Annotated in this window: 56 protein-coding genes (1 of these 56 running past the window's edge); 32 read left to right on the forward strand and 24 right to left on the reverse strand. The window is 37.5% G+C overall.

Annotated features, from left to right (window positions below):
* Together ACGHIN_RS07825 and ACGHIN_RS07830 are read right to left on the reverse strand one after the other, a co-directional pair.
* Nucleotides 1-1,825 (reverse strand): TonB-dependent receptor (locus ACGHIN_RS07825; RefSeq protein WP_390452330.1); only part of this gene is annotated, 1,825 nt, incomplete at its 3' end.
* A 38-nt stretch (nt 1,826-1,863) separates the two neighbouring features.
* Nucleotides 1,864-2,799, reverse strand: a complete 936-nt coding sequence (locus ACGHIN_RS07830) for a FecR family protein (RefSeq protein WP_390452332.1) — start codon at nt 2,797-2,799, stop codon at nt 1,864-1,866.
* 258 nt (nt 2,800-3,057) lie between these two features.
* Between ACGHIN_RS07830 and ACGHIN_RS07835 the strand changes: the two genes are divergently transcribed.
* Nucleotides 3,058-3,657, forward strand: a complete 600-nt coding sequence (locus ACGHIN_RS07835; RefSeq protein WP_390452334.1) for an RNA polymerase sigma factor — start codon at nt 3,058-3,060, stop codon at nt 3,655-3,657.
* 101 nt (nt 3,658-3,758) lie between these two features.
* A complete protein-coding gene (locus tag ACGHIN_RS07840; RefSeq protein WP_390452336.1) occupies nt 3,759-4,457 on the forward strand; it encodes a DUF1826 domain-containing protein in 699 nt (232 codons plus the stop codon).
* A 1-nt stretch (nt 4,458) separates the two neighbouring features.
* On the opposite strand, the gene mnmE is transcribed toward ACGHIN_RS07840, so the two are convergent.
* The gene (gene mnmE, locus ACGHIN_RS07845) at nt 4,459-5,844 is read right to left on the reverse strand and encodes a tRNA uridine-5-carboxymethylaminomethyl(34) synthesis GTPase MnmE (protein ID WP_390452338.1); all 1,386 of its coding nucleotides are present in this window, start codon (nt 5,842-5,844) and stop codon (nt 4,459-4,461) included.
* A 178-nt stretch (nt 5,845-6,022) separates the two neighbouring features.
* On the opposite strand from mnmE, the gene ACGHIN_RS07850 reads away from it, so the two are divergent.
* Nucleotides 6,023-6,457: a phage tail protein gene (locus ACGHIN_RS07850; protein WP_390452339.1), complete on the forward strand. Its 435-nt coding sequence runs from the start codon at nt 6,023-6,025 to the stop codon at nt 6,455-6,457.
* Nucleotides 6,458-6,672: 215 nt separating this feature from the next.
* Here ACGHIN_RS07850 and ACGHIN_RS07855 read toward each other — a convergent pair whose 3' ends face one another.
* A complete protein-coding gene (locus ACGHIN_RS07855) occupies nt 6,673-8,442 on the reverse strand; it encodes an aminopeptidase P family protein (RefSeq protein WP_390452341.1) in 1,770 nt (589 codons plus the stop codon).
* Nucleotides 8,443-8,616: 174 nt separating this feature from the next.
* Here ACGHIN_RS07855 and ACGHIN_RS07860 point away from each other — a divergent pair, with 174 nt between their 5' ends.
* The 7 genes from ACGHIN_RS07860 to ACGHIN_RS07890 all read left to right on the forward strand — a co-directional run bounded on the left by ACGHIN_RS07860 (nt 8,617) and on the right by ACGHIN_RS07890 (nt 14,179).
* Nucleotides 8,617-9,054, forward strand: coding sequence for a DUF6526 family protein (locus tag ACGHIN_RS07860; protein WP_390452342.1), 438 nt, complete (start codon nt 8,617-8,619; stop codon nt 9,052-9,054).
* 24 nt (nt 9,055-9,078) lie between these two features.
* Entirely contained in the window at nt 9,079-9,246 is a 168-nt protein-coding gene (locus tag ACGHIN_RS07865; protein ID WP_390452344.1) for a phosphatidate cytidylyltransferase, read from the forward strand.
* Nucleotides 9,247-9,255: 9 nt separating this feature from the next.
* Nucleotides 9,256-10,362, forward strand: coding sequence for a DNA topoisomerase IB (locus ACGHIN_RS07870; RefSeq protein ID WP_390452345.1), 1,107 nt, complete (start codon nt 9,256-9,258; stop codon nt 10,360-10,362).
* 160 nt (nt 10,363-10,522) lie between these two features.
* Complete coding sequence (gene pruA, locus ACGHIN_RS07875) at nt 10,523-12,148, forward strand: L-glutamate gamma-semialdehyde dehydrogenase (RefSeq protein ID WP_390452346.1); 1,626 nt, start codon at nt 10,523-10,525, stop codon at nt 12,146-12,148.
* 229 nt (nt 12,149-12,377) lie between these two features.
* Entirely contained in the window at nt 12,378-12,527 is a 150-nt protein-coding gene (locus ACGHIN_RS07880; RefSeq protein WP_390452347.1) for a hypothetical protein, read from the forward strand.
* Nucleotides 12,528-12,678: 151 nt separating this feature from the next.
* On the forward strand, nt 12,679-12,885 hold the full coding sequence (locus ACGHIN_RS07885; protein WP_390452348.1) for a hypothetical protein: 207 nt from the start codon (nt 12,679-12,681) through the stop codon (nt 12,883-12,885).
* A 133-nt stretch (nt 12,886-13,018) separates the two neighbouring features.
* On the forward strand, nt 13,019-14,179 hold the full coding sequence (locus ACGHIN_RS07890; protein ID WP_390452350.1) for a thioredoxin family protein: 1,161 nt from the start codon (nt 13,019-13,021) through the stop codon (nt 14,177-14,179).
* Between the two features lie 294 nt (nt 14,180-14,473).
* Here the strand turns inward: ACGHIN_RS07890 and ACGHIN_RS07895 are convergent, their stop codons facing one another.
* Nucleotides 14,474-15,496 carry a 3-oxoacyl-ACP synthase III family protein gene (locus ACGHIN_RS07895; protein WP_390452352.1) on the reverse strand — a complete coding sequence of 341 codons (1,023 nt, stop codon included), beginning with the start codon at nt 15,494-15,496 and terminating at the stop codon, nt 14,474-14,476.
* Nucleotides 15,497-15,569: 73 nt separating this feature from the next.
* Here ACGHIN_RS07895 and ACGHIN_RS07900 point away from each other — a divergent pair, with 73 nt between their 5' ends.
* The 4 genes from ACGHIN_RS07900 (at nt 15,570) to ACGHIN_RS07915 (ending at nt 19,244) form a co-directional block, all read left to right on the forward strand.
* A complete protein-coding gene (locus ACGHIN_RS07900) occupies nt 15,570-16,469 on the forward strand; it encodes a magnesium transporter CorA family protein (RefSeq protein ID WP_390452353.1) in 900 nt (299 codons plus the stop codon).
* Between the two features lie 166 nt (nt 16,470-16,635).
* The gene (locus tag ACGHIN_RS07905) at nt 16,636-18,222 is read left to right on the forward strand and encodes a patatin-like phospholipase family protein (protein WP_390452355.1); all 1,587 of its coding nucleotides are present in this window, start codon (nt 16,636-16,638) and stop codon (nt 18,220-18,222) included.
* 39 nt (nt 18,223-18,261) lie between these two features.
* Entirely contained in the window at nt 18,262-18,759 is a 498-nt protein-coding gene (locus ACGHIN_RS07910) for a DUF2199 domain-containing protein (protein WP_390452357.1), read from the forward strand.
* A gap of 5 nt (nt 18,760-18,764) precedes the next feature.
* The gene (locus ACGHIN_RS07915) at nt 18,765-19,244 is read left to right on the forward strand and encodes a hypothetical protein (protein ID WP_390452359.1); all 480 of its coding nucleotides are present in this window, start codon (nt 18,765-18,767) and stop codon (nt 19,242-19,244) included.
* Here ACGHIN_RS07915 and ACGHIN_RS07920 read toward each other — a convergent pair.
* On the reverse strand, nt 19,241-19,795 hold the full coding sequence (locus ACGHIN_RS07920; RefSeq protein ID WP_390452361.1) for an NAD(P)H-dependent oxidoreductase: 555 nt from the start codon (nt 19,793-19,795) through the stop codon (nt 19,241-19,243). The genes ACGHIN_RS07915 and ACGHIN_RS07920 overlap by 4 nt on opposite strands.
* Before the next feature lie 89 nt (nt 19,796-19,884).
* On the opposite strand from ACGHIN_RS07920, the gene ACGHIN_RS07925 reads away from it, so the two are divergent.
* Both ACGHIN_RS07925 and ACGHIN_RS07930 read left to right on the forward strand, forming a co-directional pair.
* Nucleotides 19,885-20,259 (forward strand): winged helix-turn-helix transcriptional regulator, encoded by a 375-nt coding sequence (locus tag ACGHIN_RS07925; protein WP_390452363.1) that lies wholly within the window; start codon nt 19,885-19,887, stop codon nt 20,257-20,259.
* A gap of 581 nt (nt 20,260-20,840) precedes the next feature.
* Nucleotides 20,841-21,281: a hypothetical protein gene (locus ACGHIN_RS07930; RefSeq protein WP_390452365.1), complete on the forward strand. Its 441-nt coding sequence runs from the start codon at nt 20,841-20,843 to the stop codon at nt 21,279-21,281.
* A gap of 67 nt (nt 21,282-21,348) precedes the next feature.
* Here the strand turns inward: ACGHIN_RS07930 and ACGHIN_RS07935 are convergent, their stop codons facing one another.
* The 5 genes from ACGHIN_RS07935 to ACGHIN_RS07955 form a co-directional block, all read right to left on the reverse strand.
* Nucleotides 21,349-21,900: a DNA-3-methyladenine glycosylase I gene (locus ACGHIN_RS07935; protein WP_390452367.1), complete on the reverse strand. Its 552-nt coding sequence runs from the start codon at nt 21,898-21,900 to the stop codon at nt 21,349-21,351.
* A gap of 132 nt (nt 21,901-22,032) precedes the next feature.
* Nucleotides 22,033-23,610 (reverse strand): DHA2 family efflux MFS transporter permease subunit, encoded by a 1,578-nt coding sequence (locus ACGHIN_RS07940; protein WP_390452368.1) that lies wholly within the window; start codon nt 23,608-23,610, stop codon nt 22,033-22,035.
* Between the two features lie 128 nt (nt 23,611-23,738).
* Entirely contained in the window at nt 23,739-24,842 is a 1,104-nt protein-coding gene (locus ACGHIN_RS07945) for an HlyD family secretion protein (RefSeq protein ID WP_390452370.1), read from the reverse strand.
* Nucleotides 24,843-24,856: 14 nt separating this feature from the next.
* Nucleotides 24,857-26,176, reverse strand: a complete 1,320-nt coding sequence (locus tag ACGHIN_RS07950) for a TolC family protein (RefSeq protein WP_390452372.1) — start codon at nt 26,174-26,176, stop codon at nt 24,857-24,859.
* Nucleotides 26,160-26,786 carry a TetR/AcrR family transcriptional regulator gene (locus ACGHIN_RS07955; protein ID WP_390452373.1) on the reverse strand — a complete coding sequence of 209 codons (627 nt, stop codon included), beginning with the start codon at nt 26,784-26,786 and terminating at the stop codon, nt 26,160-26,162. The genes ACGHIN_RS07950 and ACGHIN_RS07955 overlap by 17 nt, the downstream gene beginning before the upstream one ends.
* 120 nt (nt 26,787-26,906) lie before the next feature.
* On the opposite strand from ACGHIN_RS07955, the gene ACGHIN_RS07960 reads away from it, so the two are divergent.
* Together ACGHIN_RS07960 and ACGHIN_RS07965 are read left to right on the forward strand one after the other, a co-directional pair.
* Entirely contained in the window at nt 26,907-27,887 is a 981-nt protein-coding gene (locus ACGHIN_RS07960; RefSeq protein WP_390452375.1) for a hypothetical protein, read from the forward strand.
* A gap of 43 nt (nt 27,888-27,930) precedes the next feature.
* Nucleotides 27,931-28,158 (forward strand): hypothetical protein, encoded by a 228-nt coding sequence (locus ACGHIN_RS07965; RefSeq protein ID WP_390452377.1) that lies wholly within the window; start codon nt 27,931-27,933, stop codon nt 28,156-28,158.
* Between the two features lie 36 nt (nt 28,159-28,194).
* On the opposite strand, the gene ACGHIN_RS07970 is transcribed toward ACGHIN_RS07965, so the two are convergent.
* On the reverse strand, nt 28,195-29,313 hold the full coding sequence (locus ACGHIN_RS07970; protein ID WP_390452379.1) for a DNA polymerase III subunit: 1,119 nt from the start codon (nt 29,311-29,313) through the stop codon (nt 28,195-28,197).
* Between the two features lie 245 nt (nt 29,314-29,558).
* Here ACGHIN_RS07970 and ACGHIN_RS07975 point away from each other — a divergent pair, with 245 nt between their 5' ends.
* Genes ACGHIN_RS07975 through ACGHIN_RS07985 form a run of 3 tightly spaced genes read left to right on the forward strand, consistent with a single transcriptional unit; the run spans nt 29,559 to nt 32,494 of the window.
* Nucleotides 29,559-30,848 carry a hypothetical protein gene (locus ACGHIN_RS07975; protein WP_390452380.1) on the forward strand — a complete coding sequence of 430 codons (1,290 nt, stop codon included), beginning with the start codon at nt 29,559-29,561 and terminating at the stop codon, nt 30,846-30,848.
* A 1-nt stretch (nt 30,849) separates the two neighbouring features.
* Entirely contained in the window at nt 30,850-31,440 is a 591-nt protein-coding gene (gene lptC, locus ACGHIN_RS07980; protein ID WP_390452382.1) for an LPS export ABC transporter periplasmic protein LptC, read from the forward strand.
* Between the two features lie 7 nt (nt 31,441-31,447).
* On the forward strand, nt 31,448-32,494 hold the full coding sequence (locus ACGHIN_RS07985) for an anhydro-N-acetylmuramic acid kinase (protein WP_390452383.1): 1,047 nt from the start codon (nt 31,448-31,450) through the stop codon (nt 32,492-32,494).
* Between the two features lie 31 nt (nt 32,495-32,525).
* Here the strand turns inward: ACGHIN_RS07985 and ACGHIN_RS07990 are convergent, their stop codons facing one another.
* Nucleotides 32,526-32,915, reverse strand: coding sequence for an SRPBCC family protein (locus tag ACGHIN_RS07990; RefSeq protein ID WP_123262011.1), 390 nt, complete (start codon nt 32,913-32,915; stop codon nt 32,526-32,528).
* A 39-nt stretch (nt 32,916-32,954) separates the two neighbouring features.
* Here ACGHIN_RS07990 and ACGHIN_RS07995 point away from each other — a divergent pair, with 39 nt between their 5' ends.
* Nucleotides 32,955-33,566: an NUDIX hydrolase gene (locus ACGHIN_RS07995; RefSeq protein ID WP_390452385.1), complete on the forward strand. Its 612-nt coding sequence runs from the start codon at nt 32,955-32,957 to the stop codon at nt 33,564-33,566.
* Here the strand turns inward: ACGHIN_RS07995 and ACGHIN_RS08000 are convergent.
* Nucleotides 33,559-34,830 (reverse strand): UDP-N-acetylmuramoyl-tripeptide--D-alanyl-D-alanine ligase, encoded by a 1,272-nt coding sequence (locus ACGHIN_RS08000; protein WP_390452387.1) that lies wholly within the window; start codon nt 34,828-34,830, stop codon nt 33,559-33,561. The genes ACGHIN_RS07995 and ACGHIN_RS08000 overlap by 8 nt on opposite strands.
* Nucleotides 34,831-34,893: 63 nt before the next feature.
* Nucleotides 34,894-36,495, reverse strand: coding sequence for a gliding motility lipoprotein GldJ (gene gldJ, locus ACGHIN_RS08005; RefSeq protein ID WP_390452389.1), 1,602 nt, complete (start codon nt 36,493-36,495; stop codon nt 34,894-34,896).
* A gap of 164 nt (nt 36,496-36,659) precedes the next feature.
* On the opposite strand from gldJ, the gene porU reads away from it, so the two are divergent.
* The 3 genes from porU (at nt 36,660) to ACGHIN_RS08020 (ending at nt 44,127) form a co-directional block, all read left to right on the forward strand.
* Nucleotides 36,660-40,562: a type IX secretion system sortase PorU gene (gene porU / locus ACGHIN_RS08010; protein WP_390452391.1), complete on the forward strand. Its 3,903-nt coding sequence runs from the start codon at nt 36,660-36,662 to the stop codon at nt 40,560-40,562.
* A 60-nt stretch (nt 40,563-40,622) separates the two neighbouring features.
* Nucleotides 40,623-41,786 (forward strand): type IX secretion system outer membrane channel protein PorV, encoded by a 1,164-nt coding sequence (gene porV / locus ACGHIN_RS08015; RefSeq protein ID WP_390452393.1) that lies wholly within the window; start codon nt 40,623-40,625, stop codon nt 41,784-41,786.
* 76 nt (nt 41,787-41,862) lie between these two features.
* Nucleotides 41,863-44,127 carry an FUSC family protein gene (locus ACGHIN_RS08020; RefSeq protein ID WP_390452394.1) on the forward strand — a complete coding sequence of 755 codons (2,265 nt, stop codon included), beginning with the start codon at nt 41,863-41,865 and terminating at the stop codon, nt 44,125-44,127.
* Here ACGHIN_RS08020 and ACGHIN_RS08025 read toward each other — a convergent pair.
* Entirely contained in the window at nt 44,108-44,722 is a 615-nt protein-coding gene (locus tag ACGHIN_RS08025) for a 4'-phosphopantetheinyl transferase superfamily protein (RefSeq protein WP_390452396.1), read from the reverse strand. The genes ACGHIN_RS08020 and ACGHIN_RS08025 overlap by 20 nt on opposite strands.
* Nucleotides 44,723-44,776: 54 nt before the next feature.
* Between ACGHIN_RS08025 and ahcY the strand changes: the two genes are divergently transcribed.
* On the forward strand, nt 44,777-46,090 hold the full coding sequence (gene ahcY, locus ACGHIN_RS08030) for an adenosylhomocysteinase (RefSeq protein ID WP_390452398.1): 1,314 nt from the start codon (nt 44,777-44,779) through the stop codon (nt 46,088-46,090).
* Nucleotides 46,091-46,148: 58 nt separating this feature from the next.
* Here ahcY and purE read toward each other — a convergent pair whose 3' ends face one another.
* Complete coding sequence (gene purE, locus ACGHIN_RS08035) at nt 46,149-46,652, reverse strand: 5-(carboxyamino)imidazole ribonucleotide mutase (protein ID WP_390452400.1); 504 nt, start codon at nt 46,650-46,652, stop codon at nt 46,149-46,151.
* 172 nt (nt 46,653-46,824) lie between these two features.
* Here purE and ACGHIN_RS08040 point away from each other — a divergent pair, with 172 nt between their 5' ends.
* From ACGHIN_RS08040 to ACGHIN_RS08050, 3 genes are all read left to right on the forward strand, one after another.
* Complete coding sequence (locus ACGHIN_RS08040; protein ID WP_390452401.1) at nt 46,825-46,965, forward strand: bacteriocin-like protein; 141 nt, start codon at nt 46,825-46,827, stop codon at nt 46,963-46,965.
* Nucleotides 46,966-47,100: 135 nt separating this feature from the next.
* Nucleotides 47,101-48,006 (forward strand): DMT family transporter, encoded by a 906-nt coding sequence (locus ACGHIN_RS08045; RefSeq protein ID WP_390452437.1) that lies wholly within the window; start codon nt 47,101-47,103, stop codon nt 48,004-48,006.
* Nucleotides 48,007-48,088: 82 nt separating this feature from the next.
* Nucleotides 48,089-48,898 (forward strand): hypothetical protein, encoded by an 810-nt coding sequence (locus ACGHIN_RS08050; RefSeq protein ID WP_390452403.1) that lies wholly within the window; start codon nt 48,089-48,091, stop codon nt 48,896-48,898.
* A gap of 210 nt (nt 48,899-49,108) precedes the next feature.
* Here ACGHIN_RS08050 and ACGHIN_RS08055 read toward each other — a convergent pair whose 3' ends face one another.
* Both ACGHIN_RS08055 and ACGHIN_RS08060 read right to left on the reverse strand, forming a co-directional pair.
* Nucleotides 49,109-50,221, reverse strand: coding sequence for a 5-(carboxyamino)imidazole ribonucleotide synthase (locus ACGHIN_RS08055; RefSeq protein ID WP_390452404.1), 1,113 nt, complete (start codon nt 50,219-50,221; stop codon nt 49,109-49,111).
* A 20-nt stretch (nt 50,222-50,241) separates the two neighbouring features.
* The gene (locus tag ACGHIN_RS08060; RefSeq protein WP_390452406.1) at nt 50,242-50,790 is read right to left on the reverse strand and encodes a DUF1543 domain-containing protein; all 549 of its coding nucleotides are present in this window, start codon (nt 50,788-50,790) and stop codon (nt 50,242-50,244) included.
* 86 nt (nt 50,791-50,876) lie between these two features.
* On the opposite strand from ACGHIN_RS08060, the gene ACGHIN_RS08065 reads away from it, so the two are divergent.
* Nucleotides 50,877-51,710: a sulfite exporter TauE/SafE family protein gene (locus ACGHIN_RS08065; RefSeq protein ID WP_390452408.1), complete on the forward strand. Its 834-nt coding sequence runs from the start codon at nt 50,877-50,879 to the stop codon at nt 51,708-51,710.
* The gene (locus tag ACGHIN_RS08070) at nt 51,707-52,090 is read left to right on the forward strand and encodes a DUF1634 domain-containing protein (protein ID WP_390452409.1); all 384 of its coding nucleotides are present in this window, start codon (nt 51,707-51,709) and stop codon (nt 52,088-52,090) included. Before ACGHIN_RS08065 ends, ACGHIN_RS08070 begins: the two co-directional genes overlap by 4 nt.
* A gap of 3 nt (nt 52,091-52,093) precedes the next feature.
* Here ACGHIN_RS08070 and gloA2 read toward each other — a convergent pair whose 3' ends face one another.
* Nucleotides 52,094-52,480, reverse strand: coding sequence for an SMU1112c/YaeR family gloxylase I-like metalloprotein (gene gloA2 / locus ACGHIN_RS08075; protein ID WP_390452411.1), 387 nt, complete (start codon nt 52,478-52,480; stop codon nt 52,094-52,096).
* Nucleotides 52,481-52,482: 2 nt separating this feature from the next.
* Entirely contained in the window at nt 52,483-52,932 is a 450-nt protein-coding gene (locus tag ACGHIN_RS08080) for a nuclear transport factor 2 family protein (protein WP_390452412.1), read from the reverse strand.
* 133 nt (nt 52,933-53,065) lie between these two features.
* Here ACGHIN_RS08080 and ACGHIN_RS08085 point away from each other — a divergent pair, with 133 nt between their 5' ends.
* The gene (locus ACGHIN_RS08085; RefSeq protein WP_390452414.1) at nt 53,066-54,148 is read left to right on the forward strand and encodes an endonuclease/exonuclease/phosphatase family protein; all 1,083 of its coding nucleotides are present in this window, start codon (nt 53,066-53,068) and stop codon (nt 54,146-54,148) included.
* 44 nt (nt 54,149-54,192) lie between these two features.
* Here ACGHIN_RS08085 and ACGHIN_RS08090 read toward each other — a convergent pair whose 3' ends face one another.
* From ACGHIN_RS08090 to ACGHIN_RS08100, 3 genes are all read right to left on the reverse strand, one after another.
* The gene (locus tag ACGHIN_RS08090) at nt 54,193-55,251 is read right to left on the reverse strand and encodes a diphosphomevalonate decarboxylase (RefSeq protein WP_390452416.1); all 1,059 of its coding nucleotides are present in this window, start codon (nt 55,249-55,251) and stop codon (nt 54,193-54,195) included.
* Between the two features lie 61 nt (nt 55,252-55,312).
* On the reverse strand, nt 55,313-57,076 hold the full coding sequence (locus ACGHIN_RS08095) for an AMP-dependent synthetase/ligase (RefSeq protein WP_390452418.1): 1,764 nt from the start codon (nt 57,074-57,076) through the stop codon (nt 55,313-55,315).
* Nucleotides 57,077-57,671, reverse strand: partial view of an NAD-dependent epimerase/dehydratase family protein gene (locus ACGHIN_RS08100; RefSeq protein WP_390452420.1) — the 3' portion only. It continues 419 nt past the right edge of the window; only the last 595 of its 1,014 coding nucleotides appear in the window; the start codon falls outside the window, past its right edge; the stop codon is at nt 57,077-57,079. It abuts the gene before it with no gap.

The following is a 57,671-nucleotide window of genomic DNA, read 5'->3' on the forward strand; positions in this document are numbered from 1 at the left end:
TTGGGTGCATTGTATAATCTTTGGTATCGGATGACACCCCGGTTCTTGCCGCAAACCAGTCGATATCCATATTCCCTATCTTATGATTTCCCTCCAATTTATTTTGCAAAAGGGTTTGATAAACAGGATAAACAACATTATCCGTATAAGGTCTGTCTAAAGATTTGATCTGCTCCGGATCATTATCCGGAATGATCCCGTTATAAAAATAATTGTAGGATAATTCTGCATTACTTGGCAATCCGCTTCCGCCCGTATATTCATTCCAACCTGTAATTCTGGTAAGGGTATTATCATAAATATGGGTGTATGAATTACGGAAGGAAATCCTGTTTTTGCCTAGCTGTAACCCAAAATTCAACATTCCTGCAAGGGTAGAATTATAGGTATAGGAAGCGCCTTTATTTTTGAAGTTATAAAAATTAACAGGGGCAGCTCCAGTGGTCTGCCAATTGTTGACAAGTTCCGTTGTATCCAGCCAGTTTCCTCTTCCTGTATGGTCTATTTCCAGCTTATTCTGTTCATTTCTTATGATAATGGCACCTGCAAAGCCCCATTTATTGTTGTTCTTAAAACGATAGGTTCTTCCTAATGCCAGTTGTATATTAGAGCCTAAATCTGCCTTAGTTGCATACGTTGTAAAATTATCATTCACAAATCTCTTGGATTGCTCAAAAAACAAAGGGTTGGTCCAGCTCAATGCCTGAAGCCCTTTGGGAAAATCTCTTGTTCCGTCATCATATCCGAAATAGTCATATTTTCCTCGTTCCCGGGTCAGGAATTCTTTAAATGTCGACTGATCATTATAGGATGTTCCCACACTTACCGTTGTAAAGTTTTCGTTAGGGATATCTTTTGTTTTTACTTCTACATATCCGCCTGCAAAACTGGCATTCATATCGGGAGTAGCCGTTTTACTCACAATGACGCTTTCTACCATAGCCGTAGGAATGATATCGAAAGAGAAATTCTGATTGTACGCTTCGGTACTGGGAAGATTGATCCCATCCATCGCTGCAGTGTTCCAACGTTCTCCCATAGACCGCACTACTACATATTTATTGTCTATGGTGGTAACTCCTGTCACTCTCTTTAGCGTTCCGCCCAGATCGTTATCCGGGGTTTTGGATATCTGTTCGGCCGAGATCCCGTCACTCATTTGTGCCGCTTTTTTCTGCTGCGTCAGTAAGCCCGCCTGGGTATCTGCTTTACGAACTCCTGTAATAACAACCTCCTTAATATCGGCTATTTTATCCTGAACCGGTTTCAAAGCAAAAGAAACATTATTGGTTTCATTACCGGTGACCGGTAATTTTTCTACCCGTAAAGTACTATACTTTTCAGCTCTTACGGTAAGGGTATATATTCCGGTAGGCAAAGTGATGATAAAATCCCCGTTATTATCCGTAACGGTTGTTTGTTTTGCGGTGCTAATTTCAGCTCCAATCACCGGATTTCCCACCTCATCAACAATTTTCCCTGAAATCTTGCCATTCCCAGATGCGGAAACAGCTGTACCGTCATATTTTATTGAAATAAGATCCCCACGCAGGCGGAAAATTACAGGAAGTCCGTTGGTAATATCTTTCAGGCAATTGTTTACCGAAATATTTTCGCATTTTACAGACGTTACTTTGAGATCTTTAATATCTGCTTTCGAATAAGCCAGCCTCATTCCTCTTTTTCCCGCAAAATCCTCCAAAACCTCGATTAACGGTTTATTCGCGGGGGCGGAAAATGATACTTTCTGTACCAATTCCTGCGCTTCCACTGTTATCGTAAAAAATATCGCTGCTACTGTAAGACCACATTTCAAGCTTTTCATATCTTCCCTTCTAATTTATTTTGGATAACTTTTTGAGTTTATTTTTTCAATATGTATGTTTGATCATCTTTCTGTACTTCCAGACCCAGGATAAAAGCCAATGCTTCCATATTTTCATCAGCACTTCCGCCTGTAAAATCTGCTGTAATTTTTTTCCCGGCCGTATCTTTAGGATACAGGATCTTTATTTCATAGCTTTTCTGTAGAACTTCGGCAACTTCTTTTAAGGCAACATCATTAAAGCTTAAAGACAACAATTCAGGCATCTTTTTTCCGGATTTTTTAGTGAATGTGATTACGGCAGCAGTTCGGGCCAGTCCGAAATTCGTCCAGGTCTGATTGGGTTTCAGGTAAGAAACAGGAGTTCCCGCTGAAGTTACGGCTACTTTACCTTCATAAAGATCGACCGCTTTATTGGCCCCCGACTGTGAAATTTTAAAAACAGTTCCCAATACTTTTGTACTGAAACCTTCGGCCCGTACAATAAAAGGATGGATTTTAGATTTTGCCACTGAGAAAACAGCATCTCCTTTTAAATCCACAATACGAGTTTCTGCAGGAAAGGACTTTTCCACCGTAAGTTCTGCTCCGGGTAATAATGTTACTACAGAACCATCTGCCAAATGAATATTCCTGTTTCCGGATACAGCAGTGTAAACATCAGGTTTGAAAAACGTATGATAAGTAAGCAGACTTCCTAATGAAATAAGTAACAGGATAACAGCGGCAATTTGATAAATGGTAAAGCCCAGAAATCGGTTATTTTGTATGGTTTGGACAAAATAAGGTTCCAGAGCCTGTAAAACCCTTTCTTTGGATTCTTTTCTATGTGTTTGGTCCACCTCTTTTTCTATATGGATTCTCCATTCTTCCAACACCTGGTTTTCTTTTGGGGATATTTTTTCACCGGAAGTTTCTCTTTGCCAAAGTTTGAAGACAAAAGCTTCGATCTGCTTATATTTTATACTTTTCATTGTCAGTTCACAAATGCTACTATCTATAAGACTGTGAAAATGAAAAACTTCCCTGCGCTTCAGTTAATGTTCTATTCATATTAAAACCCTTTCACGGTTATTTTCAACCAGATAGAGTGACTTATTAACATTATGATCTCATTTTCATGAAAATTTTTCAGAAATAATTAACCTTATCCCGGCTAAAGTTCACAAAAAGTTAATTTAGCTTTAAGTAATTTTGCGGTACCAATCATGAATTATACAGATCACACATTATTGAAAAAAATAAAATCAGGAGACCGCCCTGCTTTTATGGTATTGTATGAGCGTTACTGGGACAGCCTTTACAGCTTTGTTTTTGCGAGAACGAGGGATAAAGAGATTTCAGAAGAGCTGTTGCAGAATCTTTGGGTAAAAGTTTTAGAGAATACGGATACGATACAGACCGATGAATCGGAAAGTGCGAAAGGCTATCTATTGCGCTATCTTCATTACCGGGTGATTGACTATTACAATACTTCAAAAAAAATATCTGCTACGATAAGTATCGACGAGTTTGATTTTCCGGATCCGGAAATAACGGATACCGAATATTTTGAAATTCTTGAGAACAACGAAATTTCCACTCTACTTACCATGATTGATGAAGTAGTTTCTCAACTTTCCCCTATAGAGCAAAAGGTGTATGATATGAGAATCCGGAAAAATATGTCTGTTCCGGAAACAGCCGAAGCTTTAGGGCTTAGCAATAAAACCGTAAGCAATAAGCTAAGCAAGGCATTGGGAGAAATAAGGGATCAACTGAACCCGGAATATGAATCTTCCAAGAAAATCATCTCTATATTGATGCTTATGGAGCTCATGACCAAGTACTGATTATACTTTCTAATACTTTACATCCATCAACACCTTACTATTCTGACTTATTCAGTATTTTTGCTTAGAATTAGATGAGTAAACACTTTTACTCAAACAATATGAACAACAAGCTTTTTCATACGGATCAAATCAAAATAGTTGACACCTTTTCAGAATTGGTTGACACGCCTTTCCAGGAAAATACTAATGCACTTTGCTGGTACAGAAATCTGGATGGAAATTTTGAAGAAATAGTCTCTCAGCTCTGGCTAAAAGAAAACATTACAGAGGTTTCACCCGAAGATCTTTTATCACTACAATTATCCGAAAAAGGTAAAATTGCAAGGCAAATTATATTAAATGATATAAAATTATTATCAAATTTCGGAGCTTCTCCTTCTCTCAATTTACTTAAATGTTATGAACGGGATGAAGAATTCGATTTCATTTCAACAGATGTGTATTCCTTCCATGTAGATCGTTCCCCCATTGGTACTGATACTTTTTTATGTACTTACCATGGTGCTGCAAGCGACATCATCTCCAATGATCAGGTGGTACAAAAGATTTTGGTTCCTGAAATCCGGGAAAAACTGAAAACATTACACCATGGCCCGGAAGAGGAATTTGAAACATTCTTAAAGGAGAACTACTTTGATCTTCATTATCACCCCAAACCCAATGCAGAACCTGTTAATTTAGGATTGGGACATCTTTGGAGATTAGCAGTGGATCATCCTGAACAAAAAGTGTTGCCTTGTGTACATCGGGCTCCTGTGGAGAAAGATGGGGAGTATAGGCTGTTGTTGATTTGCTAGGTTATTTCCCGATACAAAACTTAGAAAAAATATTCCCCAACACCTCATCATTCGTCACTTCCCCGGAAATTTCTCCTAAATGCTCCAACGCATTACGAAGTTCATACGCCAATAGTTCCGTGGAGATTTGAAACGTAATCGCTTCTTTCACTTTATGAACTGCATCCAAAGACTTTTGCAACGCTTCAAAGTGGCGTTGATTGGTAATAATCACATTATTTTCTTCGGATTTTAGCTGTTCCACATAAGAAGACAATTCATTTTTCAGATCCTGGATATTCTGGTTTTCAACCGCAGAAATTCTGATGAAATCAAAATCAGTAGTAATTGCTTTTCGGAAAATATCTTCTACCGCTTCATATTTTGTTGGAACTACTTCATCGATCTTGGTTGCGCAAATAATCAGCTTCAGATCATCTCTTAGTAAAGACTGGATCATTTCAATATCTTCTGAAAAATCTTCCGTAGCAGCATCTGCCAAATAGACCAGAATATTGGCATTTTCCACCTTTTCTTTGGCTTTTTTAACCCCAATGGCTTCGATTTCATCTGCTGTTTCACGCAATCCTGCGGTATCGATCAGACGGAAAGCATGGCCTTTTATATGCAAAACCTCTTCGATGGTATCTCTCGTAGTTCCTGCAATATTGCTTACAATAGCTCTTTCTTCTTTCAATAAAGCATTGAGTAACGTGGATTTTCCGGCATTCGGTTTTCCGATGATCGCAACGGCGGTTCCGTTTTTGATAGCATTTCCGTATTGGAAACTTTCAATTAATGAATTTAATTTCAACTCAATTTTATTCAATAACTGTGTTAAAGCCATTCTGTCTGCAAACTCTACATCTTCCTCAGCAAAATCAAGCTCCAGTTCGATCAGGGAGACGAAATTCAGGAGATCTGTTCTTAATAACGATATTTCATTGGTAATCCCTCCTTTCAGCTGATTGATGGCTACTTTTCTGGAGGCTTCATTTTCAGAGGCAATCACATCTGCAATAGCTTCTGCCTGAGAGAGGTCTATTCTTCCGTTGATGAAAGCACGAAGCGTAAATTCACCTGCTTTGGCCATTCTCGCCCCGTTTTTGATCAGGGTTTCAAGGATACGCTTTCCAATGTGCGGCGAACCGTGAAAAGCAATCTCCACTGAGTTTTCAGTAGTGAAACTTTTCGGAGCCAGGAAAATGGAAAGCATCACCTCATCAATCGCCTCTTCCCCATCCATGAAATACCCGTAATGGATGGTATGGGATTTTTGTTTCTCCAACTGCTTTGTCGGAAAACTTTTCTGAACTATCGGTAAAGCATCATTTCCCGAAACTCTTATGATTCCCAGAGCTCCTATTCCATTGGCTGTAGCCAGTGCGCAAATGGTATCGTTATTCATACTGCAAAGGTAAGTTTTTTAGCGGCAATTTTTGCAGTGGAAAGTCATACAGATTGTCTATGTGAAAATTATACATTTTAAATTGTAGATGAAAGATTTTCACATTGATCAATCCTCATTTATCAATAAGCAATTATTTAAAAATCAGTATCTTTAAATAAACTAAAAACTGTTAATCATGCCACCAAAAGTTATCAACCGTTACCATTTCCAGGTGGAATGGGGCGGAAACAGAATCGATTTTCTGGAAGTTTCCGGATTAGACATGCATATTGATGTTATTTCCGTAAGAGAAGGAAGCTCCAAACTGGACTCTGAAATGAAAACACCGGGATTATTAAAATTTTCCGATGTCACCTTAAAAAGAACCATTGTAAAGGGAGATAACGATTTTTTCAACTGGATCAGAACGAAATATTTCGGAACTGTGGAAAGACGGGACGTTGTGATCAAATTACTTGACGAACAGCATAATCCTTTAATCATCTGGAAGCTTCAGAACTGCTTTCCTTCCCAATACATAGGACCTGTATTGATCAGCAATGATTCTCAGGTAGCTACGGAAAGTCTTGTGTTAACTCATGAAGGAATGTCCATTGAGAGCATAAAATAAAATCACCTCAGGACTGAGATGATTTTACCGCTTTTGAATTTACTAAGTTATATGAAGTTATGAATGATGTTCTTTTGATAGGACAAAGATAGAGCCTGCCCCACTTCAATATTTCAGGAAAATCCCTAAAGCGATATCCGTAAAAATACGGTAATCTGATAAAAAAATGCCCGGCAACAAATGTTGCCGGGCGTTTTATGTTTATTTTTCATTAATTAAAGCGGGCTTACCAATTGCAGGAACCAATCTTTAACCTCGCCTTCCAGATGAGGACCGATTTTTTCTTCACAAGTTTTATGATAAGCATTTAACCATTCAATTTCTTTTTCTGAAAGGATCTCCTTCACAATCGTGTCCTTAAAGAACGGACAGAACGTTAATGTTTCAAATTCATAGAACGTTCCGAATGGTGTTTTTTCCGATTCTTTTACGGCGATCAGGTTTTCATGACGGATTCCGTATTCTCCTTCTACATAAAAGCCCGGTTCATTGGAACATACCATTCCCGGAAGCAGTTCCTGCGGATTCATATCTTTTCTGATGTTCTGCGGGCCTTCATGAACATTCATAAAGCTTCCTACTCCGTGTCCGGTTCCATGATTATAATCTTTTCCTTCCATCCAAAGAGGAAGTCTTGCGATAGCATCCAGTTGTACTCCTTTCGTTCCTCTTGGGAATTTTACCATTGATAAACGGATCATTCCCTGCAACACTAAAGTTGAGTTTCTTTTAAATTCTTCGGAAACCGCTCCTAAAGCCAACGTTCTGGTAATATCTGTAGTTCCTTCAAGATACTGACCTCCTGAATCTACCAGGATACTTGCATCATTAGTGACTTCTTTGCTTCCTTCGCTTTTTGCAGAATAATGCATGATCGCTCCATTATCCTTATATCCTACAATACTTCCGAAACTTTCTCCAACAAAATTTTCTCCTTCTGCACGGAAACCTCTCAATTTCTCTCCGATGGAATATTCATTCATGGCCTCTTTTCCCGCTTGATGAGTCAGCCAATAAAGGAATTTCACCATCGCTACTCCGTCCCTCACCATTACTTTTCTGAATCCTTCCAATTCAGCTTCGTTTTTCTGTGCCTTCATCAGATTTCCCGGAACAGGAGCTTTGATAAATTGATTATCGGCTTTTAACGTTTCAAAAATTAATTGATTGCTATTCGGAGAAACCAATACTTTTTCATTTTTGAAGGTTTTCAAATGATTGAAAAACTCTTCATACGGCATCATTTTTACAAATGAATCATCCAGCTGTTTTCTTGCCTCTACTTCCAGTTTTTCCAGATCAGTAAATAAGATCGCATCATTTTTAGTAATGATGATATAGCCTAAAAATACAGGATTACTTTCCACATCACTTCCGCGTAAATTCAACGTCCAGGCTACATCATCCAGGCTTGAAATGATATGAACCGTAGCTTCCTGATCTTCCATTTTCTGGCGGATCGCTGCAATTTTATCATTTACTGATTTCCCTGCTCTTTCTACAGGATGTACGAATATCGGGTTCTTGGATGGAGCTCCTCTCTCTTTCCATACCTCCTTTAAAAGAGGAAGATCCACTAACGTTATATTTTTTGAGTTCAATTTTTGGGAAAGTAGTTCCCAGTTGGCATTGGATGCTGCTAAAGCATTGACTGCTACTTTTCCACCTGCCGGAATTTCAGAAATGATCCAGTCGATATAGTTAGGGGTGCCTTCAATTCCGTCTTTGAAAAGATCGATTCCGGAACCTTCCAGTTCAATAGCTGCCTGGGTGAAGTATCTCCCGTCTGTCCAAAGCCCGGCTTTGTCTTTGGTAACTACCACAAACCCTGCAGAACCTAAAAATCCTGACAACCATGCTCTTTCCTGCCATTCTTCCGGCAGGTATTCGCTCATATGCGGATCGGCTGAATATACTATAAATGCATCAACATTATTTTTCTGCATTTCTTCGCGAAGTGCAGCTACTTTTTCCTTTGAAGTCATTTTCTAATTTTTAAACACCGAAAGTTACAAAAAATTTAACCGCAAAACCTAAAGCTCAGTTAAATGATAATTTTTTAAGACATATTTGAAAATCTATATTGTTTTCAACCATAAAAACAGTAATTATTATTAATAATATAAGGTTTTGGAAAGATTATTGCTATATCTCATTATATGAAAAAGCAGAATTATAAAAATCATAGAAAATATTATCCGCCACATCATTTTATTTATCTTCCTTTATTGATTTTGCTCGAAGCTCTGGGCATTTACAATATCTGGAATGATCCTGAGAATAAACTGGTCTGGATTTTATTTTCCATTGTTATGTTCCTGCTTTTTTATCTGGCCATTATGGTCAGACAGCATTATGCATTGGGTATTCAGAACCGTATTGTTATCCTTGAATTCAGGCAGCGGTATTTTGAGATTTTCAATAAAAGATCGGACGGCATTGTTGAGAAATTAAGCTTCAGCCAGATTGCCGCTTTAAGATTTGCTGAAGACGAAGAGTTTAAAGAACTTTTGTATAAAGCACTTCATGAAAGCATTTCAGGAGATGAGATCAAAAGATCTATTACAATCTGGAGGCCTGATCATCAAAGAGTGTAATACTAATCGCCAAATACAAATATCATGAAAAAGTTAAATTTTTACGGTTTTACTATATTCAGTTTATTACTATTAACCAGTTGTGAGGCAGTGGAGACCATTTTTGAGGCCGGAATGTGGTGGGGAATACTTTTAGTCTGTGCCGTTGTAGTCATTATTTTTCTCATCTTTTCGAAGGGTAGAAACTCTTAACCATATCTTATGGAGAAGAACACAGAACTGGAAATCATTTCCCACCTGAAGCCTTCAAAAATCGTCAAAATCATGAATGATCCGGAAGCTTCTGCAAAGGCAGTACATCTTGTATATACTACCGATGCAGAAACCGCCGGTATCACAAGGAAGAAAACAGGAAAAAAATACTCTTATTATAAAGACGGAGAAAAGATCAGGAATAAAGACGAAATATCCCGGATCAATAAGCTGGTTATTCCTCCCGCATGGGAAAACGTGTGGATATGCGCTTTGGACAATGGCCATCTTCAGGCTACAGGACTGGATGCTAAAAAAAGAAAGCAATACCGTTATCATCCGTTATGGAGCGCTTTAAGAAACCATACGAAATTTTACCGGATGCTTCAGTTTGGATATGCTTTACCTCAAATGCGTTTGCAAATTGAAAAAGATCTGGCCCTGAGGAATTTCGAAAAAAGAAAAATCCTTGCCCTCATTGTAAGCCTGATGCAACGGACGAATATCCGCATCGGGAATAATGCCTATGAAAAATTATATGGTTCCTTTGGATTAACTACTCTTAAGGATAAGCACGTAAAAATCAACGGACAGAAAATCACCTTTTCCTTTAAAGGGAAGAAAGGTATTATGCATAACGTCGATTTAAGGAGCCGCCGATTATCGAGATTGGTACAAAAGTGTAAAGATATCCCCGGAAAAGAGCTTTTCCAGTATTATGATGATGAAGGAAACCGCCATTCCATAGATTCGGGAATGGTGAATGAATATATCAAAGAGATCAGCGGGGAAGACTTTACGGCTAAAGATTTCAGAACATGGTCCGGAACCGTGAGCGCATTAATTGCTTTTAAAGAAATTGGTTACGCCGAAAATAATACTCAATATAAAAAGAAGGTGAAAGAGGCTTTAGACATTGTAGCTTCTCACCTCGGCAATACTGTTGCTGTGTGCAAAAAGTATTACGTGCATCCTTTAGTTATTAATCTTTACGAAAACAACACCATTAAAAAGTACCTTGATGAGCTGGAAGATATTGAAGCCAATGATGACAAGGCGGATCTTACCCAAGAGGAAAAACTGGTCCTCAAAATATTAGAAAATGAAAAGATGTAATGGTATACTGTCAATAAGTGAAGGGTCAAGTTATTTCATAGTCAATTTCTTATCTGATTTAAAAATTCACTATTCACTTGCGAAGTAAAATTAACCATTGACATCAAATAAATGTCGTAAATTTGTATCATTCGCAAATTAAAAAATAATACAACATAATATGTCAAAAGCAATTTCGCAAGTACCATTAGCAGTCAACGAACCAGTAAATTCTTATGCACCGGGTTCCCCGGAAGTTAAAAGCCTTATCGCTACCTACAAGAAAATGTGGGCCGAAAAAACGGAAATCCCAATGGTGATCAACGGAAAGGAAGTAAGAACGGATGATAAAGTTCAGCTTCAGTCTCCTCAGGATCATGCGCATGATTTCGGATTCTACCACAGAGGGACCATGCAGCATGTAGATGACGCCATCAATGCAGCATTGGCCGCAAAAAAAGAATGGAATGAGCTGGGTTGGGAACAACGTGCCGCTATTTTCTTAAAGGCAGCTGATCTTTTAGCAGGTCCGTACAGAGATGTAATCAATGCAGCGACTATGATCGGGCAGTCTAAAAATGTACATCAGGCTGAAATTGATTCTGCTTGTGAATTCATTGATTTCTTACGATTCAATGTAGAGTTTATGACGGAAATGTATTCTGAGCAACCGGTTTCTGATAATGGAATCTGGAATCGTGTGGAATACAGACCGCTTGAAGGATTTTGCTTTGCGGTAACTCCTTTTAACTTTACAGCGATTTCAGGAAACCTTCCTACTTGTATGGCAATGTTAGGAAACGTAGTGGTTTGGAAACCTTCAGATAAGCAAATCTATTCTGCTAAAGTTATTATGGATGTTTTAACGGAAGCAGGTCTTCCTGCCGGAGTGATCAATATGATCTTCACAGACGGAAAGGAAACAGCTGAAAAAGTATTGGCACATCCTGATTTTGCAGGATTACATTTCACCGGTTCTACAAGAGTATTCCAGGGAATGTGGAAAATGATCGGAGATAATATCCATAACTATAGAACATATCCGAGAATTGTTGGAGAAACAGGTGGAAAAGATTTCGTAATCGCTCACCCTTCATCTAATGTAGAGGCTGTAGCCACTGCTTTAGTAAGAGGTGCTTTCGAATATCAGGGACAAAAATGTTCTGCGGCTTCAAGAGCTTATATTCCTAAATCTCTTTGGGCAGATGTGAAAAAAGTAATGGAAACTCAGTTAAATTCCATCAAGATCGGTTCTCCGGAAGACCCGTCCAATTTCATCAATGCTGTCATCGATAAGAATTCATTTGAAAAATGTAAAGGCTATATTGAAAGAGCCAATATGTCCAGCGAAGCCAACGTAGTGATTGGTGGAAAATGTGATGACTCTAAAGGATGGTTTGTCCACCCGACTGTGATCGAAACGACCAATCCGCATTACGAAAGTATGGTGGAAGAAATCTTCGGGCCTATTTTGTCCATCTATGTATATGAAGATATGGATTGGAAAGAAACATTGAAACTGGTAGATTCCACTTCTCCATATTCATTAACGGGTTCTGTTTTCGCACAAGACCGTTATGCCATCAATGAAGCTTTCAAAGCGTTGGAAAATGCTTCAGGGAACTTCTACATTAATGACAAACCAACCGGTGCTGTTGTAGGGCAACAACCTTTCGGTGGAGGAAGAGCTTCAGGAACCAATGATAAAGCTGGTTCTAAAATGAACTTGCTAAGATGGACTTCAGTAAGAAGCATCAAAGAAACTTTTGTTTCTCCTAAGGATTATAGATATCCGTATTTAGGATAAGTAATCCATAATAAGTAATAATATAGGCTCCGGAAAATTCCGGAGCTTTTTATTTAACAAACTTTAAATCAATTTATTTTTTTTTAATATGCCGAAAGTTTTCTTCGGAATAATTATTGGACTTTCCTTACCACACCAAACACCTAAAATAAATAATATGAAAAAGTTAATGTTAGCAGCCCTTGGGTTAGGATTACTCGCAGTAAGTTGTGGAACCAAAGAATCCTCTATGTCATCAAGTAGTACCGATTCGACAGCAGTAGACAATACGAGACAAAATGTATCGCCTGCTACGACAGATACAATGACTACGAAAATGACCAATCCTGACAGTATTAAGATTAAGATGGATTCTGCAGCCACAACACCTGTTAAATAAATACAATATGTTTAACGTAAAATGGAAAATCCACAGATGAAAGCTCTGTGGATTTTTTGAGTGTATTGCTAACTGTTCAGGTTTAACAAACATCTTTTACCTTTATCCGATAATCATTATATTTGATTATACGAACATTAAAATAATTACTATGAAAAAACTATGGATGGGAGCAGTCCTGGGCTTACTATTTTTAGGAAGCTGTGCTCAGAACAAAGAAAAAAGAGAAGAATTTAAAGAAAGTCGTAATAAAGACTCTATGAGAAATACGATGGGAGATACGGCGGTTGCGCATTCAGAACCTGTACCTGTAACTCCTTCTGATACGATAAAAATCGACAGTACAAAAACAAAGTAAATGACTAAAACCCGCAGTTCAGCTGCGGTTTTTTTTGCTCTTTAAAAAACATGGACATTCTGTAACTATTTTCACTGCAGAACGACTTATGTGTTTACATAATTATTACATTTGTAGCCAATAAAAAAGTATTATGAAAAAATTAACCATATTTTCTTCTCTGTTTATCGGTGCTTTTGCCTTTGCACAGGGAATTCAGTTTGAAGACAGCAATTTCGCTACTATTTTAGCCAAAGCGAAAAAAGAAAATAAACTTGTATTTATTGATGCTTATGCTTCATGGTGCGGACCTTGTAAGCTGATGGTAAAAAATATTTTTCCGCTTAAATCCGTAGGCGATTATTATAACAGCCATTTCATCAATGCCAAAATTGATATGGAAAAAGGAGAAGGAATTGATATTGCCAAGAAATACAATGTAAAAGCCTTCCCTACTTATCTATTCATTAACGGAAATGGCGAGGAAGTACACAGAACTTTAGGGTATGTGGAGGAAAATGATTTCATCCAATTCGCAAAAGATGCGGAAGATCCTAATAAAAGACTAACTGCTTTAAAACAAAAGTTCGAAAAAGGAGAAAAAGATCCTGAATTTTTAAAAAATCTTGCCGGATTAACCATCTATAATGATGCTGAATTTGCCGGAAAAGTGTTGGACCGCTATTTCAAGGCTAAAGCAGAGCTGAATCAGGAAGATATTCAGATGCTGCTTTCCGCAACACAAAGTACAGAGAGCCCTTTATATAAGATATTTCAGGAAAAGAAAGCAGAGATCACTAAAATTTTACCTGCAGATAAATATGAAAAGTTCGATAAGAACATTAAACTAAATACAGTTATTAAAAAGTCGTATAATACCGATGCCAAAACCTGGAATGACAACTATTTCATGACTGAAACTCAGAAATTCTTAAGTAAAGAAGAAGCAGCAAAAATTCTGACAAAAGCAAAATCGAATAGAGCTTTAAAGGAGAAGGATTTTGCAACGTATGAAAAGCTGGCTTTAGAAACTTATAAAGATTATTCCGCTGCAAGTTCTGACGAACTGAATTCTGTCGCCTGGAATTTCTTTGAAAATGTTAACGACAAAACTTCTTTGGAAAAAGCGGTAGCCTGGGCGCAGGAATCTGTAAAGAAAAATCAGAATTATGCCAATACAGATACTCTAGCCAATCTTTATAATAAAGTTGGTGATAAAAAGAATGCTAAACTTTGGGCAGAGAAATCCATTGAGCTGGCGAAAAGTACCGGACAGGATTATTCAGACACTGAAAAGCTATTGAAAAGCCTTTAATAAAAAATCGCCAGTTTTTAACCGGCGATTTTTTATTAATAATTGAACCACAAAAGGCACAAAAGCTTTAACACATTAGTTTTTAAGTTTTATTATAGCATTGCTAATAAGACCACATTTTTTTATTGAAAATCTTTGATTTTCAACTTACGTGAACTTTAAACAAATATTACTTTTAAACTTAAGCTACTAAAGTGTTTTAAATAATTCTTCATAAAGCTTTTGTGGTTCAATGAAAAAAGTCCGCAGAAATCTGCAGACTTTTATATGATAGCAATTTGCTTCTTAATTCGATTAATATTCAAATAAAACACTCCCCCATGTAAACCCGCTTCCAAATGCCGAAAGCAAGACCAGGTCACCTCTTTTGATCTTTCCTTCTTCAATCGCCTCACTTAAAGCAATCGGAATAGAAGCTGCTGTTGTATTTCCGTACTTTTGGATGTTGTTGTGAATCTTTTCATCCGGCAATCCAAATTTTTGCTGTACGAACTGGGCAATTCTTAAATTCGCCTGATGCGGAATGAACATATCCAGATCTTCAATCGTTTTTCCAGCTTTATTCAGGGCTTCCATCATGGTTTCAGGAAATCTTGTTACCGCATGTTTGAAGACGAAGTTTCCGTTCATGATCGGATATACTTCTTTGTTCGTTACGTTTTCAGGTTCTTTTCTCATTCTGTCGCTCCAGCCGAATTTGGAACCCGGAAACTGTGTACACAATTCATCAGCATATTTCCCTTCGGAATGCATATTCACTGCTAAAATATCTCCTGCATTTTCATCTTCTGTAGCGGAAAGAACAATGGCTCCTGCTCCATCACCAAAGATTACGGAAACTCCCCTTCCTTCATCAGAGAAATCCAGTCCGAAAGAATGAATCTCCGCTCCCACTACCAAAATATTTTTATAAGTCCCGGATTTAATGAAAGCATTCGCCACGCTCACGGCATATACAAACCCTGAGCACTGGTTTCTTACATCCAAAGCTCCGATAGTATCACAACCTAACATATCCTGTAGCAAAACGCCGCATCCCGGAAAATAATAATCCGGAGAAAGGGTAGCAAAAATAATATAGTCGATATCCTTAGCTGTTAACCCGGCTTTTTCAAGGGCCTTTTCTGAGGCTTTGAATCCTAAATAAGCACTGGTTTCCTGGGAATCATTCCTGTTTTTTCTATGTCTTCTTTCTTTAATTCCTGTTCTTTCGGTGATCCATTCATCATTTGTAGTCATTAATTTTGCTAGATCATCATTCGTTACAACATTATCCGGAACATAAAATCCGATTCCTTTTATTGTACTTTTAATCATATAGTTTTTTAATTTTGGCAAAGATAAAACTTATTTAACACATAGTTTTTCAAAATATTAGTATTTTTACTTTATGCCAATTAATACGATATACAGAGATTCCCAATGTGAATGGGTAGACGTGGAGGCTCCTACGGTGGAAGACCTGAAATTTCTTCATGAAAGATATGAGATCAACAATCTTCTTCTGGAAGACACTTTGGATCCGAATCACCTTCCCAAGTATGAAGAGGACGGAAATGTAAAATTCTTCCTGTTACGTGAAAGCACCGAGCTCGAAAGAAAGAACCTCAATACCATCAGCGATATCAGCACCAAAATCGGGATTTTCCTTCTTAATCATACGATTATTACGATTCACAGGATGAAAACCAAAAGCATCACTGAAACCAAAAACCAGCTTTCCGGAACAGATATGGAAGCCTCTCCGGAAAAAGTTGCCTTAATGATCGCTTTACTGGTAATGAAGAGTTTTGATGATGAATCAGTAAGCCTCATGGAAACGATGGATAATATTGAAAATGAGATTTTCCTTAAAAATACCAATCACACCAACCAGATCAGGCGTTTATATAAGCTGAAAAGAAAATCTGGTTTGAATTCAAGAGTCCTTACGATTTCCACTGATGCGATCGATAAATTTAGACTACTTGGATTACAGGACTCCGAAGTATTCGACTTAAAAGATAAGCACAAAGATGTGGTGGCCGATTTTGATCATCTGAATCTGCAGATCACCAACCTTATTTCCATGTTTCTGGCATTGTCTGACCAAAAAGCCAACCAGGTCATGAAAGTTTTGGCCATCTACTCCGTTTATTTTTTACCGATAACGTTTATTGCCGGATTATATGGAATGAATTTCGACAATATGCCAGAGCTTCATCATAAGAACGGATATTATTTCACCTTGGGTTTAATGGCACTCATTGTGATTATTACATTTATTTATGCGAGAAGGAAACAATGGTGATTTTACGTACTCATTAGGGTAAAAACACCCATGTTTTGAAAATAAATTACCTTTAATTTTATAGTATAAAACGAATGAGTCAACAGTAGCAAATATATTATGTTAAGTAAAAATTAAACTTCACCGGATATAATTCGCTGCAAAACCAACAAACACTATATGACCTATGAAAACCGAAGCATTAAACACTGTTCTGGAAGAGAAATTCCTCTCTAAAGGATCTAAAGACAAACTCGTTGCTTTGCATGAGAATATTTCATCCAAAGAGTTTTCAGACCTTTTGGATGCGGAAGGTAACCAATATGTAGAGTTTGTACAGGAAGGTGGCGGAGTCTGGGGAAGCGCGCTCGTCGGCTACCTATATGGTCTGGAAATTTTCGGGATCCGTTTTCTGAAAATTGCGGGAACCAGTGCGGGAGCAATCAATACCATGCTGATTGCGGCATGCCGAACCAAAGAAGAAGCGAAAAGCGATGTGATCAAGGACATTCTATTCAATTGGGATTTTTCAGATTTCATGGATGGGAAACCTTATGTAAAAACCATCATTCATGCCATGCTGAATAATAAGAATTTTCTGAAAATCAATGGTATTATTGCTGCCGTAATCATGATCATTCTTCTTATTATTCCTTTTGCGACTCCTTCCGAAACCTCGTTGCGTACAAAGCTGCTTTTTCTTATCCCTTTAATTCCTGTCTTCATTACTTTTTTGTGTGCCAAAAAATTTTATAATGATTTTAAAAGGCAGAACAGCGGGCTCAATCCGGGAAATGTATTTCTTAACCAAATGACGGATGTAATGAAAGGCTTCGGAATCAAAACCGTAGCTGAGCTCAATGAAAAATTTGTTCAGAAAGAGCAGAAGCTTAACCTCAATTACCGGTATGGAAATGGAATGGAATATTATGCAATAGCATTAAACGGCATTGAGGAAATTAAAGTGAATAATCTGGAACATATTGATCTTACCCGGTATAAAATTTTTTATGAAAGTGCCGTAAACAATGATTATTATAAGAACAATCCTTTTTATCAGTTAAAGTCGGAATATATTGTCATCACCACAGACATCAATGCGAAGGTAAAAGTGGAATTGCCAACTATGGCCAACTTATATTGGTCTGAAGAGGAATTAAAAAAAATAAGTCCTGCAGAGTTTGTGCGTGCCTCCATGTCGGTTCCTTTTTTCTTTGAACCTTTTCAAAAAATGATCGACAAAACCGATGATTCTGTAAAGTATGCCTGGAAATTCTGGATGAACACGAAACCGGAAGATATCAATCCCGTGGGTGTATTCATAGATGGCGGAAGTATATCTAACTTCCCTATCGATCTTTTCCATTCCAGTGACATTTTCTTCCCAAGAATGCCCTTATTCGGAGTACAGCTGACCAGTGATTCCGATATTCTTTCCGAGAAAGGAAAAACAAGCGAAGAACTTTTAAAAACACCATTTTCTTTTGCCGGGAATATTATCGGAACATTAAAAGGTTTCAACGACAAAACATTTCTTACCAAACATACTTTTTATCATCTTTTCAGTATTCAAACTGTAAATTGCGGAACCAGCAACTGGTTGAATTTCTTCATGAAAAAAGATGAAAAAGAAGAGCTTTTCAACCGTGGTTTCCAGGCAGCTCTTGATTTTCTCAATAATTTTGACTGGGAACGCTATAAATGTGAAAGAATGATGCTTTCCATGAAGGAGAAAAAGATTCTGAAGGAAGAGGATACGAAAACGGTGGGATAAAGAAAAAATGAGTATTTTAGAATACTTTAAAATTCAAGTATGAAATTTACCTGTAAATGTTGTGGAAAAGAACATAATGAGTGGCCTGCAATTGTCTACTCATCGCCTTCCCATTATTTGAATTTAACTGATGAACAGTTGGAATACGCAGAGCTGACATCAGATCTCTGTATCATTGAATACCCTGAACAAACAGATAGATTCATACGCGTAGTCCTTATACAGGAAGTCATTGAGAATTGCCAGAACCTTGACTATGGAGTTTGGGTTACATTGAGTGAAAAAAATTTTAATGAATATATAGAAAACTATAATAACGAAGGGTTTGAAGCTACCTATTCCGGATGGTTTTCTAATTATTTACCAGATTATAAATCAACTATCAATATTCCCACCAAAATAATTGTAAACAATAGCATTGGTCGACCTCTGATTTACCCATATGAGGATTATGACCACCAATTTGTAGATGATTTTTATAATGGAATCACCAAAGAAGAAGCTGAAAGAAGAATAAATACGGTTTTAAAAATGTGATTACAATGAACTGGGTAATCAGAAGTACAAAAATTGTAAAATTTCATACTAATCTAGCTGAAACTTTAAAACCCATTTGGGAGTGGCTAACTGAATACGATTGGATATTAACTGATCTGGATTTTATATCTGATGATATAGTTCCAATTCATTTTGACCAGGATATTTTCGTTTTAAATAGAGAACAGTTTGAAGTTCTTTTTAATTCCCGAACTCAAATTATCTGGGGCATTATTTTAGCAGTCCCTAAAAATATTAATCCAGATTTAAATTTGCTTTTAAGATTATCTTCAGAAGATATAGATGTTTGGAAAAGTAATCAATTTTTATTTGAAAAATCTTATCTGGAAATCGTTGCTTTTGATAGTGGTTATACCATTATCAAATTCAAAGAAGAAAAACTTTCCCATAAATTTAAAGAATATTTTCAGGAAGAAGCTATAGATTTAGAACAATTTAACAAGAAATATCTTCGTCAGAACTAACCATCAGATGATTTTTTGATATTCACCCCCTCAAGAAAATCCAGATACATCGGAACACTTCTTTCAATCCATTCTTCGGAAGCGTTCCGTTCGATATCGTAGTAAACGAAATTTCCTTTGTAGTCTGCTTTGATGTAATCAAAAGTAAGCTCAAAAGGAGTGGTAAGCTCTTTCATCGTGTATTTATATTTCCCGGATGCACTGTACCCTTCCTCATCAATTCCTGCAGTGATCGCTAAAGCGATTTTCTTTCCTCCCATCTTATAACCGCTTTTGCTTCCGTAAGCCCAACCGTATAAAAGCACTTCATCGAACCATTTCTTCAAAAGTGGCGGACTGCTGAACCAGTAAAAAGGAAACTGAAATACAATGGTATCGTATGATTCTATTAATTGCTGTTCCTTTACCACATCTATAATTCCATCAGGATACACCTGATATAATTGATGAATAGTATACTTGTCAGGGGATTTTTCCAATTCGTTCATCCATCTTTTATTGATCACAGAGTTCTTAATGTCAGGGTGAATGATGATAACTAATGTTTTCATTATGAAATTTCTTTTTACAAAAATAATAGTTGTAACTTACCCTATCAACAGTAGATACCAATTGTAGGGTACTATAAAAAATGTAAGTAATGACTAAAATAAAGGAAACCTCCACCCATTTTGCCAACAAAAAAGCGCTTGCCGATGAGTGCCCTGAAGTATATGCCTCCAATATTATCGGCGGACAGTGGTCTCTGGCAATTTGTTGTTATCTCATCAACGGAAGACTGAGATTCGGCGAGTTGAGAAAAAAACTTCCGAATATTACAGAACGCATGCTTACTCTTCAGCTTCGTAAGCTGGAAGACCATAAAATCATCACCAGAACCGTATATGCGGAAGTTCCGCCTCGTGTTGAGTATGAGCTTACTCCTATCGGATATAAATTACAATCGATTATTGAAGAACTTGAAAAGTGGGGAAAGGAACATCAGAAAATCAATACAATTGAAATTTCACACTAAATTCCTAAATGAGCATATTTCCAGAAGATTTTTTATTTCAACATTGACGCGCTGAATAAAAAAGTAAGGATACACCTCACCAACAATTCATAATAATTTCAACGGCTTTATGAGAGGAACTTCCATTATACTGGAACGTTCACGAGATTGTTATTTTTTGATGGTAAGGAGTTTTCCTGTGACGACTATATCTTTTTTAGTGGACTCTTCCGGTCTGCCCCATTTCTGGTGTTAATATCCGTTAAAATTTAATTTTAACATCCGGCTTACATAATAAGTTGCGTAATATTTAGTTAATATAAAAATCAAACAGAGAAATTTTCAATCATAACATGATATTATTAATTTAAAACTATAATTAATTCACAATTAATAGATATTTACACATTTTAAAATCCATATTAAATTAAAATTTATGAAAAACAGCTTTACTTAAACGCACAAAACCGCAAAGCAGGATTAGCTTGCACAGAACATTGTAGAAGATCTGCCCATACTGAAGTTCCGGCTTTCAGCTATGAATACACCGTATCATTTTAAACATTTCAAACCACACAAAAATACTAAACTACTCAGACCCAATGAAAAAGAACAACAGGAATACTGTGATCAGAAAAAATATAGTTTCCGTTTCAGTAGCCATCTTGCTTTATATGCTTTTGTCCGTATTTTTTATTATAGAATTCAATAATCTGTACAGCCAGATATTCATGCTTCTATTATTGGCATTACTTGTTTTTGTCGCTATTACAGTAAAATTTTCCTATTTGAAACTGAATATTTCTCCGGAGAATTTATCGATCAGGGAACAGGCTATTCTCAAGCATACTATGATGACCCCTGTAAAATTCCTGGATATTCCTTATGATGATATCAATGATTTTAAAATCAAAAATAATACCCTGAGTATTCATATTAAAAATTCGGATGAGGAATCCAGACTTAATTTTTCCATGCATTGCTTCTCACATCATGAAAAAAGAAAAATAGCGGAATTGTTATCCGAAAAAATATTTAAATAAATAGACTTATTTGACATAATTGATTAGTTACCTAAAAAACCTCCGAAAAATCCGGAGGTTTTTTGTATTAACTATTTTTCCACATCGGGTTGTATTGCAAAATTTTGCTGTGTACCGGACAATTTTCATTATGAGCTCCCTGTAAATACCCAATACTCATCAGAAATTCATTCACAATTTCACCACCCGTAAATTTAAAGGTTTTCTTAAAGAGTTTCATCCACTCCTGCAAGGTTTTGGGATGATGATGTTCCAGCCATTTCTCAAAAGAACCGAACTCATTCTGTAGTTCAATCACTGTTTTGGCATTTTCTATAGCTGCGTTTATTTTAAGCTTATTTCTGATGATCTCAGGATCATTCATAAGCCTTTCTCTGTCTTTATCTGTATAGGCGGCAATTTTCTGTATATCAAAATTACCATACGCTTTTCTAAAGCCGGCCTCTTTCTTTAATATGGTTTCCCAGCTTAAGCCGGCCTGATTAATTTCCATAATCAGTCTTCCGAATAGCTCATTGTCGTCATGAATAGGGAACCCGTAATGATTATCGTGATAATTTTTATGCAGTTCTTTTCTGCTTTCAGGCTGCATCCTGTCTATCGCTAAACAATAACTCATTGCAATATACTTTCTGTTATATTAAATTCTGCATAAAGATAAGGCTGTTTACTGACAACAGTTTGTCAGCAGATCAACAATTTTCGCCTGAAATTTCTACAAAAAACCTCCGGAAGTCCGGAGGTTTATAATTTAGTGCATCGCTTCACTTAAATCTAATTTTTCTTTGCTTTTCCGTTCTTTGATGAACAGGATAAATGGAATACAAACCAGGAATATGACTCCCAGGTAAAGAAATACATCCATATAAGAAAGTACCGTTGCCTGCTTAGTGACGGATAGATCCAGAATTTTATAGGCCGCGTTCATTGCTGCATCCGGTGTCATTCCTTTTGCTATAAAGCTTGCTTTCAAGCCATTCAATCTTTGCTGTACGTCAAAACTGTTGCCATCCAGATGGGAAAGTAAGTTTACCCGGTGTTTTTGGCTTTCATTAGCAATAAATGTGGTAATTGCCGCAATCCCGAAAGAACCCCCAAGCTGTCTCATCATTCCGGTAAAGGCAGCACCTTGTCCGATTTCCTGTCCTTTCAGTGTACTTAGAGATAAGGAAGTAATCGGAATAAAAAGAAGTCCCAATCCGGCCCCTCTTACAATCAGCATCCAGAAAAAAGCATCTTTTCCGGTATCGGGGGTCAGAATTTTATATCCCCAGAAACTATAAATAAAGAAAATGAACAGGCCTAAGGCAACCAAAATTTGTTGTTTGGCTCCTTTTGTAAGCAGTCTTCCGATAATAGGCATCATGAAAGCGGTTGTTAATGCCGCAGGAATCATCAATGCTCCCGACTGAAGTGCCGTCCATCCTAAAATACTTTGGGTATACAAAGGAACGATAAAGGTTGAGCCATATAATCCGAATCCTAAGACGAATGACATTACCGTTCCGATCCGCAAATTTCCGTTTTTCAATACCCGGAGTTCCACAATAGGATATTTGAAGGTAAGTTCCCGCCAAAGGAATAATATGAACCCGACAACTGCTGTCGTGGTGAATGTAACGATCATTCCGCTTTCAAACCAGTCTTCTTCATGTCCTCTTTCCAGGATAAACTGCAATGAACCGACAGTAAGTGCCAGTAAAGCAATTCCTAACCAGTCAACATCCGAAACTTTACGCTTTTCCGCATATTTAGGGCTTCTTACAAACTGAAGTGTCATTAACGTTGCCGCAATTCCGATTGGGATATTAATATAGAAAATATAGGGCCAGCTGTAGTTATCTACAATATAACCTCCTAATGGCGGACCTAAAGTAGGCCCGATAATTACTCCCAGACCATAAATGGCCTGAGCCATACTTCTTTTTTCTACCGGATAGGATTCGGTGATGATGGTTTGTGAGGTCACCAGCAAAGCTCCCCCACCGATTCCCTGCATCAGTCTGAAAAATACCAGTTCCCATATATTCGTGGCATTTCCGCACAGGAATGAAAATACGGTGAATATGATAATGGAAGCCGCAAAATAGTTTCTGCGACCAAATTGCTGGGAAAGCCAGCTCGTCATAGGAACAATAATCACGTTACCGATCGCATAGGCGGTAATTACCCAACCTACTTCAGAAAGGGTAGCTCCCAAATTCCCCTTCATTTCGTTCAGAGCAACGTTTACAATGGTGGAGTCTACAATTTCAAGCAGAGCACAAAGAATCGCCGTAATGGTAATAATGACTCTTCGGGCTCCGTATTCTACTAATGAATCTTGCATAATATTATGTAGGATTGTAATATGTACGAGTGTAAAATGTATTCATGTATTAATGATCTTGATTTGCTTAAGTTCACTTCCATTGATCATCCATCATGAATACACTATACGCTAATACATGATACCTTTTAGTTTAAAATAACCTCAGCTTTCACGTTCATTCCCGTTCTCAGCTTTTGGGCAATACTTTTATCCAGGTTGACAAAATCAATTTTCACCGGAAGTCTTTGTACTACTTTTACGAAGTTTCCACTTGCGTTATCCGGAGGAAGAATTGAAAATGTAGCACCTGTTGCAGGAGAGAAAGATGCCACTACTCCATCAAACATTTTGTCCGGAAAAGCATCGATTTCTATTTTTACTTTTTGTCCCTCAATCATTTTATCTACCTGAGTCTCCTTAAAGTTGGCGACTATCCATTTCTGATCATTTTTCACTAAGCTGAACAATTGAGCTCCTGCCTGCAGGTATTGCCCGGTCTGAATCGGAACTTTTCCTACGAATCCGTCTTCGGGAGCAACAATTACGGTATAAGAAAGGTTAAGCTTTGCGTTTTCCACATCCACTTCTCTTTGTTTAGCTACAGAATTCGCTACGGTGATTTGTTGAGAACTTGCCGCTGTCTGTGATGAAGCTACGCTTGTCTGTTGTGCGATCTGGTTTCTTTGATCCACCAGAACCTGTAGTTGTTTATCCGCAGATTGTTTGGCGGCTAACGCCTGTTCGTACTGCTGTTCTGTAATGGAATGGTCTTTTACAAGATTGGCATATCTTTTCAGATCCTGAGAGGTCTTCCATACATTCACCTTGGCTGCTTCAATCTGCGCATTCGCGGTAGCTACAGCCGCTTGTGAAGTATTGATATTTTTGGACGTTGCCGTAGTCGTAGCCTGAGCTGTAGAAATATTGCTTTTGGCTGTTGCTAAAGCAGCCTCGGCCTGTTGCAGTGCCATTTTCTGGTCTCTGTTATCCAAGACAATCAGAGTATCTCCTTTTTTCACAAACTGGTTGTCTTTTACTTTTACTTCTGCTACATAGCCGGAAATTTTAGAAATTACCGGTGCCATATTAGAAGCGATCTGTGCATCATCGGTTTCTTCATGAGTCTGTCCGTAAGAATAAGCTCTATATCCGTAAATTCCGCCACCGATAACTACAGCTGCTAAAATAATCGGGAAGACTAGACTTTTTTTCTTTTTAGGTTCGGTTACTTGTGTATTATTATTTTCCATCTTGGGTATCGTTCTTATTTAATTGTTAAAGTTCCTGTTGTTTGTAATAGTTTTCTGTATGCTAACGCTGCATCTGCTTTAGCATTGATCACTCCTACATTGGCTGAAATCTGTGCGGCATCTGCATCTAAAAGCTCCGTCATGGTAGCCAGACCATTATCAAATTTATTTTTGGTTATTCTGTAATTTTCATTAGCCTGTACCGCTGATTTTTCGAAAACGGTAATTCTCTGTTTGGAGTAATCGGCGTTCTGATATTCTTTGTTCACTTCAAGCTTGATATTATCATTCAATAATTCATTAGTAGCTTCCAGCTGCATTTCTCTGGCACGGGATTGCTTTAAAGCTGAATTTTGCTTCCAAAGATTAGCCAGGTTGTAAGAAATGCCTACGCCTACATTTACGGCATTATAAATAGTGATAAATTTCGGAGCGTCTGCCGCAACATATCCTCCTGTAAGGGCCACTGTGGGGTAATTTTCCGCTTGGGCCGCTTTGGATCCTAATGCCGCTGCTTTTCTCTGCTGATCTAACGAAAGCAGGTCTTTCCTGTTTTGCTGAGCCTCATTCAGATAGTAGCTTACGGGTTTAGTATCCTGGAATTCATCAATATAATTGGGGTCTACTTCCAGCTCGGTCGTTTCAGGAAGGCCTAACAATAAATCCATATTGATATTGGCAATATTGTAATTGTTTTTAGCTTCCAAAAGTTGAAGTTCAATGTTTGAAGTCTGAAGATTGGCCTTTAAACGGTCATTTCTTGCAATAACGCCGTTGTTTTCCAGCTTAAGAAAAGTTTCATCTCTTTTGGCAGAAGCCGTAAGGTTTTCTTCGAGCACTTTGATCGACTGGCTGGCCTTAAATAAATTATTATAAGCTTGCGCGACATTATAGGCAATGGCAACTTTGTCATTCTCAGTACTTAGCTTTGCCGCTTCTACCAGATATTTTGCAGATTCAATTCCGTATTTTATTCTCCCTCCTGCATACAAAGGCATAGATAAGCTTGCCTGACCCAGAAATACAGATTTCGGAGCTGTCATCTCACCATTTCCCGCCCCTGATTCTCCCAGAAATTTTAAATCAACTTTTGCATTGGTAAGCCGCATATAGCTTCCTGATAATTTAAGATCCGGAAGCTGTCTATTTTTTGCTTCCAGAAGATCCGCAGTCGCTTCTTCTATTTTGGCAGCATCAATCTTTAGATTTTTACTGTTCTGTATTCCCATTTGCACGGCTTCATCCAATGTAAGCTGTTTTTTCTCCTGGGCATTGGCATAGGCAATCCCAATAAAAAGGGATAATGCAATAACTGAGTTATTTATTCTCTTCATAACCTAAAAGGTCTTTTAGTAAGTATATTATATGGTTTTTAAGTTCCGTGTAGTATTTTTCGTCAAAGATTTCATCTTCTTCTGTATTGTGGAGAAACTCTTTATACATTTCTTTAGCATTGGAAGCATAAAACAAAGTTCCGCTCACTGTGGCATGCAGGAGATAAATGGGTGGGTTTTTGGTGAATATTCCCTTTTCCAATCCACTTTCCAGTATTTTAGAATACATGGAAATGAAACCCATTTTGGTTTGTTTCAGAAATTCTACGATCTGAGGATTTTCTGTATGCAGCTGCTCTCTTTGCATGATTCTGTAAAAACATTTATGGTTTCTTACTCTTCCTGCAAACTGTTCCACAACTTTTTCTATTTTTTCCCATTCGTTGATATCGGTTCTTTCCAGAATATCTTTTGAAAAAAATTGTCCTTCATTCATCCTGTATTCCACCAGCTTTTCATATAATTTTTCTTTTGAACCGAAATAATAGGAAATCATAGAGATATTCACTTGGGCTGCTTTGGCGATCTCCCGCGTGGAAGTTCCTTCAAAGCCCTTTTCTGCAAAGAGCTTTTCTGCAGCAAATAATATATTCTCTTCTTTTGAAATCATTTCATTTCTATTTTTCCGGTGCAAATTTACACAATGTTTTAAATAAATCAAACGATTGATTGATTTTTAATTTATTTTTAATATTAATATTATATTTGCATAAAACAAACTATGGGAATAATGGACTTTTTCAGAGGTAAAAAGAAGAATCAATCTGACAATAAAAACCTCTCTAATTTACCTCCAGATGAACTTCTGGCTATTATGGAAGCAGGAAAAAACTTTGACGGCGAAATTGTAGAGGCCTTTGCAAGATATTATTCAGACCCTGCTCTATCAATCAATATTGAGATTAAGGATGATCAAGGCCATAATTATCCGCCTCACATGGCATACGGAGAATTATTCGGCAAATGGCTGGGTATTCAATCTAAATGGGACAGAATGTCCCTGCTGTATAGATTTTGGGATGACTCACAGGTAAAAAAGCTGGAAGACTGGCAAATTATAGAGCGGTTTGTGAAAGACAGATATCCGCTTCGGGCTTTGGAAATTTTCAAAGAAAAATTATTGCAGAAAGAACACTTAAATGCAAAAGAACTGGTATCCATATCAAAGATGCACAGAGCACTTTTGGAAAATGAAAAAGCAAGAAAATACATGGAGGCGGCTTATGAGAATTTTCCTGATGACGATGCCGTAAAGGTAGAATATGCTTCCGTGCTCCATTTATCAGAGGATCATTCAGAAAAAGAAAGATCACATCAAATTCTGAATGACGTTTTAGACAAAAAAATAAAAAGGGAAGATACGGAAAGCGTTTTCGAATGTTTTCTGTTTTCTGAGGATTACCTGGATTCCTCTGTTTTTGCAATGGCATTTCTTGTTACATCAGAGGCAGACCTCAATCAATGGGATACAATATCAGAAGAATATTACTATTGTCCCCTTTTCAGGTATGAGCATGCCATAAAGCTTGCCAACAGCAATGAAAGTATGAGAGCAATGGCAAAACTCACTTCTCTGAGCCAGGAATTTCCGTGGTTCAGAACAGCATTGGAAACAACAGTCAAAAATATAGAATCCTTGAGAGTCCAGCTTAACAGGCCTGATTTCATGGAAAAGGAAATGCAGGAATTCCAACATCATCTCAATACGTAAATAATCAAAAAAATGATTATATTTATCAAAAATTAAAAGAATTATGAAAAAATTTATTTCAGTTTTGGCAGTGGCCGGATTGTTCACTTTCAGCTTTGCACAGGAAACTCCTAAAGCCGGGTGCTGTGCAGGAAAGGACAAAAAAGAATGTTCCGTAAAAGATAAAAAGGCATGTGGCGATCATCACAAATCTTGTGATATTAAAGCTAAAACTGCCGAAAACAGTCAGCCGAAAACAAAAACAGCTGCAAAAGTGAAAAAAGCAGCTTAACCGTAAAATTAAAGTCCTGAAATTGTCAGGACTTTTTTATACATTTTTATGAATATATCTTGAAAGTTTTATTCCTAAATCCGTCCAGATGATCTTAGGGTTTCCGTTTCTTGTCAAATGAAGATCAGCAGTATTAATCTCTTCCAATATACTTTCAATATTGGCTCCGCTTATAAACTTTGAAAAGCTCATCCAATTAAAGCCGTTCGCATCAATTTTCTTGTATACCAAACTTTCGGACTGATAATTCTGAAGTAAGGCCAGCCTGAAGATTTCTGAACAATAGTTAAGAAAGTTCTTTTGTTTCTCTCTGTTCCATCCGGATATCTCTCTGGCCCAGAAAATGATATTCTTAAGAAATTCAGGTCTCTTTTTTACCTGAAATGCATCCCGGACCCATTGAATGAATAACTTTTCAAATTCTTCATTCTTATTTCCGGAATTGAGAAGCTTCACAGCCTCATTCAAATCTCCCTGAGCTTCATGAATAATTTCTTTTACTTTTTCGTCTGAAACGGAAAAATTCTTCCTGATATATTGTTCCACATCTTCATCATTGATCCTGTGAACTTCCACAATCTGGGTTCTGGAAAGAATAGTGGGAAGTATATCATTGGTATTTTCAGCAGTCAGAAGAATAAGGGTTTTCGCAGGGGGTTCTTCCAGGAATTTAAGGAATTTATTGGAAGCGGAAATATTCATCTTATCGGCTCTCCAGACAATCAGGATTTTGGTTCCCCCTTCAAAACTTTTAAGTGAAAACTTTTGGTTCTGATCATCTACCTCATCCGCAGAAATAAAAAGCTGCTTATTCTCCGAATCCAGAAATGCCGTCCAGTCATCGTAGCTTGCATAAGGCGAAGCCAGGATCATTTCTCTGAATTCATCGAATTTATTTTTGCTTAGTGAATTTTTGTTATCCGTATATACTGGGAAACTGAAATGCAGGTCCAAATGGTTCAAATGCTCAACTTTGGAAGCCGCATGTTCATTTTCTCCCTTTAAAATTTCTTTGGCGTAGGCTAAAGCCAAAGGCAATGTTCCGTACCCTTCCTTTCCTACAAAAAGCTGGGCATGGCTTACTCTGTTTTCTGCAATACTATCTTTTAGAAGTTTTTTCAGGTTTTCCTGTCCGGCAATATTCTCCCAATTCATGCCTCAAAGATAAAGAATTTTGTGAAAGGGATAATTTATTAACCTTGAATATTAATATATTAATCTTGAATTATTATACAAATTAATGATTCTCATTTTACAATTGGTGATGTACTCTATTCCCTATTTATACTTGACTGTTGACCATTAACAATTCACTTTTTCCCCTTAACAAACTTTAACCTCAGGAAATTTTTACAATTCATTAATATTTAAGATATTTGCGCATTGTTTAAAAATATAGAATGAAAAAAATCTTTGTACTATCATTCATATCAGTCGGGTACTTCCTAAATGCACAGAGTTTGAGTAACTCTCCTTATGCAACTTACGGAATTGGAGATGTAAAATATGATAATACGATTGAAACTACCTCCATGGGTGGTATATCCACAGCTTTTATAAGTGATTTCACCAGTAGTTTTAACTTTGCCAATCCGGCCAATAATGCCAATTTTGAACTTACGAGCATCAAACTGGAAGCAACCAACGAAAACAATTATTTTAAAACCGATTATAATAATACGAAGTCTACCAAACATTCTACGTATTTATCCAATATCTCATTAGCCTTTCCTTTATCGCCAAAGGTAAAAATGGGACTTTCTTATCAGCCGTACAGTTCAAAAAGCTATGACATCCTCCATTCTGAAATTATAAAGAATGAAGATGGTACGGAGACGGAAGTAAGAAATCGTTTTAGAGGAACTGGTACATTGAACACAGCTCAGGCTGCAGTTTCATATAAGATCAACCAGGAATTCGCAGTGGGAGTGAGGGCTAACCTATATTTCGGAAACCTATCTGATATCAATGAGCTTGCGTCTTCCAATGCAGAGTTAATCAATGGCTATGAAACCAAGAACAGAATTAAAAACTTCAACTTCACTCTTGGGGCAAGTTACCAGCATTTAAATACGAGTACAGACCGTAAGCTGACCATTGGTGCTACGACCACTTTTGGAAATTCGAGTAATATGACAACTGATTATACAAACAGTACCTATTACTATACTACGGGAGAGGTAAAAGCCGGTGAAACCATCATTGAGCAGAAAAGCACTAAATCTAAAAACCTTTTACCATTACAGGCTTCCTTGGGTATCGGGTACGGTAGCGAAAACCAATGGTTTGTATCCCTACAGGGAGATTATAAAAAAGGTGAAACGGTTTCATACTTCGGAAGCACTTTTGATTTCGAAGATTCTTACAGGATTTCCGCCGGGGGATGGTATCTTCCCAACTATAATAACTTCAGAAGCTATTTCTCAAGGGTGGTATACCGATACGGAGCTTTCTATGAAAAAGGAAACTTAAAGCTTGCAGGTCACAACATTAATAAATTTGGAGTTTCCGCAGGGGTTCTTCTTCCTTTCAAAAACAGCAGCATCACAAGGATGAGCGGACTTGAGCTTGGGTTAGAAGTTGGAAAACGAGGTACTTTGAAAGATAATTTGATCAATCAGAATTTCATTAATTTCAGAATTGGCTTTAACTTTGCTGACAGATGGTTCAGAAAAACCCTGTATAACTAGAATGAAGTTCAGAAAAAACATATCATATAAAAATATAGCATACCTTTTTAGTTGTGCTATATTTTTTATATTGACTTCTTGTGAAGAAGATCTTACCAAAGCAAGTGCCAATCAGAATAAGAATTTTCCTTCACAGATCATCAACAATGCCAAAATCATCCAGCGTGATTCCGGCTTTGTAACACTAAGAGCAACGGCTCCGATTATTGAAAAGTACGAATTGATAGACAGCCCTTATGTGGTTGCTAAAAAAGGAATCAACATTCAGTTTTTTGATAAGAAAAAACCTAAAGTTCCCGGAAAGATCACAGCTAAATATGCCCGGATTTTTGAGTATAAAAAGTTTTATGAAGCTAAAGGTGATGTACGAATCACTACCAATGAAGGCCAGCGATTTGCCATGCAGAGTATTTACTGGGATCAGAAAAAGAACCGTATTTATACCAAAGACACGGTATATGTAACTATGGAAGACGGTTCCACCCTGGTCGGAGCTAACGGAATGACGGCAAAAGATGACTTTTCCGAATATACCTTCTTCAATAATTCCGGTGATTTCAGTACCAAACAACTCTCCGAAAAACAAAAATAACCCTTATATGATTTCACAGGCTATCGGTTTAATGTCCGGAACAAGCTTGGACGGATTGGATATCTGTTTGGCCAGGTTTGAGAAAAAGGATCATCTCTGGAGTTTTGAAATCCTAAAAGCAGAAACCGTTCCCTACCCCATTTTCTGGGAGAAAAAGCTCGGAAATGCCATTCATCTGAATACAGAAGATTTATTGGAATTACATTCCGAATATGGCTTTTATTTGGGGCAACAGGTTCAAGGCTTTATTCAAAGAAATGATCTGAAGAATATTGATTTAATCTCATCTCACGGTCATACCGTTTTCCATCAGCCGCAAAAGAAATTTACCTTACAGATTGGAGATGGAAGAGCCATTAAATTAGAAACCGGAATTTCTGTAGTGTACGATTTCAGGTCACAAGATGTCTTGATGGGCGGAAACGGAGCTCCTCTGGTTCCGATTGGAGATGAATTTCTTTTTCCCGAATACGATGCATGTCTGAATTTGGGCGGATTTTCCAATATTTCGTTAAAAGTCAATGGTAAAAGGATCGCTTTTGATATTGCTCCTGTGAATATTGTTTTAAATAAACTTGCCCAACAATTCAACAAAAATTTTGATGAGAATGGAGAATTAGCAAGATCCGGAAAAGTCAGCCGCCAGCTGCTGGATAAACTTAATTCTTTGGAATTTTATCAACAATCTCACCCTAAATCATTAGGTATTGAATGGTGTAATGAGTTTGTTTTTCCTTTATTGCATGGTCTTGAAGGTGCAGATCTTCTGGCCACTTTTACGGAGCACATCAGCCATCAGATTTCAATAGTGATCAATGAAAACAACCTTAAAAGCATTCTGTTTACCGGAGGCGGAACATACAATTCTTTTTTAATTGAAAAGATAAAGCAGAAAACTCAGACTGAAATCATCATTCCAGAAAAAGAAATCATAGATTATAAAGAGGCTTTGATTTTTGGCTTTATGGGGGTTTTAAGACAAAATAATAATATCAATGTTCTTTCTTCTGCAACGGGAAGTTCCGGCGATCATTGTTCGGGAATTATGATATAAAAAAAACCTTCAATAAATGAAGGTTTTTTGTTTATTTATAAGCTTCGATCTTATCCGTTAACGTATTGATGAAGTTCTGCAGAGGTTTTTCAACCATCATTTTGATGAAAGGATTGAATTTTCCTTCAAAAAGCATCTGAACTTCCGTCTGGTTTTCATTCACAGGATTTAAGGTGGCAGTCAATGAAAAGTCTAAACTTGAACTTGCAGATTTCAAAACCGCTTTCTGATCATTTACTTCGTCTATTTTCAATGCGATTTCCGGCATTCCCTGTAATCCGAATTTAAAACCGTCTTCTCTTGTTTCAAATTTCTGTAGCCCATCTGGCATAAAATCTTTATAATTTTCCGGAGACTTCAATATTTCTGTAAGCTCTTTAGATGATTTATTGACAATAATCTTTCGTCCTTCTAAATTCATTTTTTATTTTTGTATTTAAATTCTAATTCTTACAAATATATGTATAAAGTTTTTGTGAACGAAAAAAAATTATTGCTGTCTAAGCAATCTGAAAACTTAGAAAAAACGCTTAGATACGAAAACGTCACAAGCTTAGAGATCGCACTCGATCTTCTTGAAAATACATCTGTAAAGGAATTGAATGTATTTGGTGAACATCTTGATGAAATCTGGTCAGATTTTCAAAAATTATTCAGAATAATTGAAGCTGCGGGAGGTATTGTAAGCAATCCTGATCAGGAAATTCTTTTTATCAGAAGACTTGGCAAATGGGATCTTCCCAAAGGGAAAATGGAGAAAGGTGAATCCAGGGAAGAATCTGCCGTAAGGGAAATCGAAGAGGAAACGGGATTAAAAAATGTGGAACTCAAACGGTTTATCAATACCACTTATCATATCTATGTGGAAAGAAACGGCGAAAAAATTCTGAAATGCACGCATTGGTTCGACATGAATTTCAACGGTGAAGATACCTCAAAACCTCAAATCGAAGAAGGAATTACAGAAGTAGCATGGAAGAACGTCTCTCAGATAGAAAACGAAGTCTTTTCCAATACTTTCAAAAATATAGAATTGATCATTAAAGAATTCTGGAACAGCAGAACTAAATAAACTCTGCCGCCTTTTCCAGTGAAATCCCTCTTGATGCTTTCAGCAAAACATTTTCAGACTGAATTTTGTTAAGTTTCAAATAGTCTATTAATTCTGATGTATTTTCAAAAGAGGCTGCTGAGGAATTAACGTTTTTAAAGTTTCTCCCTACGGTTATAATTTCATCAAAACCCAGATCATGGGCTAACTGGAGAATGCTTTGATGTTCTTTTGCACTCTCTTCTCCCAGCTCCAGCATATCTCCAATGATGATGGTTTTGCTTCCTTCGAACGTAATAAAATTATTCAATGAAGCGGTCATGGAACTCGGGTTAGCATTATAGGTATCCAAAACCAGTGTTTTGTTATCTTTTTTCACGATTTGAGAACGCATATTGGTGGGTGTATACTTTTCAACAGCATCCTTTATCTTTCCCGTTTCCACTCCAAAATGAAGGCCTAAGCTTACCGCTGCACAAAGATTCGTAAAGTTATATTCTCCTGTAAGCCTGGACAGCATTTTTGTTTCGTGGTAAACCAGCCCTACACAATGTTCTTCTGAAAAAGATTCAAAATAGTAGTCCGAACTATCTTTACCGAAAGTGATTGTATGTTTATAATCCTGCGTTTTTTCCATTTGGATCTTATCATTCTCATTGACGATAATAGTTCGATGATGACCTTTCAGGAAATCATAAAGCTCAGATTTCCCTTTGACCACGCCTTCAAATCCTCCAAAACCTTCTAAATGTGCCTTTCCGAAATTCGTGATATAGCCATAATCAGGTTGGGAAATCCTGCATAAAAGCTCTATTTCCTTTTGATGGTTGGCTCCCATCTCTATAACTGCCATTTCATGCCCCGATTTAATGGAAAGAATGGTGAGTGGGACGCCGATATGATTATTTAAGTTACCTATGGTATACTGAACATTATATTTTTCCGACAGAACAGCGTGAATAAGCTCTTTGGTTGTCGTCTTACCATTGCTTCCCGTAAGCCCGATAACCGGAATCTGCAGCATGTTTCTATGGTAAACGGCCAAATCCTGAAGAAAGTGTAAAGTAGAAGGACCATAGAAAATATTCTTATCCCTATTCTCAAAGTCCTGCTGCTCCACAATCACTGCTAAAGCTCCATCTTCCACGGCTTTGTCAGCTAATGTTGCCGCATTGAAATTTTCTCCCGAAAAAGCAAAGAAAATATCATCTTTTTCTATTTTCCTGCTGTCTATGGTCACTTTATTAGACTTTAAAAATAAAGGATAAAACTGTTCTGTATTCATGGCTCAAAAATAAAAAAACCTTCCGGAAATCCGGAAGGTTTTTTATAAGTATTTTTGATAATATTATCTTCTTGTTCTACCTTTATCGCTTACTCTGGCATCCTGAGCTACACGGAATCCAATCCATCCATATGCTCTGTTCTGGTCTTTATATCTTCTTTGACCCGGATCTAACCAATATGCTGTATCCTGCCAAGAACCTCCTTTTACCACTCTGATGTCATTCGTCATGGCAGATGTTCTTTCTTTAGTATCTTTCTGCATTACTACTTTACCGTTTCCATCTACAATAAATGTCTGTCTAGGAGCATTGTACATATTGAAAGATGAAGTAGAATCTCCGGCTCTGTAATATTCAAGAGAAGATTGTCTGTCCCCGTCTCTGTAGTTTCTGTAGTCAGCAATAGTTTCTCTTTCGTATTGGCCAGGCAAGTTTCTGTAAACCAATCTTCCATCCGCCAAAGTATCATATTTAATGCTGCTTTCATCCACCATTTTGTAAGTTCCGTCTCCGTTTCTTACAATAGCCTGAGGCATATTTCCTCTATAGTAGTTGAAATCACTCATATCATCATCAATGATTGGTCTGTATACGTCAGCAGTCCATTCAGAAACGTTTCCGTACATACCATAGATTCCAAGATCGTTGGAAGGATATTGTCTAACGTCAGAAGTTCTTGCAGATCCGTCATTTTTCCATCCTGCGATACCAGAATAGTCACCTCTTCCCATTTTGAAATTTTCAAGGTACATTCCTTTATCTCTTCCCTTAGACCCTCTTAATCTTTCGATTTCAGGCTTCTTACCCATATATTGGTTGTACTCTCTGTTTTTGGCCATTCCAAGGGCTGCATATTCCCATTCTACTTCAGTAGGAAGTCTGAATTTCTGAACCATAGCTGCACTTGGAGCTCTGTTAGCCGCAAGAAGTCTTTGGTTTGTAGTTTTTAAACCTGTTCTTTGCTGCAATCTCTGCTCATTGATATATCCTTGCATTTCAGGATCATTCGATTTGAATTTATCCATATTGAATGCAGTTCCTCCCTGGTTATTAGATTCATTGATATATAAATCTTTAGCAATGATACCGGCCTGCATTAGAGCTTTTTCGTTGGCTCTGTCTGTAAGCCATTCGCAATATCTGTTTGCCTGAGTCCAAGAAACCCCTACTACAGGATAATAATCGAATTCAGGAGAACGGAAATACGTTTCATTGTAATCATTTCTGGATAATTTGTTATCCCACAATAAGGTATCCGGTAATGCCCCGTTATAAATTTCCTTAAAGCTAGGATCACTTGGTGGGAATACGTACTTCAACCATGTAAGGTATTCGCGGTATTCATAGTTAGTAATTTCTGTTTCCCCGATGAAGAAAGAACTTACCTGCATTCTGCGAGGAGAGTTATTCCAATCGTGCATAACATCATCTTTCACTAATCCCATTGTAAAAGTTCCACCTTCTACATATACCATTCCCGGCCAACCTTTCTGCTTTTGTTGCTTTCCTGCAAAAAACCAACCTTGTTTTTCGTTTGGTTTCCAACCCGTTTTGCTGACAAATTTTTTAGTACCACCACCTTTGCTAGTACCTGATCCACCACAACTGGTTAATGCAAGTGTAGAACTTAATGCTATTAATGAAAACAACTTTAGTTTTTTCATAGTCGATATAAATATTTTCAAAGTACAAAGAAAAAATAAATTATTCAATAAATCAAGTAAAGATTTGATTTTTTTGAAAAACGATAACAAATTAATTTTATTGTATTATAATTTAATTATAAAATTTTCATTTATTTTGTAATTCAGAAATTTCAAAAACGAATATGAAACTAAAAATTACGATTTTATTTCTAATCTCTTTTGTCTCAGCAATTTACGCTCAAAGAACAACCATTGAATGGGGCGGTTCCAAAATACTGGACTTTGGTGATACAAAATTAAATCTTCCGAATTTCAAAAATGAAGGTTTTTCTTTCAGCCAAAATAACATTTTTATACAAACAAAACAAAAAATAGGAGAAAAGCAGTTAAAAGTTTCAAATCCTGTGTGGGAAACAGTTTCCGCCAGGGATCTTTATGATATGAACAAAGACCTGCTTCCTGATTACGATGTGGCAGATATCACTTATTACTATCTGGAAGGAGAAAGATATGCGGGCATCAATGTTTCCCTGTTTAAGAATGTAAAAGGAAGAATTCAGCGGTTAACATCATTCGAAGTTTCTGAAACTTCAGCTCCCGCCAGTTTTGGGAGTACCTATAAAGTGGGAACTACCAACAATCCTCTATCCAGCGGAAATTTCTATAAAATAAAAGTTGACAAATCCGGTATTTTTAAAATTACCACTCAGTTTTTAAAGGATCTTGGAATCAATCCATCGACGGTAAACCCTAAAAATTTCAGAATTTATGGAAATGGGGGCATTATGCTTCCGGAGCACAACCAGAATGTGAAATACAGCGCACTGCAGGAAAATGCCATCCAGGTAATCGGTGAAACTGACGGGGTATGGAATGACGGGGATTATGCCCTTTTTTATGCTCAGGGACCAAACGGCTACAATCTTTACGACACCACAAACGGAAACGGCTTTAAAAGAAACGATACCCGAAGTGACAGAAGCAATAACGTTAAAAATATTTATGAAGATTTTTCCTATTACTATATTAACGTAGATAAAGGACCGGGAAAAAGGGTACAGGATGTGGATGCTAATCTTCCCGCTACTTTAATTACAAGATATGACAATTACCAGTTCATCAATAACGACCAGAAAAACCTGCTGAAAGTAGGAAGGATCTGGGTAGAGGATGCTCCTATTATTTCGGATAAAACGGTGACATTCACTACCGCCTCACCTGTTCAGGCAGGAGATGAAATAAGATACAGGGCACAGGTAATAGCATACAAATCTCAGCAAAATGCCATCGGATTTGATATTAATAACCAAAATCCTCTTACTATCTCCGTTCCTGCCAATAGCCCGGGCTATTCTTTTGATTATTATCAGGCAAGATACACGGGAAGTCTTACGAATTTATCCGGAACACAAATTTCATTTAACCTTAAACCGAATATTGCCACCAACCCGAATGGAAGTTTTTATTTAGATTACATTGAAGTACAGTACAAGGACAATCTAGCCTTCAATGGTTCCCAGATGAGTTTCAGGGATTTTTCTCTTGTAAGCGGAAGCAATACCAATTATGGATTTAGTGTAGCCAATGCCTCGGGAGTAGAACAAATATGGGATGTTACCGACATTACCAATGCCAACAGAAGGGTTAATAAAGCTGCCGGAAATACAATTTTCAATTTCGGATATACCACGTCAGATCCTAATTTCAACAATGAGTTTGTGGCATTCAGGGCCGATGCAGCCTTCACTCCTCAAATTGTAGGAAAAATAGCGAATCAGGATCTTTCATCATTGCAAAATGTGGATTATCTGATCATTACGGTTCCTGAAATGCTGGGGCAGGCACAAAGGTTGGCGAATTATCATCAGACCAAAAACAATTATAACGTACAGGTTGTAGATGTTAATAAGATATATGAAGAATTTGGCAGCGGAAGCAAAGACCTTACCGCAATAAGAGATTTTGTCACCAAGCTAAACACTCCTCTGGGAGCATTAAAGTATGTATTCATCTTGGGAGACACCTCTTACGATTATAAAAACAGGATTTCTAATAACTCCAATGTCGTTTCAAGTTATCAGAGTGAAGAATCAAATGATTTTGTCAGCTCTTTTGTTACAGATGATTATATTGTAATGACAAAACCCCAGACGACATCATTCATTACCAATAACCTTCCGGACCTGCCTGTGGGAAGAATTCCTGCAGCCAATGTTACGGAAGCTACCAATATGATGGACAAAACGCTGGCTTACTACAATTCCTTATCCGGCCAGTCAACACCATTTGGGGAATGGCGTATGAAACTGGATTTCGTGGTGGACGACGATCATAATGAAGATCCTGCGAATCCTATTCCTTTCCATACTACCATGAACAATTCTTTGGTAAGCGTTTTTGAACAACCTGGGAATACTATGAAGGAATATAATGTAAGGAAACTTTACCTGGATGCTTTCCAAGCTCAGAGTACAGCCGGAGGGCAAAGATATCCGCAGGTCAACCAGGCAATCTCCAATGATATAGGAAACAGCTTATATCTTTTCTATTTCGGACATGGAGGGATCAACGGATGGTCACAGGAAAGGGTTTTAACATCAGATGAGATTCAGAATGCCAATAATTTCTCGAATGTGTACAGCAGATTCCCTTTTGTTTCAACAATTACCTGCGAATTTACCCTTTGGGATGAACCTGGAACGTTTTCAGCAGGCGAACAGTTTATTAAACTAAAACAAGGAGGGGTTTCTACGATGATTACTTCAAGCCGTGCCGTAGGAATTGGTTATGGTATAGATTTCACAGCTCTTTATACCAGAGAAATCTTTAGATTGGTGAACGATGATTTTGTAAGTTTAGGAGATGCTCACCTTAATGCTAAAAAAATCAGAGGAAGTGATTCTAATCACTTAAAGGTAAACTTCCTTGGTGATCCGGCGATGAAACTTAGCAGACCACAAAGATTATTAGTAATCGATAATATTGAAACTCCGGTACCAGGGCTTATTAGAGGACTGGATTTCGTAAAGGTAAAAGGACACATCAATAATCCTAACGGAACGGTTAATACAAGCTTCAACGGAAGAGTTGTCATCAACATTTTTGATAAGAGACTGAATAAAAAGACCCTGAACAATGATGGCGGTTTACCTGTTTTAAACTATACTGAAGAAGGAAGTGCTATTGTAAAAGCTTCGGGAACAGCTGTAAATGGTGTATTTACTGTAGAGTTTTATGTCCCTAAAGATATCAATTACGCAGTAGGTGAAGGAAGAATTTTAGGTTATGCCGATAATAAAGCGACCGACGTGTTCAATAACCAGCCTGTGCAGGTAGGAGACATTAACCCTAATGGAATTAATGACAATGAACCTCCTAAAGTAAAATTATATATGAACAACACCAATTTTGCCGACGGTGGAATCACAGACCAGAATCCGATGCTTCTTGCCTGCGTAACCGATGATACGGGAATTAATTCCACGGGATCCGGAATTGGGCACGACATTACGGTATACCTTGACGGGCAGATTATCAACACCATTGTTCTGAATGATTTCTTTGCTTCAGGAGAAGGAAACGGATGTTTGAACCCAAGTCTGGCAGATTATCAGAAAGGGAATGTAACCTACCCTTTCAGAAATTTGGCAATCGGGCAACATCAATTAACATTTAAAGTTTGGGATATAAACAATAATTCTACGACTGCTACGTTAAATTTTGAAGTTAAGGATGAGTCCGACCAGCATCTGATCATCAACAGACCATTGAACTGGCCGAACCCTTTTACAAACAAAACTTACATTCAATTTGAGCATAATTGTGATGACATTCTGGATGTAAATGTGCAGATTTATACAATAACAGGAAAATTGGTAAGAACTTTATCGCAGGCTGTGGTGGCAGAACCCTTCCTACAGGGCTTTAGAACGCCTCGTCAGGCAATAGAATGGGACGGAAAAGACGATTTTGGTGATACAGTTGCAAAAGGTACGTATATTTTTAAGATATTTGCAAAAAGTCAAAATCAAGAAAAATGCAAAGGAAGTGCTACAGCTGTAGAAAAAATGGTACTTTTGAAATAATTTTAAAATAACATAGACAATAATATTAACAAAAAACTGATAATATATAAAAAACAACATATGAATTTAACTACTAAACTGTTATTAGGAATTGGTTTAAGTGCTGGTTTTTTAGGCTATTCGCAAGATTTAAGTAAAGTAAATCCAGTATTAACCGGAGCTCCGTTCCTAAGAATCGCACCGGATGCAAGATCGGGAGGTATGGGAGATCAAGGTGTAGTTACATCGCCGGATGCATTTTCTCAATTCTGGAACGCAGCGAAATATCCTTTTAGCAGAACAAGTTCTTCCGTAGGGGTCAACTATACTCCTTACATGGGAAAACTTACCAATGATGTATTTTTACTATATGGTGCATTCCATAAATTTTTAGGCCAGGAAGAAAGATCTACGATCTCTGCAAGTATTTATTATTTCAACATGGGGGAAGTAGACTTAACTCAGTTGGTGGGTAATGAAGTAGCTCCTATGGGTACATCAAAACCAAATGAATTCTCGATTGACGTTGCTTACGGGTTAAAACTTTCTGATTCTTACTCTATGGCCGTAACCGGTAGATTCATCCGTTCAGACTTAGGAGGAAGCTTCAACACAGACAACACCATCAAACCGGCCAATACATTTGCAGTAGATGTTTCAGGATATTATACCTCTCCTAGATTTTCAAGTTTCGGAGGATATGACGGAAAGCTGAACGCTGGTTTTGCTATTCAGAACTTAGGTCCTAAATTAGATTATACAGGAAATGAAGAATCAAGATCTTATCTTCCTACGATGGCCAGATTAGGGGTTGGTTACGATATGTACCTGGATGATGTAAACAAAATCGGATTAAGCGTTGAAGGTTCTAAAATCTTAGTTCCGGGATCTGAATTTGTAGGAATGGATCCGAATACAAGACAGCCTATCTATGAAATTCCTAACGTAGGGGTAATGGAAGGTATCGGAAAATCTTTCAAAAATAAGAACAGCATCATGTACAGTGCAGGTCTTGAATATTCTTATGACAATGCATTCGCCGTAAGAGGTGGTTACTTCCATGAAAGTGAAGAGCAGGGAGCAAGACAATTCGCTACTGCAGGTATCGGATTAAAATACCGTTCTTTCGGACTTGATGTCTCTTACCTAATTAATATGTCTAAAATTAATACTGCTTTGGATAACACTCTTCGTTTCGGATTAACATGGAACATCGGAGATGAAACTTCTAACGTAGATTATTAAAAAAACATAATATAAAAGTTCAGAAAAGTCTCATTTTTATGAGGCTTTTTTTATTTTCAATAAGTATTTTTGTAGTATGAACTATTCAGCAGAACTTAAAAAATTTGTCACCAGCCAATATGTATATTCTGCCATCAGGATTACATTAGCTACTGTTCTGCCCTGCTTAGTTCTTGCCCATTTTGGGATTTTAAAAGATTATTTCCTTTTTCCTCTCGGAACCAGCTTTGTGGCTTTAACGGATCAGCCGGGCCCTTTCATCCGGAGAAGAAATGCATTAGCGTTCGCTATTTTCTGTTTTGTGATCGTCGCACTGATCGCAAGTCTGGTCATGAATTTTAAACTTCTTGTCCTTCTCGAAATCATTGTTTTTGGAATGTTCTTCTCCCTGATAGGAGTTTACGGACAACGGTTAGCCGCTGTAGGATCTTTATCCTTAGTTGTACTGGCAATCTTTATTGACGGACATCTTACAGGAAGTAACATTCTAAAAAGTCTCTTGATCTTTGCTTCGGGCTGCATCTGGTTTTTATTGATCTTCCTTATTGTAACCACTATTCAGCCTTATAAACTGGCAAGTCAGATGATTGGAGAGAACTATCTTCAATTAGCTGAATTTTTAAAAATCAAAGCCAATTATTATCAAAAGCATCCGGATTTTGATAAGCTTACCTCACAGGTGATCGCCAAACAGATTGAAATTAAAAATCTTCAGGAAGAAACCCGCGAAACCGTTTTCAAAACAAGAACCATTGTTAATGAGTCAACTACAACCAGCCGCTTACTGATGCTGATGTTTCTTAACTCCATGGATCTTCATGAAAAATTAATGACTTCCGAAAGTGATTACCAGAAACTTCAGCAAAGCTTTGAGGACAGTATGATCCTGGTGAATATTCATGATTACCTTAATCTGCTTTCAGAAGAAATCACCAATATCGGGATTGCTCTTCAAAGTGGAACCCGGGCGAAACCGATGTTTAACCTGGAACTTGAACTTAAAAATCTTAATTACAATTATTTCGAACTTAGAAATAAACAGCTTTCTCCGGACAATCTGGAAAATTTCATGATCCTGCGCCAGATCTTAATGCGCATCAATGAAATTACTAAGGAAATCAATGAGATCTATAAGGTCTTTTCTCAAAATGTAAAGCTGGCTAAAAGTCTTTCTACAGGATTAGACCTGAAGAAATTCATGCCTAATGAAGAGAAACTTAATTTTAAAGTACTACGAAATAATATTTCTTTTTCATCTTCTCATTTCAGGCATGCGATAAGAATTACAACTGCCCTATTTATCGGATATCTGTTTTCTCTGTTTCAGTTTTTGGGAATAGGCCATACGTATTGGATTTTGATTACCATTACCGCTATTTTAAAGCCGGCCTACTCTATTACCAAACAAAGGAATCTGCTCCGTTTATATGGCACTATTGTCGGCGCTTTGATAGCCTATGGAATTTTACATTTCATCCATATCAACGGGATTTTATTTACGATTTTATTGTTGAGCATGATCTTATGTTTCAGCCTATTGAAAGGAAAATATTTCTGGGCTGTTTTATTCATGACCATTTACGTTTTCCTGAGCTTTAATTTTCTGAGCCCCGGAAACGTGAACATCATTTTCAGAGACAGGATTGTGGATACCATGATCGCAGGAATTATTGCATTTCTTGTTTCTTACATAGTCTTACCGGTATGGGAACACACCCAGAATCTGGATCTGATGAAAAAATCTGCGAAGTGCAATCTCATTTATTTCCAGAGTGTAATTTCTAAGTTTATGCAGGATGATGTGGATATTGAAGATTACAAAGTAAAACGTAAAAATGCAATCATTGCTTTAGCCAATCTTTCGGATAATTTCCAAAGGATGATTTCTGAGCCTAAAAACCAGCAGAAAAAACTGGAAGTGGTTCATCAGTTTGTAGCCACTTCACATCTTATTACAGCTTATACCGCTTCTTTCTCACAATATGCACAGGACAACAAAAAGTTCCCTGAGATCGACTTTGAAGGCTGGGACAGAAAAATTGAAGCCGAAATGATGCAGATCTCCAACTTATTACAGGGAGAAAAGATCAATGAAACCTTAAAAATGGAAAGCCGTCTGGAACCGGAAGATTCTTCTCTTGAAGACCTTCTTTTAAAAAGAAAAACGGAAATCGAAGAAAATGATATTGTTGACAGAAGAGATCCTGATAAGATTTCCCGTTTAACGGAACTTAAAAATATTCATGATATTCTGGAACTTATCTATGACGTAGCCAAAGAGCAAAGAAAGGTTATTGAAAAATACAGAAACGAATCGGAGCCTATTCCTCCACAATCGTAAAGCAGTACTCATCAAAAAACTCTACCCTCGCCCTGAATTCATCTGAAAACTGATCATCGTATACTCTGCACTGGATATGATGAAGATGCTTCAGCTCAAATGGCCGTACTTCATAATTCTTTTTCAGAGACCAGTATTTGGAATGGTGGATCTTGTACATGCTTTCCTTTACGCTCCAAATAATGGTATAAAATGTATCTTCTTTATCCTTAGGAATAAATCCTCTTTCATTCTCATAGGTGAACTTATCGATCACCCGTAGTATTTTTGGATTGAACTTTTCAATATCAATTCCTATTTTATTGTTGGAAATCGCTATAGCAGCAAAGGGAAAAGAATGGGTAATGGATATTTCCGCATCTTTAGGAGAAAGGAAAGGTTCTCTTTCTCTATAAAGGATTTTAGAATCCGGCTTCAGCCCTTTCAAAAGTTTCCGGACCATTAAAACCTCCAAAAGCTTTTTAGGATGATAATCTTTCACTTTTTCAGCATTTTCAGGCTCTAAAAGCTCATTGATATTCAATTCTTCATTCTCATCATACTTCCATACAAGAATGGTGGCGTTGTCATCCGAAAAATCTCGATAAAGGGGCATATTTTTGGTCAGCAGGATTTTAGTTTGTAAATTTGCGAAAAATTTTTCAGATAGATGGAAACAACAACCCAATACGTTCCTTATAAAGTAAAGGATATTTCCCTGGCAGAATGGGGAAGAAAAGAAATCACTCTTGCTGAAGCTGAAATGCCAGGTTTAATGGCAATCCGTGAAGAATACGGAGCTGAGCAACCTCTTAAAGGAGCAAGAATCGCTGGATGTCTTCACATGACGATCCAAACGGCTGTACTTATCGAGACACTGGTAGCTTTAGGGGCTGAAGTTACCTGGTCTTCTTGTAATATTTTCTCTACTCAAGATCACGCCGCTGCTGCCATTGCTGCTGCGGGAATCCCGGTTTATGCATGGAAAGGTATGAACGCTGAGGAATTCGACTGGTGTATTGAGCAGACTTTATTCTTTGGTGAAGACAGAAAACCATTGAATATGATCCTTGATGACGGTGGTGATTTAACGAATATGGTTTTCGATAAATACCCGGAATTAACCAAAGAGATCAAAGGTCTTTCTGAAGAAACGACTACAGGAGTACACAGATTATACGAAAGAATGCAGAACGGTACTTTAGTAATGCCTGCCATCAACGTAAACGACTCTGTAACGAAATCTAAATTCGACAACAAATACGGATGTAGAGAGTCTGCGGTAGATGCGATCAGAAGAGCTACAGACGTTATGTTGGCTGGTAAGAGAGTGGTTGTTTGCGGATTCGGAGATGTAGGTAAAGGTACTGCGGCTTCATTCAGAGGAGCTGGTTCTATTGTTACCGTTACGGAAATCGACCCGATTTGTGCGTTACAGGCTGCAATGGAAGGATATGAAGTTAAAAAACTGGATACTGTAATTGAAAATGCAGATATCATCATTACTACAACCGGTAACTTCAACATTGTACAAGGTTCTCACTTCAAAAAAATGAAGGACAAAACGATCGTTTGTAACATTGGACACTTCGATAACGAAATCGATATGGCTTGGTTAAACGAAAATTATGGTTCTACAAAATACGAAGTTAAACCTCAGGTTGATGTTTACAACGTTGATGGCAATGAGATCATTATTCTTGCTGAAGGTAGATTGGTAAACTTAGGATGTGCAACAGGGCACCCAAGTTTCGTAATGTCTAACTCTTTCTCTAACCAGACATTAGCTCAAATCGAACTTTGGAAGCATTCAGACAAATACGAAAACAAAGTGTATACTTTACCTAAGCATTTGGATGAAAAAGTGGCAGCTCTTCACCTTAAGAAATTAGGTGTTGAACTTGAAACACTGACCGAAGAACAAGCTAAATATATTGGGGTAACAGTAGACGGACCATTCAAGCCTGAATATTACAGATACTAATATTCAGTCTTATAAATAAAAAAAAACGCTCCTAATTTGGGAGCGTTTTCTTTATTTTCTACTTATCATATTGATTAGGATGCTGTGCTTTAATATCATCCACCGTTCCCAATACTTTATCTTTCAAAGAGTCCTGATATTTTTGAAGCTGCGCCGCGACCTGAGAATCACCGCTTCCTAAAATTTTTGCAGCCAAAATACCCGCATTCAAAGCTCCGTTCAAAGCAACAGTAGCCACCGGGATTCCACCCGGCATCTGAAGAATGGAGAGTACGGAATCCCAACCGTCAATAGAATTACTCGACAGGATCGGAACACCAATTACGGGCAAAGTGGTACAGCTGGCTACCATTCCCGGAAGATGCGCAGCTCCTCCTGCTCCGGCAATAATTACTTTTAGTCCTCTTTCCTGGGCTGTTTTTGCATAATCAAACATTCTTTCCGGTGTTCTGTGTGCGGAAACTACTGTAAGCTCATACGGAATGTTTAAGCTTTTCAAAAATCCGGCTGCCAGTTCCATAATTGGTAAGTCGCTCTGACTTCCCATAATAATTCCTACCATCTTTACAATTTATTAGAAGTTCAAAGATAAAAAATTAAAGTCTTCTGAAGCAGCATTTTGAGGCAGATTACCAAAATAATTTTGTCCGGCCTCTGAGTTAAACTGTGTTAAATTTATTGATTCTTTCCATTTTTTTTACAACATTTGTTCTACAAACATCAAATTCTAAACAATGAAAAATCTGAAAAAACTTCAAAAGGACGAATTGAAGAAAATCGTAGGCGGTATCAATTGTACAGGAGGCCAGCTTTGTTACAGAAACGGCAAATGGGTCTGTGTAGCGTATGACACCTGTGGTGGATTTGAGCCTTAACAATGCAAAGAGTACAAACTGTACTCTTTTTTTATGCCTTAACATTATAATTTGAACTATAGTTTTTATAAATAGGACTTCCACAACCTTTTCGATAAAGATTGGATATCTTTGCAGTACTATTTCACCCATGTTTTGAAAGATTACAAACTTACTTTTGCCATACTCACTGTAGCTATTGTCTGGGGAACTACCTTTTTATCTATCCGTATTGCGGTAGAAACCATTCCCGCCTGGTTTGTGGCCGGAATACGCCAGTTTCTTGCCGCAGTCATCATGTTTTTCGTTTTGATCTATAAAAGACAGCTTAAGTGGATCGGATGGCAGAATTTAGGATATCAGATCATTTTTTCGTTGCTGATGCTGATCATAGCTAATGGAATGACCACTGTGGCCGAAGAAACAGTTACGAGCAGTCTGACTTCCCTGATCAGTGCCTGTTCGCCAATTATGATATTTCTGGGAAGTGTGGCGCTTGGTTTGCAAAAGTTCAGTTTTAAAGCGCTGATAGGCGTTCTTATGTGTTTCAGCGGTATACTTTTCATTTTCTGGGATGGCATCCACGACTTGCAAAATCCGGATTATGCCATGGGAATCTTTTATCTTTTCATAGCGATCGCAGGATGGGCTTCAGGAACCATTTATACTAAAAAGCTGAATCTGCAAGCAGGTAATATTTCTTTAAATCTTTTTTATCAGTTTGCATTTGCCGGAATTGTGCAGATTATTTTCGCGTTTCTGTTTTCAGAAAATTACAACTTCGGAAACTGGAGCACAAGAAGTATTTCAGCAATGCTTTACCTGGCTGCTTTCGGATCTGTTGCTGCATTTTTTGCTTACCATTATGCTTTAACCAAAGTTTCTCCCGTACAGGTTTCTATTTTGGCGTACATCAATACCATTATTTCTATATTCTTAAGCTGGCTGATCCTGGATGAATATATTTCTTTTAAATTTATTGTAGCTGCTGCTTTAATTATTCTGGGAGTGTTTATCATTAATTACAATCCTGAAATGTTTAAGAAACAAAGGGTTGAGTAAATAATCGGCTGCCCCCTATCTCATCATTCAGATTGCTTCATTCCGATTTTTTTGTATTTTCGTGCATAATAACCATAGTTTCATGAGACAGATAATCACCTTCATTCTAGTTCTTACTTCGTTATGTATTTTTGGACAGGACACCCAATATTCTGACAAAGAAATTCAACAAAAATTGGACTCTATTAAAGCAGAGGGAAATTTATTATTTTCACTTGAAAATGCCTCTTGGAATTCCTCGGACCTTTTACAGGAAAATCAAAAGCTGCGAGATGCTTCAGGTCCCTATTTAACGTATAAAAATAATGATACTGTTAAAACTGTTTTTCTGAATAAAGAAAAGAATCTTGTGATTGCCGAATATGCTTTTACAAACAATTCAAAAAAACCTGTTAAAGAAGTCTTTTCATCCAGAGCTCTAAGGCAGAATGAGATTAGTCTCAAAAATATCCGTGATAAAGTTATTTCTCAGTTATCTGATCCAAAATATGAAGTGGGTGTTCCTGAAGGCTTTAGTTTAAATATCATCACTATTCCCTTTAATGAGTATTACAAAACCTATTTGATTGCAGGTGCTTCTCAGGCAGGAGTGATACCTTTTGGCAATGATTATTTATTCATTTCTGATAAGGAAGGAAATATTATTTCAAGTAAACGATTTCATTCACGGCTTATCCCTGCTTTCACTTCCGGAGAAAACGGCACCCTTACAATGGCTACTCATAGTCATTTAAGAACAACGCCATTCATAAGCGCAACAGATATCTGTACTTTCAAATTATATGCACCGTTCAGTAAGCTGGAAGAATTTTCTGTATATTCACCTGCTTTACAATGTTATATGAAGTACAATTATAAAAAAGACATCTTAGAAGTAAGCAAAAAGCCTTAAACGATGAATTTATTTTTCTAACTATTTTATCATAAACCAAATGGAAGTCCTGTCTCCAATTCGTAACACTCTCGGAGTAAAATACAACTGATTCAGATCCGGTTTCGGGATCTGAATCAGAAACCCAATTAACAGGAATTGATTATATAAAATGGGCTTCAATAAGATTTAGGAAAATAAAAAAGACCACTTCCGTGGTCTTTTTTATATTTATTCAGCGATCACTCGCACCATTTCCTTCACTTTAATTAGCTTCTCCATTAATTCTTCTCGGGAATCTGCGAGTACATTGATGTGACCCATTTTTCTACCCGGTTTGGTTTCCGTTTTACCATATAGATGGACGTAGGTTTTCGGAAGCTTTAAAACGTCTTCCATGCCTTCATACACAACTTTTCCCGCGTACCCTTCTGCACCTACCAGGTTTAACATTCCGCTATAGGTTATGGTATCTGTATCTGCCAGAGGAAGGTTCTTCACTACCCTGTACATCTGCTCAAACTGCGAATTGGCATTTCCTTCCTGGCTTTGATGGCCGGAATTGTGTAATCTCGGTGCCGTTTCGTTCACCCATACCTTTCCTTCTTTATCCAGGAATAATTCGATGGCGAATAGCCCCGGAGAATGGATTGCATTCAGGAATTTTTCCGTGATAGAATCAATTTGTTTCTGAACATCTTCTGTCAGGAAAACCGGGCAAATATTAAAGTCTAACAGGTTCAACTTCGGATCTGCAACCATTTCGGTTACCGGAAATGTTTTCGTTTCCCCGTCCTCATTTCTGGCTACAATAACAGAAAGTTCTTTGTCGATATCTACAAGACTTTCGATAACAGAAGGCTCTGTCCATAAATGCTGATAATCATCTTCCGTTCTTATGACCTGCACTCCTTTTCCGTCGTACCCTCCCGTATTCATTTTCTGTACGAACGGAAGCGGCATAATGATTTTCTCATCATTGTTCCAAACTACCTGAAATTCCGGGCTTGGAATATCATTCGCTTTATAAAATTCTTTCTGAAGAATCTTCTGTTGAATGGTTTTAATAATATTAGAATTCGGAACTACTTTTATCCCCTGGCTTTCAAGTTCAGCCAGAGCATCTGCATTCACATGCTCAATTTCTATGGTAACCACATCTTTATCCTTACCGAAATTCAGAACCGTTTCATAATCGTTGAAATTTCCCTGGGTAAAGTAAGAGATATTGTGGCATGGCGCATCAGAAGCGGGATCGAGTGTATAAAACTGGTCGTCATATTTCAATGCATTCTGTATCAGCATTCTTCCGAGTTGACCTCCTCCCAAAATTCCTATTTTCATTTTTATTGCTAGATTTATTTTTAAATTTTATCGATCTTCAGATATCCTAATCCCATTGGATTTTCCTGATTTTCCGCATTCGATTTTTCCAGTATAATAGAATACTTTTCTTTCATGACTTGCGGCAGAATATCATTCACATTGAAAATATCATCAATATCCACTCCATGCTTATCATCAATATGACTGACTGCATTCTCAAAGCCCATTGTCTGGTAAAATTCCGTTTGCTTTACTTTTTTCACGATTTCTCCCATCGAACTTCCTACCATCAGGTGCTGCTCATGAAATTCTTCAAAATATCCTTTTTTATAGCCACCCAAATTGATAAAGTATAAATGATTTTCAGAAGAGGTTTTCGTTCTTTCAGCAATTTTCACTTCATATCCGTCTGCAAACTTCACTTCCTGATAACAGTCTATATGAATTTTTCCCTCAGCCTCTTTCCAGAAATCCTTCATGTACGGAACCAGTTCTTTCAGGTTTTCCGCAATCCCGAAAAACACATCATGCTGCTCAATATTTCTTCCTTTTGGAGTTGCCCCCAGAATCATATAGAATAATTTCATATTGCTTTTTATGCCTACAAAAATACGTTAAAATTATCTTTTTTTAAAGTTTGGCAGAGAACGTCAAATAGTTTTATATTTGTAACATGTCAGAAATCATCATTCTCTTCCTTGGAGCAGTTTCGGCCGGCCTTTTAGGTTCACTTACGGGTTTGGGGGGAGGAGTTATCATTATTCCATTATTAACACTAGGTTATGGCGTTCCCATGCATTATGCGATCGGAGCTTCATTAATTTCCGTGATCGGAACTTCTTCCGGTGCTGCTGTTGCCTTCGTTAAGGAGGGATTCACCAATATGCGGATCGGAATGTTCCTGGAAATTGCCACCACGGCAGGCGCTATTGTGGGTGCTCTGGTTTCCGGAATGCTGAATCCGAATACCATCGGAATTATTTTTGCCAGCATACTTCTTCTGACCGTTATCTTAAATCTTAAAGGAAAACCCGATCATCAGGAGCCGCTCATCAAAGGAAGCCTTGAGGAAAAACTGAAATTACACGGTACTTTTCCCGATAAAGGCGGAATTATTAAAAAATATTCGGCAAGAAATACCATTCCCGGATTTTTGATGATGATGTTCGCAGGCGCCATGTCCGGTCTTTTAGGAATCGGTTCTGGTGCCTTGAAGGTTCTTGCGATGGATAATATGATGAAACTTCCGTTCAAGGTTTCTACAACTACCAGTAATTTCATGATTGGTGTAACGGCTGTTGCAGGAGCATTGATCTATTTCCAGAGAGGAGAAATCATTCCGGTCATTGTAGCACCGGTGTTGATTGGTGTTGTGGTAGGAAGCTTTATAGGATCTAAAACCTTAATGGTTTCCAAAACCAAAAAACTGAAAACCTTCTTTGCGATTGTAATCACCATTCTGTCTGTTTATATGATGTATAACGGGATAAACCAGAGTTTCAGATGAGAAAGAACTTCACCGATATTGACCTGAACCGTTCCGTTGGAAATCTTTTAAGATTAGGTGTTATTTTATCCGTGATCACTTCACTGATCGGATTTATCAAACTTTTCTTAGAGGGCTTTAAAATGCCTAAAAATTATTCTGCTTTTGATATCGGCAATTCTTCAGAAAAAGTATGGGGACAGTTCTGGAATTCTTTATGCAAAGGAGAAGGAATGGCTATTATTCAGCTGGGAATTCTTTTATTGATCTTCACTCCGCTGATGAGAATCGTTTTTGCCTTAATCGGCTATCTGAAAGAGAAAGATTATACGTATGTGATCATTTCATCCATTGTATTAGTGATCATGGCAATCAGCTTCTTTACAGGATATGCTCACTAATCTTTACACTGCATAAGACTCATAAAATTCTAGCGGTAACTGATCCGGATCCTGGGTAAAGAAAAATTCTTTGCCGGTGAATTCATCAATTCTGATCTCCTCACAGCTCAATCCTTTTTTCATTAATTCTTGCCTTTTTTCACTGATATTTTCCACAGAAAAAGCAAGATGCCTTAAACCGCATGCTTCGGGATGCGAAGGTCTTTTCGGAGGATCAGGGAAGGAAAATAATTCAATAACATAATGGTCTCCTATGGCCAGATCAAGCTTGTAAGATTTTCTTTCTTCGCGGTACACTTCACGGATGACGTTCAATCCTAAAACTTCCGTATAAAACTTTTTTGAAACCTGATAATCTGAGCAGATGATGGCTATGTGATGAATTTTCATTTTTATTTTATTTCGCGGCAGTTTTCTTTTCTTCTCGTATCAATTAAGTATTGAATTTTCCATTCATTGTTTTGTTTTACCAATTGGAAACTGTTAGCTCCACAATGAGAGAATTTCCCTTTATAATAAAACTGATACGGGGTAAAAACACTTGCCAGATTTCCGTCGGTATGTATAGCTTCTATCGTTATTCTCTCATCCAGATCATTTTTGGAAACTTTGGAAATACTGGTGATAAAATTCTGAACGTTATCGGTTTTCACTGTGCCATCTTTTGTTATAGTCTGGAAAATGGCATTTTCTGCAAAAACAGTCTTCAAAAGTTCCGGATCTGCATTTTTCATGGCCAGAAAAAGGTTTCTGACTGGCTTTTCCACTTCCTGGTTTTGAGTTGTTTGCTGTCCGAAGCAAAACGTGCTGAACAACAGTATAAGTAGGGCTATTTTATTCATTGCATTCAATTATATGACCGAATAAAAATAGAAAAAAATTGATTCAAATCCTTTATAATTAACAAAGTTTAAAGAATAAGTTATTGGGATTTTACGGAATTAATTTATTTTTATGTATTCAGATTGCAAAACTATGTGGGCTATTTATTTATTTTTAACGGTATTATTACTGCTTTTAACGGTGTTACCTAAAATCCAGCATTCACACTGGATATTCCGGGTTCCGGAATTCGGGAAGATACAGATCACTTATTTTATTGTGATCACGTTTATTTTGGGATTTTTAATTGATGCACCAGAAAACCTGTGGTATTACCAGGGCCTTTTAATGGTCATGTTTGTTCATCACGGGGTTACTCTAATCAGGTATACTCCTCTTTATCCCGTTAAAAAGCACACCCAAAAGCATCAGTCTTCCGAACATATTCATTTTATTTCTGCTAATGTATACCAGTTCAACAAAGAATATCACAGGTTTATTAATCTTATAGAAAAACATCAGCCGGAAATGTTTCTGACGATGGAAAGTAATGGTGACTGGGAAAAAGCACTGCAAGTATTGGAGAAAGATTATCCTTATCAGCATAAAGTAACTCTGGAAAATACATACGGAATGCATTTTTATTCTAAAATTGAAATTGAGAATGCAAAAACCCACTATTTTGTTGCTGATGATATTCCAAGCATTGAAATTCATCTGAAAACCAAAGATGGTTTTTCCTTTGTCTTTTTCGGGGTTCATCCTCCGCCGCCAAGCCCTACAGAGGAAGATACCTCAAAAGAAAGAGACGGCGATCTGTTGAGCACGGCAAAACGGGTAAAAGACATTCATAAACCCGTGATTGTCGTGGGTGATTTTAATAATGTGGCCTGGTCCAAATCTTCTGTTTTGTTCAGAAAAGTGAGCCATTTGATTGATCCCAGGATCGGGCGTTCATTTGTTTCCACTTTCCACGCTAAATACCGTCTGTTAAGGTTTCCAATTGATCTCATGTTCCATAGTGAGGATATTTTCATTAATCAGCTTAAAACATTGGAAAATTTTGGATCAGACCATCTGCCGGTGTATTGTGAATTCTTTATCGATCATCATAATGATGCCCAGGAAGAAAGAGTGGAAACAGCCACCTCGGAAGAAAAAGCGGAAGCTGAAGAAATGATTCGGGAAGGAAAAGAAGAGGACGGAGATAGAGATGCTGTGGTTACTGAAGATTAATTTGTAAATAAAAGAGCGGGCTAAAGCCCGCTCTTTTCATATCTTTAAAACTTCATGATGTCTTTTACTACCCCATTTTTCTGAGTATGCGGTAATAGTTCGGTTTCAATAAAGCTTTTAATTTTCTCTTCGGAACCATCATTAGGGAAAAGAAGGTGAACGTTGGCCCCTGCGTCTAGGGTAAAGAACAACGGCAAGTCTGTTTCTCTCCTGAAATCCCAGATTTTATTGATCACTTCCAGTGTTCCTGTTTTCATTAGGATAAATGCAGGATCGCTCATCATCATCATCGCATGCAAAGTAAGTGCTTCATGCTCCACTAATTGGATGAAGCTTTTCATATCTCCGTTTTTCAGGATTTCTTTCATTGGAATAAAGTTTTCTCTCGCTTCCTGAAATCTTCTTTCCGCATACGGATTGGTATTCATTAAACCATGACCTACCGTTGAGGAAACACTTTTTTGTCCTTCATGGATCAATAGGACCCAGTCATTGAAATCTTTGAAAATGGGATGGATTTCAGAATCTAGATATTTTACGGCAAACAGATCCGAGCTTCCTTCCACTTCCGCAGATTCTCCCCAAACCACCAATCCGTTGTATAAGCTCCGACATGCGCTTCCGCTTCCCAATCTTGCTAAAAAGGATGCTTTTTGCAGTGATTCTTCTTTGGAGGATCGTCCTGAAAAAACCTCATCCAGCTTCATCAGACATTTTGCAATGGCTCCGAATCCTGAAGCGGAACTGGCAATTCCCGAACTGTGAGGAAAAGTGTTTTCTGTTCTGATGATGTACTTTCCTTTTAAAACCCAGGGTAAATATTGCTCGATATTTCTGAAGTATTTTCCAATTTTTTCAGCAAATTTCACTTCTTCATTTCCTGCTAAAAAAGTTTGTACGGAAAAAGGTTCATCTGCAAAAAACTCCATTGTTGTATTTGTTTTACAATGGTTAAGGGTATAACTGATGCTTGGATTTGCAGGTATCTGGTTATTATATTTTCCCCAGTATTTGATCAGGGCAATATTGGACGGGCAACTTTCTGAAACGGTTTGTGTGCTTATCGTATAATTTTCTTTTCCTAAAAATTCTTGTGCTGTCATAGTTTATTAAAAGCATTAAAAGTATTACTGAGACTCTTTATTTCTTTCTGAACACCAGCTATTAATACATTTTCTCAATAATATCTGCATATTTTTTAAGAACTACATTTCTTTTTATTTTCAGAGTCGGAGTGATTTCGCCGGTGTTGATCTCAAACTCAGCCGGCATTAATGTAAATTTCTTCACTTTCTCGTAATCTGAAAGGTGTTCTTGCAGTTCTTTGATTTTCTCTTTATAAAATTGGATGACCTGATCATTCTTCACCGTTTCTTCCCAATTGGTGAACGGAATGTTATTTTTCTTCAGGTAATCTCTTAAAAATTCAAAATTAGGAACAATGAGAGCGGAAACAAATTGTCTTCCTTCCGCGATCAGAACAATCTGTTGAATGAAATTATTGTTGGTGAGAAGGTTTTCGATCTGTTGCGGGGCAATGTATTTTCCATTGGATGTTTTCATCAGGTCTTTGATCCTGTCTGTAATGATCAGGTTTCCTTTTTCATCAAATTTTCCCGCGTCTCCTGTTTTGAACCAGCCGTCTTCCGTAAATACGGCTTTTGTTTCCTCCGGCCTGTTATAATATCCTTTCATAATGCCGTTTCCTTTCGCCTGTATCTCATCATTTTCCCCGATACGAACCTCAACTCCCGGTAATGGTTTTCCGCTGGTTCCGTGCTCAAAATGTGTTAACGGGAAAAGCGTTAATGTAGCGGTTGTTTCCGTTAAGCCATACCCAACAGTGATGTGAATTCCTACGGATTCAAAGAATTGGGTTACTTCCGGAGATAAAGAAGCGCCACCACAAGGCAGGAACCAAAGTCTGCCACCCATTTTTTCTTTAATTTTGCTGAAAACCAGCATATCAGCAATAAATTCTTTGCTTTTCAATACAAATGGAACCGGCTGCTCATTCCTTCTTAGCTCTGCAGCTTGTCTTCCCACTTCTGTCGCCCAGTTAAAAATCTTTTTCTTTATCGGTGAACCTTCTCCGGCTTTTTCCAATACTCCGGCGTATACTTTCTGAAAAAATCTCGGGACCGCACACATCATCGTCGGCTTCACTTCTTCCAGTGCTTTGGCAATATTTTTCGGATCTTCCAAGAAGTAAACTCTTGCTCCGCCTCCTAAACAGAGCAGGCTCCAGCTTCTTTCAAAAACGTGGCTTAACGGTAAGAACGCCAATGAAAGCTCTTCTTCAAAGTTTTTAAATTTAAAAAACTCGAAATGGGCATCAAAAGCTTTCAGAAAGTTTCCGTGAGTCAGCATCACTCCTTTCGGAGTTCCGGTAGTTCCGGATGTATAGATCAAAGTGGCTACATCGTCTTCATTTTTTTTACAGATCTCAAATTCCGCTGAAGATTTGGCGATAAAGTCTTCCAGATAATAGCTGCTGAATTCTTTTTTGATCCAGACTGCTTTTTTGGAAACGATAACAGACTGAAGGCTGTTTTCTTTTTTTACGATTTCAAGACAGACATCATACTGCGCCTGATCTCCGACTAAAATTGTCTTCGCCTGAGAATCGTTAATGATATATTCTGCCTGTTCTGCATTATTGGTGGAATAAATGGGAACCGTAATGGCTCCCAATGCCATGGAGGCCAGATCAAAGATCATCCATTCCGCAGAATTATCTGAATAAATGGCTACTTTATCGTTTTCCCCGATTCCTGCATCTTTCAGTGCATTAGCTGTTTTAAACACAATTTCACCGAATTTCTTCCAGCTCAGCTCTTTCCAGCTTTCTTTCTTCTTGAAACCAATGGCTGATTTTGTAGCATGTTTTTCTACATTCCCGGTGATGATAGCCTCTACAAGATTCATTTATTTCTTCAGCTTTTTGTCGTTAATATAATTGGTAAGGTGGAATTCAACACTTTCCTGTACGGGAATGAATTGGTAATCCAGCCTTTCTTTAACTTTTTGATTGGATATGGTATTGAATGATGATACAGATTCTATATTGGACTTTGTGATCATCCTGAGTTTAGGAATCAGCCACCCGAACAATATATTGGCTAAACGGCCGATATTGAGCTGTGCTCTGGAGAGAACTTTCGGGGCTTTCAACCCTAATTTCTCCCTGATTTGTGTTCCCAATTCCAAATATCTTTTATTTTCTGCAACTGCAATGAAACGTTCTCCGAAGATATTTCTTTCCATTAATTCTACAGAAATCCTGGCTACATCTCTTACGTCCACATAGGCAGAACCGCCCGAAAACGTAAAGCCGTTTTTTTCAAAGATCTGGAAAATCTCGCCGCTGCTGTGTCCCCACCTTCCACTGGCCAAGATCATTCCGGGATTAACGATGGCTACGTTCAATCCTTCGGCGGAAGCTCTCCATACTTCCATTTCAGCCAAATGTTTGGAAATAGCATACGCAGAATGCTCTTCTTTGGGATTAAAATCCGAACTT

It is taken from the genome of Chryseobacterium barbadense, assembly GCF_042849955.1.
GTDB lineage: Bacteria > Bacteroidota > Bacteroidia > Flavobacteriales > Weeksellaceae > Chryseobacterium.

Excerpts from the sequence above, each read along its gene's own strand:
- ACGHIN_RS07910 (WP_390452357.1), top strand. The coding sequence starts at position 18,262 with ATGAAATTTACCTGTAAATGTTGTGGAAAAGAACATAATGAGTGGCCT.
- ACGHIN_RS07895 (WP_390452352.1), bottom strand. The coding sequence starts at position 15,496 with ATGATTAAAAGTACAATAAAAGGAATCGGATTTTATGTTCCGGATAAT.
- ACGHIN_RS07850 (WP_390452339.1), top strand. The coding sequence starts at position 6,023 with ATGCCACCAAAAGTTATCAACCGTTACCATTTCCAGGTGGAATGGGGC.
- ACGHIN_RS07890 (WP_390452350.1), top strand. The coding sequence starts at position 13,019 with ATGAAAAAATTAACCATATTTTCTTCTCTGTTTATCGGTGCTTTTGCC.
- lptC (WP_390452382.1), top strand. The coding sequence starts at position 30,850 with ATGAAGTTCAGAAAAAACATATCATATAAAAATATAGCATACCTTTTT.
- ACGHIN_RS08095 (WP_390452418.1), bottom strand. The coding sequence starts at position 57,076 with ATGAATCTTGTAGAGGCTATCATCACCGGGAATGTAGAAAAACATGCT.
- ACGHIN_RS08050 (WP_390452403.1), top strand. The coding sequence starts at position 48,089 with ATGAGACAGATAATCACCTTCATTCTAGTTCTTACTTCGTTATGTATT.
- ACGHIN_RS07995 (WP_390452385.1), top strand. The coding sequence starts at position 32,955 with ATGTATAAAGTTTTTGTGAACGAAAAAAAATTATTGCTGTCTAAGCAA.
- ACGHIN_RS08090 (WP_390452416.1), bottom strand. The coding sequence starts at position 55,251 with ATGACAGCACAAGAATTTTTAGGAAAAGAAAATTATACGATAAGCACA.
- ahcY (WP_390452398.1), top strand. The coding sequence starts at position 44,777 with ATGGAAACAACAACCCAATACGTTCCTTATAAAGTAAAGGATATTTCC.
- ACGHIN_RS07830 (WP_390452332.1), bottom strand. The coding sequence starts at position 2,799 with ATGAAAAGTATAAAATATAAGCAGATCGAAGCTTTTGTCTTCAAACTT.
- pruA (WP_390452346.1), top strand. The coding sequence starts at position 10,523 with ATGTCAAAAGCAATTTCGCAAGTACCATTAGCAGTCAACGAACCAGTA.
- ACGHIN_RS08040 (WP_390452401.1), top strand. The coding sequence starts at position 46,825 with ATGAAAAATCTGAAAAAACTTCAAAAGGACGAATTGAAGAAAATCGTA.
- mnmE (WP_390452338.1), bottom strand. The coding sequence starts at position 5,844 with ATGAATAACGATACCATTTGCGCACTGGCTACAGCCAATGGAATAGGA.
- ACGHIN_RS07990 (WP_123262011.1), bottom strand. The coding sequence starts at position 32,915 with ATGAATTTAGAAGGACGAAAGATTATTGTCAATAAATCATCTAAAGAG.
- ACGHIN_RS08060 (WP_390452406.1), bottom strand. The coding sequence starts at position 50,790 with ATGAAATTATTCTATATGATTCTGGGGGCAACTCCAAAAGGAAGAAAT.
- ACGHIN_RS07950 (WP_390452372.1), bottom strand. The coding sequence starts at position 26,176 with ATGAAGAGAATAAATAACTCAGTTATTGCATTATCCCTTTTTATTGGG.
- porU (WP_390452391.1), top strand. The coding sequence starts at position 36,660 with ATGAAACTAAAAATTACGATTTTATTTCTAATCTCTTTTGTCTCAGCA.
- ACGHIN_RS08000 (WP_390452387.1), bottom strand. The coding sequence starts at position 34,830 with ATGAATACAGAACAGTTTTATCCTTTATTTTTAAAGTCTAATAAAGTG.
- ACGHIN_RS08080 (WP_390452412.1), bottom strand. The coding sequence starts at position 52,932 with ATGAATAAAATAGCCCTACTTATACTGTTGTTCAGCACGTTTTGCTTC.
- ACGHIN_RS08055 (WP_390452404.1), bottom strand. The coding sequence starts at position 50,221 with ATGAAAATAGGAATTTTGGGAGGAGGTCAACTCGGAAGAATGCTGATA.
- ACGHIN_RS07935 (WP_390452367.1), bottom strand. The coding sequence starts at position 21,900 with ATGAGTTATTGTTTAGCGATAGACAGGATGCAGCCTGAAAGCAGAAAA.
- ACGHIN_RS07865 (WP_390452344.1), top strand. The coding sequence starts at position 9,079 with ATGAAAAAGTTAAATTTTTACGGTTTTACTATATTCAGTTTATTACTA.
- ACGHIN_RS07940 (WP_390452368.1), bottom strand. The coding sequence starts at position 23,610 with ATGCAAGATTCATTAGTAGAATACGGAGCCCGAAGAGTCATTATTACC.
- ACGHIN_RS07970 (WP_390452379.1), bottom strand. The coding sequence starts at position 29,313 with ATGAATTGGGAGAATATTGCCGGACAGGAAAACCTGAAAAAACTTCTA.
- gloA2 (WP_390452411.1), bottom strand. The coding sequence starts at position 52,480 with ATGAAAATTCATCACATAGCCATCATCTGCTCAGATTATCAGGTTTCA.
- ACGHIN_RS07900 (WP_390452353.1), top strand. The coding sequence starts at position 15,570 with ATGCCAATTAATACGATATACAGAGATTCCCAATGTGAATGGGTAGAC.
- ACGHIN_RS08085 (WP_390452414.1), top strand. The coding sequence starts at position 53,066 with ATGTGGGCTATTTATTTATTTTTAACGGTATTATTACTGCTTTTAACG.
- gldJ (WP_390452389.1), bottom strand. The coding sequence starts at position 36,495 with ATGAAAAAACTAAAGTTGTTTTCATTAATAGCATTAAGTTCTACACTT.
- ACGHIN_RS07920 (WP_390452361.1), bottom strand. The coding sequence starts at position 19,795 with ATGAAAACATTAGTTATCATCATTCACCCTGACATTAAGAACTCTGTG.
- purE (WP_390452400.1), bottom strand. The coding sequence starts at position 46,652 with ATGGTAGGAATTATTATGGGAAGTCAGAGCGACTTACCAATTATGGAA.
- ACGHIN_RS07960 (WP_390452375.1), top strand. The coding sequence starts at position 26,907 with ATGGACTTTTTCAGAGGTAAAAAGAAGAATCAATCTGACAATAAAAAC.
- ACGHIN_RS08025 (WP_390452396.1), bottom strand. The coding sequence starts at position 44,722 with ATGCCCCTTTATCGAGATTTTTCGGATGACAACGCCACCATTCTTGTA.
- ACGHIN_RS07860 (WP_390452342.1), top strand. The coding sequence starts at position 8,617 with ATGAAAAAGCAGAATTATAAAAATCATAGAAAATATTATCCGCCACAT.
- ACGHIN_RS07855 (WP_390452341.1), bottom strand. The coding sequence starts at position 8,442 with ATGACTTCAAAGGAAAAAGTAGCTGCACTTCGCGAAGAAATGCAGAAA.
- ACGHIN_RS07945 (WP_390452370.1), bottom strand. The coding sequence starts at position 24,842 with ATGGAAAATAATAATACACAAGTAACCGAACCTAAAAAGAAAAAAAGT.
- ACGHIN_RS07880 (WP_390452347.1), top strand. The coding sequence starts at position 12,378 with ATGTCATCAAGTAGTACCGATTCGACAGCAGTAGACAATACGAGACAA.
- ACGHIN_RS07870 (WP_390452345.1), top strand. The coding sequence starts at position 9,256 with ATGGAGAAGAACACAGAACTGGAAATCATTTCCCACCTGAAGCCTTCA.
- ACGHIN_RS07840 (WP_390452336.1), top strand. The coding sequence starts at position 3,759 with ATGAACAACAAGCTTTTTCATACGGATCAAATCAAAATAGTTGACACC.
- ACGHIN_RS08070 (WP_390452409.1), top strand. The coding sequence starts at position 51,707 with ATGAGAAAGAACTTCACCGATATTGACCTGAACCGTTCCGTTGGAAAT.
- ACGHIN_RS07985 (WP_390452383.1), top strand. The coding sequence starts at position 31,448 with ATGATTTCACAGGCTATCGGTTTAATGTCCGGAACAAGCTTGGACGGA.
- ACGHIN_RS07915 (WP_390452359.1), top strand. The coding sequence starts at position 18,765 with ATGAACTGGGTAATCAGAAGTACAAAAATTGTAAAATTTCATACTAAT.
- ACGHIN_RS07965 (WP_390452377.1), top strand. The coding sequence starts at position 27,931 with ATGAAAAAATTTATTTCAGTTTTGGCAGTGGCCGGATTGTTCACTTTC.
- ACGHIN_RS07955 (WP_390452373.1), bottom strand. The coding sequence starts at position 26,786 with ATGATTTCAAAAGAAGAGAATATATTATTTGCTGCAGAAAAGCTCTTT.
- porV (WP_390452393.1), top strand. The coding sequence starts at position 40,623 with ATGAATTTAACTACTAAACTGTTATTAGGAATTGGTTTAAGTGCTGGT.
- ACGHIN_RS07885 (WP_390452348.1), top strand. The coding sequence starts at position 12,679 with ATGAAAAAACTATGGATGGGAGCAGTCCTGGGCTTACTATTTTTAGGA.
- ACGHIN_RS08065 (WP_390452408.1), top strand. The coding sequence starts at position 50,877 with ATGTCAGAAATCATCATTCTCTTCCTTGGAGCAGTTTCGGCCGGCCTT.
- ACGHIN_RS08020 (WP_390452394.1), top strand. The coding sequence starts at position 41,863 with ATGAACTATTCAGCAGAACTTAAAAAATTTGTCACCAGCCAATATGTA.
- ACGHIN_RS07975 (WP_390452380.1), top strand. The coding sequence starts at position 29,559 with ATGAAAAAAATCTTTGTACTATCATTCATATCAGTCGGGTACTTCCTA.
- ACGHIN_RS07930 (WP_390452365.1), top strand. The coding sequence starts at position 20,841 with ATGAAAAAGAACAACAGGAATACTGTGATCAGAAAAAATATAGTTTCC.
- ACGHIN_RS07905 (WP_390452355.1), top strand. The coding sequence starts at position 16,636 with ATGAAAACCGAAGCATTAAACACTGTTCTGGAAGAGAAATTCCTCTCT.
- ACGHIN_RS07925 (WP_390452363.1), top strand. The coding sequence starts at position 19,885 with ATGACTAAAATAAAGGAAACCTCCACCCATTTTGCCAACAAAAAAGCG.